The 57,671-nt window shown below is 41.5% G+C and carries 56 protein-coding genes (1 of these 56 only partly in view); 28 read left to right on the top strand and 28 right to left on the bottom strand.

The window, feature by feature from the left end; all coding sequences use genetic code 11:
- From rpsI to B5X60_RS11300, 6 genes are all read right to left on the bottom strand, one after another.
- A protein-coding gene (rpsI, locus tag B5X60_RS11325) for a 30S ribosomal protein S9 (RefSeq protein WP_079702799.1) crosses the window boundary here: on the bottom strand, window positions 1-211 show its 5' portion. 179 nt of this gene lie to the left of the window's left edge; only the first 211 of its 390 coding nucleotides appear in the window; it begins with the start codon at window positions 209-211; its stop codon lies beyond the left edge, outside the window.
- A gap of 9 nt (window positions 212-220) precedes the next feature.
- Complete coding sequence (gene rplM, locus B5X60_RS11320) at window positions 221-664, bottom strand: 50S ribosomal protein L13 (RefSeq protein ID WP_079702798.1); 444 nt, start codon at window positions 662-664, stop codon at window positions 221-223.
- Between the two features lie 643 nt (window positions 665-1,307).
- Window positions 1,308-2,258: a DUF6438 domain-containing protein gene (locus B5X60_RS11315; protein WP_139377458.1), complete on the bottom strand. Its 951-nt coding sequence runs from the start codon at window positions 2,256-2,258 to the stop codon at window positions 1,308-1,310.
- Between the two features lie 47 nt (window positions 2,259-2,305).
- The gene (locus B5X60_RS11310; RefSeq protein ID WP_079702796.1) at window positions 2,306-3,454 is read right to left on the bottom strand and encodes a serine hydrolase domain-containing protein; all 1,149 of its coding nucleotides are present in this window, start codon (window positions 3,452-3,454) and stop codon (window positions 2,306-2,308) included.
- 201 nt (window positions 3,455-3,655) lie between these two features.
- Entirely contained in the window at window positions 3,656-4,180 is a 525-nt protein-coding gene (locus B5X60_RS11305; RefSeq protein WP_079702795.1) for a peroxiredoxin family protein, read from the bottom strand.
- Between the two features lie 66 nt (window positions 4,181-4,246).
- The gene (locus B5X60_RS11300) at window positions 4,247-4,984 is read right to left on the bottom strand and encodes an SDR family NAD(P)-dependent oxidoreductase (protein WP_245803511.1); all 738 of its coding nucleotides are present in this window, start codon (window positions 4,982-4,984) and stop codon (window positions 4,247-4,249) included.
- Window positions 4,985-5,493: 509 nt separating this feature from the next.
- Between B5X60_RS11300 and B5X60_RS11295 the strand changes: the two genes are divergently transcribed.
- Window positions 5,494-5,964, top strand: coding sequence for a hypothetical protein (locus B5X60_RS11295; protein ID WP_079702794.1), 471 nt, complete (start codon window positions 5,494-5,496; stop codon window positions 5,962-5,964).
- A gap of 341 nt (window positions 5,965-6,305) precedes the next feature.
- On the opposite strand, the gene B5X60_RS11290 is transcribed toward B5X60_RS11295, so the two are convergent.
- The 5 genes from B5X60_RS11290 to B5X60_RS11270 all read right to left on the bottom strand — a co-directional run bounded on the left by B5X60_RS11290 (window position 6,306) and on the right by B5X60_RS11270 (window position 9,715).
- Window positions 6,306-7,271 carry an SRPBCC domain-containing protein gene (locus tag B5X60_RS11290; protein ID WP_079702793.1) on the bottom strand — a complete coding sequence of 322 codons (966 nt, stop codon included), beginning with the start codon at window positions 7,269-7,271 and terminating at the stop codon, window positions 6,306-6,308.
- Window positions 7,271-7,594, bottom strand: a complete 324-nt coding sequence (locus B5X60_RS11285) for an ArsR/SmtB family transcription factor (protein ID WP_079702792.1) — start codon at window positions 7,592-7,594, stop codon at window positions 7,271-7,273. The genes B5X60_RS11290 and B5X60_RS11285 overlap by 1 nt, the downstream gene beginning before the upstream one ends.
- Before the next feature lie 435 nt (window positions 7,595-8,029).
- Window positions 8,030-8,248, bottom strand: coding sequence for a hypothetical protein (locus B5X60_RS11280; RefSeq protein WP_079702791.1), 219 nt, complete (start codon window positions 8,246-8,248; stop codon window positions 8,030-8,032).
- 166 nt (window positions 8,249-8,414) lie between these two features.
- Window positions 8,415-8,912 carry a DinB family protein gene (locus tag B5X60_RS11275; RefSeq protein ID WP_079702790.1) on the bottom strand — a complete coding sequence of 166 codons (498 nt, stop codon included), beginning with the start codon at window positions 8,910-8,912 and terminating at the stop codon, window positions 8,415-8,417.
- A 170-nt stretch (window positions 8,913-9,082) separates the two neighbouring features.
- Window positions 9,083-9,715, bottom strand: a complete 633-nt coding sequence (locus tag B5X60_RS11270; protein ID WP_139377457.1) for a hypothetical protein — start codon at window positions 9,713-9,715, stop codon at window positions 9,083-9,085.
- A gap of 238 nt (window positions 9,716-9,953) precedes the next feature.
- On the opposite strand from B5X60_RS11270, the gene B5X60_RS11265 reads away from it, so the two are divergent.
- Window positions 9,954-12,500, top strand: a complete 2,547-nt coding sequence (locus B5X60_RS11265; RefSeq protein ID WP_170878438.1) for a phosphoenolpyruvate carboxylase — start codon at window positions 9,954-9,956, stop codon at window positions 12,498-12,500.
- Between the two features lie 59 nt (window positions 12,501-12,559).
- On the opposite strand, the gene B5X60_RS11260 is transcribed toward B5X60_RS11265, so the two are convergent.
- The 5 genes from B5X60_RS11260 to B5X60_RS18380 form a co-directional block, all read right to left on the bottom strand.
- Window positions 12,560-13,024, bottom strand: a complete 465-nt coding sequence (locus B5X60_RS11260) for a hypothetical protein (RefSeq protein WP_079702787.1) — start codon at window positions 13,022-13,024, stop codon at window positions 12,560-12,562.
- A gap of 29 nt (window positions 13,025-13,053) precedes the next feature.
- A complete protein-coding gene (locus B5X60_RS11255) occupies window positions 13,054-13,767 on the bottom strand; it encodes a DUF3667 domain-containing protein (protein WP_079702786.1) in 714 nt (237 codons plus the stop codon).
- 92 nt (window positions 13,768-13,859) lie between these two features.
- The gene (locus B5X60_RS11250; protein WP_079702785.1) at window positions 13,860-14,849 is read right to left on the bottom strand and encodes a glycoside hydrolase family 43 protein; all 990 of its coding nucleotides are present in this window, start codon (window positions 14,847-14,849) and stop codon (window positions 13,860-13,862) included.
- A gap of 42 nt (window positions 14,850-14,891) precedes the next feature.
- Window positions 14,892-15,383 (bottom strand): SRPBCC family protein, encoded by a 492-nt coding sequence (locus tag B5X60_RS11245; RefSeq protein WP_079702784.1) that lies wholly within the window; start codon window positions 15,381-15,383, stop codon window positions 14,892-14,894.
- Window positions 15,384-15,423: 40 nt separating this feature from the next.
- Window positions 15,424-15,624, bottom strand: a complete 201-nt coding sequence (locus B5X60_RS18380; RefSeq protein ID WP_139377456.1) for a hypothetical protein — start codon at window positions 15,622-15,624, stop codon at window positions 15,424-15,426.
- Window positions 15,625-16,124: 500 nt separating this feature from the next.
- On the opposite strand from B5X60_RS18380, the gene B5X60_RS11235 reads away from it, so the two are divergent.
- The 13 genes from B5X60_RS11235 (at window position 16,125) to B5X60_RS11175 (ending at window position 28,627) form a co-directional block, all read left to right on the top strand.
- Window positions 16,125-16,604 (top strand): hypothetical protein, encoded by a 480-nt coding sequence (locus B5X60_RS11235; RefSeq protein ID WP_079702782.1) that lies wholly within the window; start codon window positions 16,125-16,127, stop codon window positions 16,602-16,604.
- 464 nt (window positions 16,605-17,068) lie between these two features.
- Window positions 17,069-17,794: a GNAT family N-acetyltransferase gene (locus B5X60_RS11230; protein WP_079702781.1), complete on the top strand. Its 726-nt coding sequence runs from the start codon at window positions 17,069-17,071 to the stop codon at window positions 17,792-17,794.
- 3 nt (window positions 17,795-17,797) lie between these two features.
- A complete protein-coding gene (argG, locus tag B5X60_RS11225) occupies window positions 17,798-18,988 on the top strand; it encodes an argininosuccinate synthase (RefSeq protein ID WP_079702780.1) in 1,191 nt (396 codons plus the stop codon).
- Window positions 18,989-19,978 (top strand): N-acetyl-gamma-glutamyl-phosphate reductase, encoded by a 990-nt coding sequence (argC, locus tag B5X60_RS11220; protein WP_079702779.1) that lies wholly within the window; start codon window positions 18,989-18,991, stop codon window positions 19,976-19,978.
- A 123-nt stretch (window positions 19,979-20,101) separates the two neighbouring features.
- Complete coding sequence (locus B5X60_RS11215; RefSeq protein WP_079702778.1) at window positions 20,102-20,461, top strand: four helix bundle protein; 360 nt, start codon at window positions 20,102-20,104, stop codon at window positions 20,459-20,461.
- Between the two features lie 64 nt (window positions 20,462-20,525).
- Window positions 20,526-21,680 carry an aspartate aminotransferase family protein gene (locus B5X60_RS11210; RefSeq protein ID WP_079702777.1) on the top strand — a complete coding sequence of 385 codons (1,155 nt, stop codon included), beginning with the start codon at window positions 20,526-20,528 and terminating at the stop codon, window positions 21,678-21,680.
- 73 nt (window positions 21,681-21,753) lie between these two features.
- Window positions 21,754-22,719 (top strand): Rossmann-fold NAD(P)-binding domain-containing protein, encoded by a 966-nt coding sequence (locus tag B5X60_RS11205; protein WP_079702776.1) that lies wholly within the window; start codon window positions 21,754-21,756, stop codon window positions 22,717-22,719.
- Complete coding sequence (argB, locus tag B5X60_RS11200; protein WP_079702775.1) at window positions 22,716-23,528, top strand: acetylglutamate kinase; 813 nt, start codon at window positions 22,716-22,718, stop codon at window positions 23,526-23,528. The genes B5X60_RS11205 and argB overlap by 4 nt, the downstream gene beginning before the upstream one ends.
- Window positions 23,528-24,343: a pyrroline-5-carboxylate reductase gene (gene proC, locus B5X60_RS11195; protein WP_079702774.1), complete on the top strand. Its 816-nt coding sequence runs from the start codon at window positions 23,528-23,530 to the stop codon at window positions 24,341-24,343. The genes argB and proC overlap by 1 nt, the downstream gene beginning before the upstream one ends.
- Window positions 24,344-24,346: 3 nt before the next feature.
- Window positions 24,347-25,405, top strand: a complete 1,059-nt coding sequence (locus B5X60_RS11190; protein ID WP_079702773.1) for a M20 family metallo-hydrolase — start codon at window positions 24,347-24,349, stop codon at window positions 25,403-25,405.
- On the top strand, window positions 25,405-25,998 hold the full coding sequence (locus tag B5X60_RS11185) for a GNAT family N-acetyltransferase (protein ID WP_079702772.1): 594 nt from the start codon (window positions 25,405-25,407) through the stop codon (window positions 25,996-25,998). Before B5X60_RS11190 ends, B5X60_RS11185 begins: the two co-directional genes overlap by 1 nt.
- Complete coding sequence (gene argH, locus B5X60_RS11180; protein ID WP_079702771.1) at window positions 25,991-27,325, top strand: argininosuccinate lyase; 1,335 nt, start codon at window positions 25,991-25,993, stop codon at window positions 27,323-27,325. The genes B5X60_RS11185 and argH overlap by 8 nt, the downstream gene beginning before the upstream one ends.
- Before the next feature lie 45 nt (window positions 27,326-27,370).
- On the top strand, window positions 27,371-28,627 hold the full coding sequence (locus B5X60_RS11175) for a pyridoxal phosphate-dependent aminotransferase (RefSeq protein WP_079702770.1): 1,257 nt from the start codon (window positions 27,371-27,373) through the stop codon (window positions 28,625-28,627).
- Window positions 28,628-28,721: 94 nt separating this feature from the next.
- Here the strand turns inward: B5X60_RS11175 and B5X60_RS11170 are convergent, their stop codons facing one another.
- Window positions 28,722-29,972: a DUF6600 domain-containing protein gene (locus B5X60_RS11170; RefSeq protein ID WP_079702769.1), complete on the bottom strand. Its 1,251-nt coding sequence runs from the start codon at window positions 29,970-29,972 to the stop codon at window positions 28,722-28,724.
- A 185-nt stretch (window positions 29,973-30,157) separates the two neighbouring features.
- Here B5X60_RS11170 and B5X60_RS11165 point away from each other — a divergent pair, with 185 nt between their 5' ends.
- A complete protein-coding gene (locus B5X60_RS11165; RefSeq protein ID WP_079702768.1) occupies window positions 30,158-30,868 on the top strand; it encodes an SAM-dependent methyltransferase in 711 nt (236 codons plus the stop codon).
- Between the two features lie 52 nt (window positions 30,869-30,920).
- On the opposite strand, the gene miaE is transcribed toward B5X60_RS11165, so the two are convergent.
- The 4 genes from miaE to B5X60_RS11145 form a co-directional block, all read right to left on the bottom strand.
- Complete coding sequence (gene miaE / locus B5X60_RS11160; RefSeq protein WP_170878436.1) at window positions 30,921-31,523, bottom strand: tRNA-(ms[2]io[6]A)-hydroxylase; 603 nt, start codon at window positions 31,521-31,523, stop codon at window positions 30,921-30,923.
- Between the two features lie 88 nt (window positions 31,524-31,611).
- A complete protein-coding gene (nadD, locus tag B5X60_RS11155) occupies window positions 31,612-32,184 on the bottom strand; it encodes a nicotinate (nicotinamide) nucleotide adenylyltransferase (RefSeq protein WP_079702767.1) in 573 nt (190 codons plus the stop codon).
- Between the two features lie 12 nt (window positions 32,185-32,196).
- Complete coding sequence (gmk, locus tag B5X60_RS11150; protein WP_079702766.1) at window positions 32,197-32,763, bottom strand: guanylate kinase; 567 nt, start codon at window positions 32,761-32,763, stop codon at window positions 32,197-32,199.
- Window positions 32,764-32,844: 81 nt separating this feature from the next.
- Window positions 32,845-33,708 carry a YicC/YloC family endoribonuclease gene (locus B5X60_RS11145; RefSeq protein ID WP_079702765.1) on the bottom strand — a complete coding sequence of 288 codons (864 nt, stop codon included), beginning with the start codon at window positions 33,706-33,708 and terminating at the stop codon, window positions 32,845-32,847.
- A 119-nt stretch (window positions 33,709-33,827) separates the two neighbouring features.
- Here B5X60_RS11145 and B5X60_RS11140 point away from each other — a divergent pair, with 119 nt between their 5' ends.
- Complete coding sequence (locus B5X60_RS11140; RefSeq protein WP_079702764.1) at window positions 33,828-34,598, top strand: hypothetical protein; 771 nt, start codon at window positions 33,828-33,830, stop codon at window positions 34,596-34,598.
- Here the strand turns inward: B5X60_RS11140 and B5X60_RS11135 are convergent.
- From B5X60_RS11135 to B5X60_RS11120, 4 genes are all read right to left on the bottom strand, one after another.
- Window positions 34,595-35,341 (bottom strand): lysophospholipid acyltransferase family protein, encoded by a 747-nt coding sequence (locus B5X60_RS11135; protein WP_079702763.1) that lies wholly within the window; start codon window positions 35,339-35,341, stop codon window positions 34,595-34,597. The genes B5X60_RS11140 and B5X60_RS11135 overlap by 4 nt on opposite strands.
- 32 nt (window positions 35,342-35,373) lie before the next feature.
- Window positions 35,374-36,102 carry a ribonuclease III gene (gene rnc, locus B5X60_RS11130; protein WP_079702762.1) on the bottom strand — a complete coding sequence of 243 codons (729 nt, stop codon included), beginning with the start codon at window positions 36,100-36,102 and terminating at the stop codon, window positions 35,374-35,376.
- A gap of 71 nt (window positions 36,103-36,173) precedes the next feature.
- Window positions 36,174-37,427, bottom strand: coding sequence for a beta-ketoacyl-ACP synthase II (fabF, locus tag B5X60_RS11125; protein WP_079702761.1), 1,254 nt, complete (start codon window positions 37,425-37,427; stop codon window positions 36,174-36,176).
- Between the two features lie 21 nt (window positions 37,428-37,448).
- Window positions 37,449-37,685, bottom strand: coding sequence for an acyl carrier protein (locus B5X60_RS11120; protein WP_008508386.1), 237 nt, complete (start codon window positions 37,683-37,685; stop codon window positions 37,449-37,451).
- Between the two features lie 147 nt (window positions 37,686-37,832).
- Between B5X60_RS11120 and B5X60_RS11115 the strand changes: the two genes are divergently transcribed.
- From B5X60_RS11115 to B5X60_RS11095, 5 genes are all read left to right on the top strand, one after another.
- Window positions 37,833-38,252: an IPExxxVDY family protein gene (locus tag B5X60_RS11115; RefSeq protein WP_079702760.1), complete on the top strand. Its 420-nt coding sequence runs from the start codon at window positions 37,833-37,835 to the stop codon at window positions 38,250-38,252.
- Between the two features lie 61 nt (window positions 38,253-38,313).
- The gene (gene pyk, locus B5X60_RS11110; RefSeq protein WP_079702759.1) at window positions 38,314-39,744 is read left to right on the top strand and encodes a pyruvate kinase; all 1,431 of its coding nucleotides are present in this window, start codon (window positions 38,314-38,316) and stop codon (window positions 39,742-39,744) included.
- 761 nt (window positions 39,745-40,505) lie between these two features.
- Window positions 40,506-43,886 (top strand): vitamin B12-dependent ribonucleotide reductase, encoded by a 3,381-nt coding sequence (locus tag B5X60_RS11105; protein WP_245803510.1) that lies wholly within the window; start codon window positions 40,506-40,508, stop codon window positions 43,884-43,886.
- Window positions 43,887-44,126: 240 nt separating this feature from the next.
- The gene (locus tag B5X60_RS11100) at window positions 44,127-44,639 is read left to right on the top strand and encodes a glutathione peroxidase (protein WP_079702758.1); all 513 of its coding nucleotides are present in this window, start codon (window positions 44,127-44,129) and stop codon (window positions 44,637-44,639) included.
- Window positions 44,640-44,648: 9 nt separating this feature from the next.
- Window positions 44,649-45,083 (top strand): nuclear transport factor 2 family protein, encoded by a 435-nt coding sequence (locus B5X60_RS11095; protein WP_079702757.1) that lies wholly within the window; start codon window positions 44,649-44,651, stop codon window positions 45,081-45,083.
- Window positions 45,084-45,145: 62 nt separating this feature from the next.
- Here B5X60_RS11095 and B5X60_RS11090 read toward each other — a convergent pair whose 3' ends face one another.
- A complete protein-coding gene (locus tag B5X60_RS11090) occupies window positions 45,146-45,736 on the bottom strand; it encodes a porin family protein (protein WP_079702756.1) in 591 nt (196 codons plus the stop codon).
- 367 nt (window positions 45,737-46,103) lie between these two features.
- Here B5X60_RS11090 and B5X60_RS11085 point away from each other — a divergent pair, with 367 nt between their 5' ends.
- A complete protein-coding gene (locus B5X60_RS11085) occupies window positions 46,104-46,298 on the top strand; it encodes a hypothetical protein (RefSeq protein WP_079702755.1) in 195 nt (64 codons plus the stop codon).
- Window positions 46,299-46,365: 67 nt separating this feature from the next.
- Here B5X60_RS11085 and B5X60_RS11080 read toward each other — a convergent pair whose 3' ends face one another.
- Window positions 46,366-46,977: a porin family protein gene (locus B5X60_RS11080; RefSeq protein WP_079702754.1), complete on the bottom strand. Its 612-nt coding sequence runs from the start codon at window positions 46,975-46,977 to the stop codon at window positions 46,366-46,368.
- 352 nt (window positions 46,978-47,329) lie between these two features.
- Here B5X60_RS11080 and B5X60_RS11075 point away from each other — a divergent pair, with 352 nt between their 5' ends.
- The 5 genes from B5X60_RS11075 to B5X60_RS11055 all read left to right on the top strand — a co-directional run bounded on the left by B5X60_RS11075 (window position 47,330) and on the right by B5X60_RS11055 (window position 56,748).
- Window positions 47,330-49,045 (top strand): glycoside hydrolase family 3 protein, encoded by a 1,716-nt coding sequence (locus tag B5X60_RS11075; protein ID WP_079703248.1) that lies wholly within the window; start codon window positions 47,330-47,332, stop codon window positions 49,043-49,045.
- Window positions 49,046-49,104: 59 nt separating this feature from the next.
- Complete coding sequence (locus B5X60_RS11070) at window positions 49,105-52,413, top strand: UvrD-helicase domain-containing protein (RefSeq protein ID WP_079702753.1); 3,309 nt, start codon at window positions 49,105-49,107, stop codon at window positions 52,411-52,413.
- Window positions 52,410-55,289, top strand: coding sequence for a PD-(D/E)XK nuclease family protein (locus B5X60_RS11065; RefSeq protein WP_170878435.1), 2,880 nt, complete (start codon window positions 52,410-52,412; stop codon window positions 55,287-55,289). The genes B5X60_RS11070 and B5X60_RS11065 overlap by 4 nt, the downstream gene beginning before the upstream one ends.
- Window positions 55,290-55,427: 138 nt before the next feature.
- Entirely contained in the window at window positions 55,428-55,709 is a 282-nt protein-coding gene (locus tag B5X60_RS11060; protein WP_170878434.1) for a four helix bundle protein, read from the top strand.
- A 49-nt stretch (window positions 55,710-55,758) separates the two neighbouring features.
- Entirely contained in the window at window positions 55,759-56,748 is a 990-nt protein-coding gene (locus B5X60_RS11055; protein WP_079702751.1) for a pyruvate dehydrogenase complex E1 component subunit beta, read from the top strand.
- 118 nt (window positions 56,749-56,866) lie between these two features.
- Here the strand turns inward: B5X60_RS11055 and B5X60_RS11050 are convergent, their stop codons facing one another.
- Window positions 56,867-57,340: an Lrp/AsnC ligand binding domain-containing protein gene (locus B5X60_RS11050; protein ID WP_079702750.1), complete on the bottom strand. Its 474-nt coding sequence runs from the start codon at window positions 57,338-57,340 to the stop codon at window positions 56,867-56,869.
- Window positions 57,341-57,671: the final 331 nt, after the last annotated feature.

Here is a 57,671-nt window from a genome sequence, read left to right as displayed (position 1 = left end):
CGCCACCGCCTGCTACGTTAACAACCACGTTGAATTTTCCAATAGTTTCGGAAACTTCGTTTGCCTGAGTAACGATGTATTGTAATGGCAATGTTGGAAAATATTCCTTGTAATCTTTACCGTTTACGGTAATTGTGCCGCTTCCATCTTGCAGATAAATGCGCGCAACTGCTGTTTTTCTTCTTCCTGAAGTGTTAGTGATAGTTGACATTTCTCTTGATTACGGTTTAATGGTTTTTGGATTTTGCGCTGCATGCGGATGATCAGTACCAGCATAAACATGTAGGTTCTTGTACAATGCACGGCCCAGACTGTTTTTAGGTAACATACCACGTACAGCTTTCTCTACCACGCGGGTAGGATGCTTAGCCATTAATTCCTTTGGAGAAATGAACTTCTGACCACCAGGGTAACCGGTGTAAGAAACATACTGCTTTTCAGCGAATTTGTTTCCTGTCAGTTTGACTTTGTCTGCATTGATAACAATTACATTATCGCCGCAGTCTACGTGTGGGGTGTACGATGGCTTGTTTTTTCCTCTAATCATCATTGCGATCTTAGAAGACAAGCGCCCCAAAATCTCTCCTTGAGCGTCAACAACTACCCATTCTTTGCTGACGGTCGCTTTGTTGGCAGAGACAGTTTTGTAACTTAACGTATTCACTTGCTTGAATTTAAATTATTTAATATATTCTATTGCCCCTAAAATTAGGGACTGCAAAGATAGGACATTTTTTCTAAAGCACAAACGGCACAAAGGAAATTTTGATCCATTTGTAAGGAGTTGAAAGGTGAAAGTTGAAGGGTGAAACTTGAAAGTGGCTGCACGGCGGATGCTGGTTGGTGTGAATTGGCTAGTCGAGCCTGAAGGGGTCGTATGTTTTAGTAAATGAATATTTCACTGACGAATCGACCCGGAAGGTGGCAGTATGTGGAGCAATCTCTCATCGGATGCTCTCAGTGAGTAACATTTTCCGAATGTTTTTGTGTTCTGGGATTAATTCGCTGGCTTTTTAAATGTACCGGAACTTTAAGACTATCGTTAATATTTATTATTTGCAAAGCGGAGCCTGGTTTTCATAGGGATCGGCAGTCCTGCTGTTCGCTGCAAGTCCTCGCCAATACATACCCGATTAAACTCAGAAGTTTATTTTCGGCTGCGGGCTTTACGCTGCCATCAGGATTATAAGGGTTAGGCAGTGCTGCTATTTAAGGAGCTGTGGCGTCTAAGGCGGTGTGTACGTTTACAGCTCCCCAGCCAAGGGGAGCTGTCAGCCTCTTCGGCTGACTGAGGGGTTATTCGTCGCTCAATTTGAAACGCTTGGTAATGGAATAAGTGCTTTTGGTGCTTCAAGCTTCCATTCCTGGTTTGTTCTGATTGCTACCATTTTGTCATGAATCCTGTTGAGGGCGAAAGTTCCTATCAGGCCATGATCAACTATTATCTTCACTAGCCCATTGTTGTAGGTAATTTTTAATATTCCGCTTGAGAAGTGACTGCCACCTATATCATACTGGTTTTGCAGAGATGGGAAGTCTGAATAGTCCAGAATGCTAAGTAATTCTTCATACCTGGCAACGTCTATCCGTCCTATATATTTAGCGTTAAAATAATCGCTTCTGAGGGTGTTGTATTCTGTTGCTTTGAGGGATGCTTTGCGGTTAGTATTTATCTCGAGTGCGAAAGCATCATTAAACTTATATTCAATTTTTTCAACGTTGTATCTCCTGGTCTTAGGGTTGTATTCCACAAAGTCTCCAAACTTGAAAATCAGCTTGGCGGAATCGGGCATCTGGCTGTAGGGCCTGAAATATTTAAGCTCTATAAAAGTATCCTCATCCTCCGTAACAGCTTTAGCGATTGAGCATCGCCGCGAACGCCATCTACTTAGGATGTTTACGCTTATTTTATTTTCGCTTGAGCCCATAAGAGTAAGGATCGTAGGGATTTTGTCCACGATGCCAACCACTAATAAATCGGTATATCCATTCTTGTCGAAATCAGCCTTGCTAATTGCTTTGAATTGGTTGATATCGCCAAGGCTTTTGCAATGGTCCAGTTCGAAATTTAGGGATGTGGAAACCCGGAATTTAACATACCGCTTATCGACCTGAGACACGATAGCTTCAACTCCCTCCGCCGTACTAACGGAGTCAAGCTTGTTAAATCCGTTTGCGATATTTTTCCTCCCATCCTGAGCGATGACCAGGTCAGTAATTAGCAAACAAATGCAAGTCAAAACTGAAATTCTCTTCATACCCGAACTATCCTCCAGCCTAACAACTAACAACGAACCATCTACCACTACTCCACTGAAGCAATCACCTTCTTAATCATTTCCCCCAACTTCGACGGCTCCAGCCACCTCGCAACAATCACAACATCCCTGTCTTTATCCACAACAATGAAATTTCCGCCAAACCCGTCAGCGGTATAGATGTTTGCCGGAACGTCTTTGTAGCGCCCCTCTGCGTTTAGCCACCACATGTAACCATACGACTTATTAGCGGCCGAGGGCTGCTGAACTGCTCCAACCCAATCTTCGGAAATGAGCTGCTGGTCATTCCACCTACCGTTACGTAAAAATAATAAGCCAAACCGTGCGTGGTCCTGAGTATTGATGAACAAGCCGCCGCCAAAGTGGCCGCCGCCGCTTACTGATTCTATCATCTTACCATCGATATCTACTTTTGAATTCTCATAGCCGTACCATTTCCATGAATCAGAAGCGCCAATTGGGTCCATGATATGTTCCTTTAGAATTTGCGGTAAAGGTCTTTTCCAGACCTTTAATAATGAGTAGGCAAGCAAATTCACCCTAACATCATTGTACTCGAAGTTCGTTCCTGGTTCAATGAATTTTCGGGTTTTAAGCTCATCAACATGAGTATACTTAACAGGCCTGTCTGCCCAGTCGCAAACACCAAAAAGGCAACCCGACCAGTCTGAAGACTGCGTGAGCAAATGGCTCCAGGTTATTTTCGAATTATGATCTCCTTTAAAGGTGTCACCACCGATATACTTAATTACAGGTTCGTTCACATTTTTCAACAGGCCTTTATCTAATGCTAGTCCGGCCATAGTCGATAAATAGCTTTTTGTTGTGCTGAAAGTCATGTCCACCCGGTTAATATCTCCCCATTGAGCCACAATGTATCCGTTCCGGATGATCATTCCTGCCGGTTTACCCCGATCCTGAACCGGCCCGGTTATCTTATAATCCGGTTCATTCTTATAAGAGTCTTTGAGAGCAGCAGTTATGTTGTAATTCGTCTTGCTGTCATTCTTCAGGGCAAAACTTACGGCACTGTCGACCAGTGCAGCGTTCATTTTCACTTCCGAAGGGTTTTTGGATTGCCAAACCGGGCCGGGGTAATATTGGCTGTATACTGATTGAACAGTGAATGTGAGTAGAAGAAATAGGATGAATTTTAAAGAGGAAATGATTTTCATGGCTTTGCCTGATTAAGCAAACTAAAATAAGCAAAAGATTGTCGTATGTCGGAGATTTAACCCCAGAGGCTGCAAAGTTTTGCGCAGAGTACGCAGAGGAAAAGACGATGACACGTTTGAAAAAAACTTTTTCTCCAACCAGCCTCTGCGCTCTTTGCGTTGTACTCCGCGAACTCTGCGGTAAAAAAGCGCGCTAAACCTTTACTTCGAAAACTCCTTTACCTTCGCTGTTAACGCCTCAAAGCTCAACCTATCAGTATTATTCTTCCCCACATACCTGTAAACTTCTTTTCCCTTTGGATCGATTAAAATAGTTGCCGGGTAGTGAACTACCTGTCCATGGAATCGATAACCATTAGGGATTTTCAATAGCTCAGCCAGTTTTGCCTCCGGATCACGATAGATGGGGAATTGTGCCTGATCGCCTGGAGATAGTTTCTTAGCCCAAGATAGGATCTCGAGTTCAGAATCCGGTTTGATAAAAACCTGCTTTACATTTGGGAGGGTTTTCGCTTTCGTGAAATAATCCTGTGTATGTTTTATGCAAAATGGGCATTCTGTTTTAAGCAGGAAATGTAAAGCGACAAATTTTCCTTTTTCTTTTTTTAGATCAAAAGTGCTATTATCCGTTGCAGATTTTAGTTTAATCGCAGGTACCTGAGCGCTCAGGTTCATCGTATTAAATAAAAGGAAAAGGAAAATTGAGAAGATGGACTTGAACTTCATTAGTTTGATGTTTTAATTAGTAATATTACTGAACATTTTGATAGCAAACGCCCGGCAAGTGAAATCTTACAAGATAGATTTAATTAGGCCCCCATCCACTCGAATGGAAGCTCCATTCGTTGCTGCAGCCAGCGGACTCGAGAAGTAAACTACAGTATCGGCAATCTCTTCAACACTGGCAAAACGTTGTATTAAGGATGTAGGCCTCATTGTGGTGAAGAAATCTTTCTCCACGTCATCTACAGATTTGTTTTCAGTTCTAGCAAGATCATCAATAAAAGTACCTACACCTTTAGATCGCGTAGGACCAGGTAGAATGGAATTAACCGTTACGTTGGAATCTTTTGTTAACTGCGCCAAGCCACGTGCAATCGCTAGCTGTGCTGTTTTAGTCATGCCATAGTGGATCATTTCTTCCGGAATAAACACTGCCGACTCACTGGAAATGAAAATGATCCGGCCCCAGTTTTTTTCCAGCATTTTAGGGAAGACATGGCGCGATAAACGTACGCCACTCATTACATTTACTTCGAGGAAGCGGAACCAATCCTCATCAGGAATGTCGGTAAAGGCTTTTGGTTCGAAGATTCCCGCATTGTTGATCAGGATATCAATAGGGGGCAGTTGAGAGATCAGTTTATTAACTTCTTCGACTTTAGAAAAATCTGCCGCTATACCCGACACATTCGCCCCTGCTACCGCTTTCCTCAGTTCCGTTATAGCTTCATCAAGTGATTTTTGAGTGCGGCCATTTATAATCACTTCGGCACCTTCTTTCAGGAAGCGTTGTGATTGCGAAACCAATACCAGCAGTTGAGCCGCTTACGAAAACGATTTTGTTCTTAAGATGTAAATCCATGCTTGAAAGTTCTGTATCAAATACTAATTGCCGTTGTAAGACCTTAATGACGCCCTTCTGGCGAACATCAACTAAAGTAAGAAATGGCTCGAATTAGCATATCTGATAAGGGTCATATTTTGAAAAGGGATCCTTGGAAAGCACAACAGAAAGATCCAATTATTTATGCAATTACCAGTAAAAAATGAACATGATCCCCTTTAAAATCAGCTTGCAATTATCCTTTTTTCAACGGTGTTTTTCGGGATCCTTTTTGGCTTTCAAAAAACTTGTAAATCATTGAATATCAGTGAAATTAATTTCGTTATTTACTTGCATTTCTGCATCTTTTTTATTATTTTAAAGAAGCTTTTCCAGCCTAGCAGACGAGACCTGCGCGCCGGTATGGAGCAGCCAGCGCATACTATTTAATTAACGTTCTGAACTAATTTATGGACTTAAAAAAATTAAACTTATGAGCACAAACAGAGTATCTGCAATATTAAACGATGCAGACAAAACAGCAGTATTAGAAGCATTAGCGCAGGTAAAAGAAAAAATGCCGTTTTTGATCAATTTGACGGGGAAGGAACGTCACAGGAGCCGGAAAATGGGCGCAAAAAGCGTAGAGTACGTAAACCTGAATTTGCAGGGCTCCCAGAGTTTTGCATCTCTAATTCCGCCGAATGTGGACATTGATGAATTTTCAAAGGATGTTACCCTGGTCAATCAGTTGATGTCGGTACGAATCGAAGTTGAAGCCCTTCTTGAAGGCATCGATGACACCATGCTCGCGGCGGGATCGGAAGCCATGCAATGTGCAGACTTGGTTTATTCCTATCTTAAAACCGGTGCCAAGACCAATGCTGGCGTGAAAGGTATAACCGCCGACATCGCCAAGCGATTTGTTAGACGCGTCAAAACAACTGAAGCTCTGAAAGCTTAGGAACTCATTCATTAAGCCGCAACCTTGCGTCCAATAGGCGCAAGGTTGCGGCTTTTTCATGCACCATTGCATCTTTTTCATGCACCATTGCATCTTTTTCATGCATTGTTGCATCTTATTCATGCACTTTTGCGTCTTATTCATGCACTTTTGCGTCTTTTTCATGCACCGCTGCGTCTTTTTCACTCAACATTGTATCTATTTCATGCAGCAGTGCATCTATTTCATGCAATCAGGAACCTATTTTACTCAATGATGCTGCTACTAGCGACTCACGCGATGCAATTTTTTGCAACAGTAGTTTTTATCACAGCGGCCAAATGAAAAATGTTATTTCTTCATTACCTCGTTTGGAAATTGATCATCCAATTAATGTTGTATTTGTCGGAGAACTCACCAAAATAAGCTCCGAAAAACATATCTGCCATTGGCATGGTAACATTCCCTCCTTCGGAAAGCTCGTTAAACAGGCGGTCGGCTTCCTCTCTTGTTTCCGGTTCAATACACATATGCATGTTGTTGCCGCGGGTTAACGTAAATCCCATCTCTTTCGGCGCATCTGTTCCCATTAAAATGTGGTTTCCTGTTATTGGCAATTCTACATGCAGTACCATTTTTTTAATTTCTTCAGCCACAGGAGGATGCCCTGTATCAGCAGGAATATCACCAAATCGCTCAATTCCTTTTCCTAAGAATTCAGTTTTAAAAACGCTTCTGTAGAACAGAAACGCCTCTTCGGTTTTACCGTCAAAATTCAAATAGCTCGAGACTCGTGCTTTGTTACTGGTCTTGTTTTGCTGACGAAGTTTGAATTTTGCTTCCATGTATTGATCAAGGTTCTGCATGGCCATTGTGAAGCCCTCTTTAAAGCCCATGCCTACCACTTTTTCAAGCATTTCTAAACTTTTATATTGAATGGTGATGTTTACCGTTGTGGTGTCAGTATTTCCGCTAAAAACATTCGTCCATGTTGAATCAGGAAAATTCTCACCGACGTTACCCTGCTCATCACAGAAATTATCTGTGTATGAAAAACTTTTCTCAGGCTCTATTTTATGGTAATCTGCTTTACACCATTGGATCTCATTTTTCGGACTTACCATGGAATACAGCCACCTTCCACCATCTCTGAAGTCCATGGATTTCGTTACGGTTTTATACGGCTTAGGTGCCCACCAGTGGTCTAGAATTTCGGGATTTGTCCATGCTTCCCAAACCAATTCAAGCTCTGCCTTAAATTCGCGACGCACATTTACCGTGCTGTTTGCTTTATCTACAGTAAAGTCAAATGTTAAATTGCTGTTCATTATTTCTTGTTTTTAATTTTCGATAGAACATCGTCAAGTTGATTAAATCGTGCTTCCCAAATCTTTCTGAATTGTTCAAGCCATTTTTCAATTTCTTTCATTTTCTCAATTTCCAGTTGATAGTATATTTCCCTGCCTTGCTGCTTTTGGCTGATCAGTTCGCATTCCGTGAGGATCCGCAGATGCTTTGAAACAGATTGCCGGCTTGCGTCGAAATGTTCCGCAATGGCGTTTGGCGTCATCGCCTGCAGGGCAATAAGTGTGATGATAGCCCGCCTTGTCGGGTCGGCTATGGCCTGAAAAATATCTCGTCTCGTTTCCATTGTGCAATCATATGGTTGCAAATATATACGCAACTATTTGGTTTCGCAAATGTTTTTGAAAAAAAATTTTATGAACCACGAAAAGATGGGTAACAGCGAGCTTTTGGAATTATTTAATGAAAGAAATTGATGATCACCACAGCTTTGAAACCTATCCTTATATCTGTAAGTAGTTATTCAATATTGGAAGAGCCTCGAAGGTGGTCGAATATTTATAGAAAAGGATTCGAATAAAATAGCCGACCCGAAGTTGGTCGTATATGTTTTTTGTCACATGCGACCACCTTCGGGGTCGGAAAAATAGGATTAACCTAATTGCTATAAACATTTGACCCCTTCAGGGTCATGACAGTGTTGAAAAAATGCCGTAACATGTGTTTCACTCTTCCTTTAAAGTGATGAAGCGGTCAAGCTTGGTCAAGAATTCATCGTTGATTATTCTAATTCCGAACACATTACCCCAGCACATGCAAGTTTCTCAATAATTGAATCTGCTCCCACAAACTCCGATTCAACTCGCAAAACTCTGTCGCAGTCCTCCAGGTCGAAATTCCATCGCCCTGTTTTATTCACTAACTTATTCAGTATGGGCTTTAAAGCTTGCATTTCCTGGAAGCTGTTAACGGATGTCTTGAAGACCAGTACTTGTTTCATAAAGAGTTATTTAGACTATACGATTCGTCATTCTAGAATGTTACAACATGAATGGACAATTGACAGTGGACGATGGACAACTGTCAGACGCAGCCACTTTTAGTTAGGTTATTTTCTTAACAATCTTGTGCAATGTGTACGTCTCCAACTGTCCACTGTCCACTAATTAATATCTGTCCCAAAAAGCCGGCGGCTCCACTCCAAGTGAACGTAAGTAAACATAAGCCTGTGCTCTATGATGGATCTCATTATCCATGAAGTAGAAAATGTTCCCCCATATCGTGCCTTCGTATTGTCCAAAAGACAAGATCCTATCATGAAACTTGTCAACTGGGATTTTTGCAAGGTTCTCGAAAAGCTCTGCGGTATCTTTATCCCAATTTTCCAAAGCCTCGACAATAGTTGTCGCTTTCACGGCATGCCCGGCTATGGCACCAGCTTCGCCGCCTGCCATTTCACGAACTCCACCCGTACTCACGTCCATCATTTCCTGGATGAGTTGAGCGGCAGGTCTCATACCGCCTATTGAATATTCGAAAAACTCCTTTTCAGGAAATACCTCTATAAGTTTGCGGGTAAGGCCGCGATGGCCGTTCCAGTGTGCTGCAAGTTCTCCCGGTGTGATGATTGTGCTGATTTTTTCTGCTGTTTCTAAGGTGCTCATATATTTGATTTTTGGTTTATATATCAAAAGTATGAGGGGTTAGTGACAACAGTATGTCAGTAGGATTTGGACCAGAAATTATTTTTTTAAATGAAGACTGGGAACCTCTCCACACCGTTGATCAGTGGAAAGTTGAAAGGGGAAAGTTGAAAGTGAGGCAACCATTCCAATTACCTTAATTCTACAGCACTTACCATTTTAGAAAGCTGGTAACTGCTGAGTGACAAACCTTTCAGTATTCCGAATTCGCTGGCATGAGGATAACATTTACGGAGATAAAAATCAACGCCATAGAATTTTAAAGACTGAACTGTTCCCTTTTTATATTGCAGGAGGCGGGTGGTTGGGGCATCTGATATTCCACCCACACGGAATTGCACTCCCTCCTTGGTCGTGTAGGAACAGGTTTCTGGCAATTTGTTTAAATCTTCTTGAGTGACAGAAAATGCCCTATCCGGGTCTGTTGACTTTAACCAGCTCGTACCCTCATCATCGGTAAGTTGTTTTTGAACGACATAAACAATGTCTAATCCGGCAACATACTGGCGGTCGTTCGTGCCGAGCTTAGCCAGATACCATTTCCCTTTCTGTTGAATTATACAAGAAAAATCTTGGCGCGCAGTTATCCAGTTTGAGTTCAACCAAGTGACCAGAGCATAGTCGATATCACTGGCTTTCAATAGTTCGACAAGAGAAACTTCCCCGAATGACAATTTACGATTGCGGTCAATTTTCAACTGAGCCATAGAGAGCTCGCTCAGGATGATTAAAAATAAACATATGACGCCTATAGATTTTATCATTTTCATAGATGTGATGGTGGCGGCAAGTTATTTCCAACATTACTAATGTATATAAATATTGCATTAAACCGTAACCTTTCGTCCTTAACCAAATTTCTACCCAGCGTCTTTGTTCCTTGCTCTTTGTTCTTTACTCTTATTTCCTCCTACCATTTTCATTGCTCCTACCTCCATTCCCCATCTCTCACAGATTTTTCCCATTTTTACATAATCCTTTTTGTCAATAGAGTAAATAGATATGAGCAGTAACCTCGCAGAATTTAAGAACCTTGTCGGAACCAAGTTTGAGATGTATAATAGTTTGTTTACGTCTCTTCCTTTCCATAGGGTTGAAAAAACCGGTATTTTACTTTCTCTGTTCCTGTTGCATTGCGAAGATGGATTTAAGAATGAACAGAGTCCTGCAGATATAATCGAATCTTTCTTCAGACAGTATACCAGCTATCGTGAAGAAAAAGATCAGATCGACCTACTCTTCAGATTTATCCAGTATTCAGAAAGACAGGTGGTATTATTCGACGCTTTAGAAGATGCTGCCTTTGGTGCGACGCATGATATGAATGGGTCGGGTACCCTGAAGCAACTCCAGACCGAAGTGATCCAGAATAATGCCGAGCAGCAGCTGGCTGAGAAACTGAAGGACTTTTCTGTTCGGATGGTTTTAACCGCACATCCTAATCAGTTCTATCCGAGTGCTGTACTTGGTATTATTCACGATCTGGGGAAGGCGCTGCAAAAGGACGACACAGTCCTTGTCAATACGTATTTACAACAACTGGGAAAAACGCCATTCTTTAATAAGAAGAAGCCAACGCCGTATGATGAAGCGGTCAACCTGATATGGTTCCTGGAAAATGTGTTTTATCATTCTGCAGGAAATATTCTGTCTTTTCTACACAGCACCTTCCCGGATGCGGTGAAAGGGCAAAATCAGTTGATAAGAATGGGATTCTGGCCAGGGGGAGATCGTGATGGTAATCCTTACGTGAAGGCTGACACCACTTTAAAGGTTGCGGAGGCATTACGCGGAAGTATAATCAAATGTTATTATAGGGAAGTTCGTCTGCTTAAAGGTCGCCTTACTTTTCAGGGCGTGGATACATTGCTTGCTACCCTTGAAGAACGACTTTACAATAACCTGTTTATTCCTGGTTACAAAGCCGATCTGTCAAAGGACGAAATCGTTAATACACTTATTGAGATCAGGGATATACTGATTGCAAAACACAATAGTTTGTTCCTGAGCAAAGTAAATAATTTACTCAATAAGGTGAATTTGTTTGGTTTGTTCTTCGCATCACTGGATGTGCGACAGGATAGTTCAAGTCATACCGAATTGATCGATCTGATCGTAGAGAAAACTTCTGTGCTTCCAAAGAATTATAAAAGTCTTGCACCCGAGGCTAAGATCAAGGCCCTGCAGAATATTAACTCTCTTGTAGTTGATACCGATATCGCAAAAGACGCTTTTGAAACACTCGAGGCAATCAAAACTGTCCAGACGTTTAACGGTGTGGAAGGCTGCCATCGCTACATCATCAGCCACACAACTAGTGCCGTTGATGTTATGGAAGTATATGGTTTGTTCCTGATGTCTGGCTGGAAAAAGGAGCACTTGAGTATTGACTTTGTTCCTTTATTTGAAACAATTGGAGATCTCCGGAATGCAGCCAAGGCAATGACTCTGCTTTATCAAAATGAAGCCTACCAGCAACATCTGAAGCGCAGAAATAGAACCCAAACTATCATGCTTGGCTTTTCGGATGGCACCAAAGATGGCGGTTACCTGATGGCTAACTGGAGTATCTATAAGGCTAAAGAAGAATTGACCCGCATATCCCGAGAGTACGATGTTGAGGTTGTATTTTTTGATGGCAGGGGCGGACCACCTGCTCGTGGTGGCGGCAAGACTCACCAGTTCTACGCTTCCATGGGTCAGAATATTGCGAACAAAGAAATTCAACTGACCATTCAGGGTCAAACTATCAGTTCTAATTTCGGGACGAGGGAATCGGCACGGTATAATATGGAGCAGCTGATGCATTCGGGGATCAGCAATGGATTGTTCTCATCCAGGACTACCACAATGAGCAGTTCCGAAGAGGAGTTACTACAGAAATTATCTGACGAAAGTTACGAGGCCTTTATGGTCCTTAAAGATGATCCTGATTTCCTCGAGTACCTCAATTTTGCAAGCCCCTTACGTTACTACGCCGAAGCAAATATTGGCAGCCGTCCGTCAAAACGGAAAGCAGGGAAATTGAATTTGAATGATCTTCGTGCAGTGCCTTATGTGGGAGCATGGAGCCAGCTGAAGCAAAATATCCCCGGTTATTATGGAGTGGGAATTGCATTTGAGAAACTTGAGAAGGAAGGAAAATGGCAGCAAATCCAGGAACTATATCAGAATTCATTGTATTTCCGTACGCTGATCGGAAATTGTGAAATGGCCATGAGCAAGTGCTTCTTTCCGCTTACCGCTTACCTTTCGAACCATCCAAAATATGGAGTTCTCTGGAACATGTTCCACGATGAATTTGAACGGACCAAGAAATATACGTTGTTGTTAACTGGGAAGTCTGAGTTGATGGCAGAACGGGAAACTGACCAGCTTTCCATTCAAATGCGTCAGCGTATTGAGTTGCCGCTGATCACAATCCAGCAGTATGCTTTAACGATGATCCGGGAAAAAGGCAAAGCTGATTCTGCAGATATGAAAATATTTGAGAAACTGGTAATGAGGTGTTCGTTTGGGATTATTAATGCCGAAAGGAATTCTGCGTAAACAGTTTGTTGCGGCATTCTTTACCGTCGACTAGCTAGAACAAAGACTTCCTGACATTTCTAATTCGATACGGTTCCTTTTCTGGAAAGTCTGAGGAAGGTATAAGCATATGCAATACCTCCAAGAATTGCACCCAGCAAATACAAGGGCAGAAAATTGGGATGCAAACGATGGTCAGTTAACCCAATACCAAACCCGCGCGAATATTCGACAGGTAGAAATAAAAGAACGAGCAGGACTGAGATGACACCGATAACTGCACTTTTCGAATAAACCTGAAGAGCTGAGATATTTAAGGTATTTTTAAAGATACCAGTTAGTATTCCAAAGATTAAAATCAAGGCTATTTTAACTATCGGACCAATTGCATCGCCAAGTTCCCAAACAGATTGCAGGAAATTTATCAGCGGATTTGAGTTAAATAATTTTAGGTCAACGGGAGCGAAGATGAAGATCAAAGCACTCGTTCCGAATACAATAGTTACCCAGGCAGCAAGAAGAGATTTTAATGTTACGCCGACCATAAATTCGAAGTTAGTGTGAGCTTTAAGAATTAAATCACCTTGTCGATCAACGTTCCTGTAAGGATGATTAATCCAGCAAATGACAGCATTCCAAGTACATAAGCTGCAAAGGCTTTGAAATAACTTGCGGCTTTTGATTTATCAAAGAACTGGCCGATTGCCCAGGGAACATAGAACATAATAATTACACTTGCAATCTGCATCACAGGTAACTTAGTCACGCCTTCAATTGTAGCAAAGAGTGCTAACACCAGCATGCCCATACCCATTACAAAACATAACAGGATCAGGATTTCAAAAAAGTTGTAGTCGTATTTTTTAAAGAAGAACTTCAGCCACAAAGCAATAAAAACTCCCATCATTATGTTCCCATAGCCGTAGTGTTTTTGAATCCATTCAAAAATCGCGGTTGTGGTTCCTCTCTTGTCTTCACCAATATTCATATAACCATCTTCTACATGGAAGAAGTGATTGGCAAGGCTGTAAAGCAATGATGTAACGATGATAAAAATAATGGGCTTTACCAGCCTGCTTCGGCTGCCTGAAATAAATTCCCGGACGTTCTTGCCGGGTCGGATCATCAGCTCTCTGAAAGTAAACAATATGCCTTTCTCGAGGTGGAGAACGTGTTCAATCTCGTGGATAATGTAATGGCCATCGATGCGTTTTATTTGGGCGGATTGTCCGCAGTTGGGGCAGTACTTTTCGGCTATTGGGTTACCGCAATTTGTACAAATTTTCATTATCTGAAACTAGCTTGTTTTTTATTATGATGTGGCGAATATATGGATGTCATTTGATTCAGGTGCTGAGGATAGCTTTAAGCTGATCTGAATTAATTGGTCATCTTCACTTCCCGGATCTTCCCATCTTCCTCGAACTCCATTTTATCGATACAGGTCACCCGGTGATCTCTTCCTAAATTGGGGATTGGTCTTCTGTGATAGACCATAAACCAGTTATCAGTTCCTGGAGTGTTAATCACAGAATTATGGCCTGCACCAGTTGCAACACTTTTATCCGACTGCAAAATGGTGCCGATCCGGTTAAAAGGCCCGGTGGCTTTATTAGCCATTGCATAAGCTACTTTGTACGAATCGTTACCCCATCCACCTTCAGACCACATGAGGTAATATTTTCCTTTGCGAAGAAACATGAATGGACCTTCAACATAGCCTTTCGGTGTGATCTCTTTATAAATACTGCCGTCTTCCCACGGTACGAATCCTGTAAAAGTTGAATTTAGCTTTACCATATTGCAGTGGCTCCAGCCACCGTAAAACATGTACCAGGTGCCATCGGTGTCTTTGAAAACACCCTGATCAATAGGCTGTGCATTGTTATGAAAGCCATCAATAAGAGGTTTTCCTAAATAGTCTTTGTAGGGACCACCCGGTTTATCTGCAACCGCGATCCCGATACCGCCAGAACGGTTAAGGCCATTGCCAGTATTCCACATCGGTCCCCCCGGTCGCTGCACATCATTGGCAGAAAAAAAGAGATAGTATTTTTTATCTTTTTCAACAACTGCGGGAGCCCACATCGCCTGCTTTGCCCATTTGATTATAGATGTGTCTAATACGTGTTCATGCTTTTTCCACATTTTCAGATCTTTTGATGAAAAAGCATCCAGGAAAACCTGCTGTTCATACTTTGCTGAAAAGGTTGGAAAAATCCAATATTCTTTTCCAAAGACGGTCCCTTCCGGGTCTGCGTACCAGCCTTCGAAAATTGGATTTTTACCCAAAGTAATTGGGGTATGTTTATTGGTAGAGCATGCAGCAAGAACCACAAGTGCCAGCATTAAAAAGCTTTTGTTTTTCATGATATGTAGAAGAAAGTTGAAGATAATAAAAATTGAGTCGAGTTAATGCTGCCCAGGCCACGGCGTACCTTTGCCAGTTTCGCAAAACAGCTTTAGGCTTCTCAGGAACAGGGCCCAGGTATAATTACACTCAGCTAACATCGGGGATTCTTCGTTCCAATTATCATGAACGAAGCGAAGGATTGTCCCGCTCTTATGTTGGTGTCTTTGCTGGATCTGTCCCTCAGTCTCCGGATGGTGCTTTAACAATTCTTTAACGGTGCCCTCATGTAGGTTAAAGGTTATCGTTGTACCCATCCATTCATTCGCGCCCCATACACAAAGCCATTCAACGGTTCTATTTGGGTCTAAACCCGCAATTTGCATTTCCTTGAAATATCTTGGGCCGAATGAAAACCTGCATACAAATCCTTGTTCAGCTTTTGCACGGGTTTCAGGCGTCCACCAGGCTGAAAGGCCGTCCTCCTTTGTGAGTGCCTCAAAAATTGTTTGAGCAGAGCTGGCAATAAAGATATTGTGACGAATGGCTGGCATATTGCGTGAGATAATATTGAAAGAGTAATTGAGCAGTATTCTAAGATTTCTTCTTTATCAGTCCCTGAAACAGATTAATGAAATAAATCACCTGACCCAGTGCTATTATCAACATCGGACTTGTTGCCCCAATAACAAAACCACTGGATTCCATAACGTTCCCATCGGGAGTAACAATCCCGGTAAAGCCACTACAAATAACCGCAAGAAAAATCACAGAAGCCGCTATTGTTAGTAGCACATGAGCCCATATTAAATCTTTAGAATGTAAAAGGCGCGCTGTCAACAGGTAGATGACCCAAATGAATAGGAGTACAAGTGCCGCAAACTGCATGAAAGGGCCCATCTGCGTTATAAAATAGGTATCGTACAAATGAAGTTCCCCTGGTGACTCGCCCACAAGAAATGAAATGACTAGGAGTAGTATTGCGCTGTACAGCAAAAGGTGGTAAGGTTTGTTTTTTATTCCCGTATTAATCACTTGCAAGCGTACTTGAGATCCATCCTCTTCACCATTTACGCATTTTGCGTTTTGAGCAGTATTCGGATGTATCTTTTATTTTCAAAGTCAGATAAATTAAACATACAAAAAAACAAGGAGTTCAATAAGTTTTTACAGCGCACATCTACCTTTCACGCTCGTACAGTGCCACTGTAAACTCTCCACTGACAACTGTCAACTCGTTTGGCACCGTTTCTGCTTTACTATACCAAACAACCAATAATTCAAATTTTAAAACTATGAAAGCAATAATCAAAAGCACCTTTATTTTAGGTTTCGTAGCGGTCTTTGCGGCATGCTCACCAAGAACTACAACAACAACACCTAGTGTTTCCCGTGGCGATGTTTCCGGCAAATGGATGGTAACAAGTGTAAATATGGACGGTTTCCCGGCTGGGACATCCGCAGGAAAAGTATTTGATATGGCAAACGCTCAGGATTTCCAGGGTAGTACCTGGGATCTTAACGGCGGAGGCTCAGGATCTATCAGCTTAACAAACGGAGCTGTTCAGCCAATTTACTGGTCGGTTAACAGAACTACCGCAATGCCAACTTTCCAGTTCAAAAAGTTAATGGATGGTCAGAAACCCAAAGATGTAGAAACAGGATACTCGCTTGAATTTGGGGATGTATCAGGTCAGACGGCCATATTTAAAACCCCTGTAATGTTAGGGAACGGTCAGACGGCCTATATCAACTTTACTTTTGCGAAACAGTAATTGAGTTATAAGTGTCGGTTATAAGTCCTTGCCCGGAAAAGAAATCTCTTATGAGTGTGCAGAGACTTATAACCTACAACTTAATACTTACAACTTATTCCTTGTTACCAAATTGTAATATTAACCCGCGTTTCTTGCATTATTCAGGATTTTCTCTGTTATTTGTATTAATAATTAGAAACACCCATACTATTAAAAATGAATAGTTTAAACTACCAAACACACACAGGATCTGTGAGTCACCCGGCTTACCAGGCAGGTTGTGTACGTAGTAATTTCAGCACTGAAAAGTTAGTATTGCGGTTCCGACGACCCTTTATGCCGCGGACTTGATCTTGGCATCAACCTCATATTAACCGGTAAATTCTTCCGGTTTTCAAAATCATTGATTTTATTCACAAAACGAAAGACTAAAAACGTAGTCTTTTTTCCGCCTCAAAGCCGGATTTTTTTCTTCAAAATACATGAAAGAAAACGAATTTGTTGTCATCCCGGCAACAGAACAACATACTAATTACGCAGAGCAAATATGCGATGAGATGGCAGAATCTGCCAAGGCGCGGGGTACGGGTATTGCAAGAAGAACTCCGGAATATATAATCCAGAAAATGCTCGAGGGGAAGGCTGTTATTGCTTTGCATGAAGACGGCACCTGGGCTGGGTTTTGTTATATTGAAACCTGGAGCCACGGTACCTTTGTGGCGAATTCCGGGCTGATTGTGAATCCACAGTTCAGAAATAAGGGCCTCGCCAAAATGATTAAAAAGGCTGTCTTTGACCTTTCACGGCAAAAATATCCAGATGCGAAAATCTTCGGGCTTACTACCGGCCTGCCTGTAATGAAGATCAATTCCGACCTTGGCTATGAACCTGTAACCTACTCAATGCTTACGCAGGATGAGGACTTTTGGAAAGGATGCCAAAGTTGTGTTAACTACGATATCCTGATGATGAAGGAGCGTAAGAATTGCATGTGCACAGCTATGCTTTGGGATCCTGAAGAAAAAGCAAAAGAGATTGAGCAAAAAATGAAGGAGGCAGAAGAGCTTAAAAAGAAGCTTGACGAGGAGCGCCTGAGCAAGGTCTCGCGCAAGCAAACACTTCTGGAGAGAATAGAAGAGACATTACGCAATTCCTTGAAAATGATTGCAGCGATGAGTATCACAATTGTTAAACTTTTACATAATTAAATAATGAAGAAGAAGGTAGTTTTAGCTTTCAGCGGAGGTTTGGATACTTCCTTTTGTTGTATTTATCTGACAAAGGACCGTGACCTGGAAGTACATTCCGTGATCGTGAATACAGGAGGTTTCTCTGATCAGGAATTGAAGGAAATAGAAAAACGCGCCTACGCACTTGGCGTTACTTCTCATTCGGTAGTCGATGAAACAGAGAATTACTACGAAAGCTGCATCAAGTACCTGATCTTCGGTAACGTCCTCAAAAATTCAACTTACCCTTTGTCGGTAAGTGCTGAACGGGTAAGCCAGGCTACAGCTATTGCAAATTATGTAAAGAAAATTGGTGCTGATTACGTTGCACACGGAAGTACAGGTGCTGGAAATGATCAGGTTCGCTTTGACATGATCTTCAATATCATGATTCCGGGGGTTGAGATCATCACTCCGATCAGAGATTTGAAATTAAGCCGTGAAGCGGAGATTGAATACCTGAATAAGCACGGTGTTGAGTATACCGCTGAAAAAGCAAGGTATTCCATCAACAAAGGCATATGGGGAACATCCGTAGGCGGCAAGGAAACGTTAACTTCTAATCAAACACTTCCTGAAGAAGCCTGGCCCACCCAGGTTTCTGAAACTAAGGAACGAGATATCGAGCTCACTTTTGAAAAAGGTGAACTGGTTGGTATTGACGGTGAGAAACTAAGTCCGGTGAAAGCCATTCAGAAATTACAGGAAATTGCACAGCCTTATGGAATTGGAAGAGATATTCATGTTGGTGATACGATCATAGGTATTAAAGGCCGTGTGGGATTTGAGGCCGCCGCTCCAATCATCATCATCAAAGCGCATCATACACTGGAAAAGCATACGCTTACAAAATGGCAATTGAGCTGGAAGGACCAGTTGTCAACCTTCTACGGCAACTGGCTGCATGAAGGGCAATTCCATGATCCGGTTATGCGGAACATGGAAGCTTTCCTTGCAGACACTCAGGAAACTGTTTCCGGGAAAGTATTTGTTAAGCTTCTTCCTTACCGTTTTCAGGTTGTTGGAATTGAATCAGAACACGATCTAATGTCGAATAAGTTTGGCAGCTATGGTGAGATGAATAACTCATGGTCGGGAGAGGATGTAAAAGGGTTTTCGAAGATCTTCGGTAACCAGACGATGATCTATCACAGAGTTAATGAGAAAAAGTAAATGGCGAGCGCTAAGATAAAAGTTGGAATAGCGGGCGGTGCTGGATACACAGGCGGAGAACTGCTCAGGATTTTGGTAAATCATCCTGAGGTGGAGATTCTGTCGGTGCATAGCAACAGCAATGCTGGGAATCCTATCTTCGATATCCATACTGACCTTTTTGGCGATACCGACCTGGAATTTACCGATACCCTTTCGCCGGAAATTGATGTGCTTTTCCTTTGTGTAGGTCATGGCGATGCGAAGAAATTTCTTGATGCCAACCCTATAAATCCGGGAATAAAGATCATCGATCTTTCGCAGGATTTCAGGTTAAATAAAAATGCACAATACGCCAGCAGAAAGTTTATTTACGGGCTGCCTGAATTAAACAGGGAAAAGATTAAAACTGCCAGTAATATCGCAAACCCTGGTTGTTTTGCAACAACCATTGAAATTGGCTTGCTACCGCTGGCAGCGAAAGGTTTACTAAATTCTGAGGTGCATATCAACGCGACTACAGGCTCGACCGGTGCCGGCCAAAGCCTCGCGGTGACGTCACACTTTACCTGGAGAAACAATAACCTTTCAATATACAAGGCTTTTGAACATCAGCATTTGAATGAAATTGGAGAGACCTTAACGGCGCTTCAACATAGCTTTAATCAAACGATAAATTTCATTCCGCAAAGAGGTGATTTTACCAGGGGAATTCTAGCAGCAATCTATTTAGAAAGTGACCTTACTTTGGAGGAAGTGACTAAGATTTACGAAGATTTTTATGCTGGTCATCCCTTCACGCATGTAAGTAAGAAAAACATCGACCTTAAGCAGGTTGTAAACACCAATAAGGCTCTAGTTCATCTTGAAAAACATGGTTCGAAATTGTTTATCATTTCAATGATCGACAACTTGCTCAAGGGAGCTAGCGGCCACGCTGTACAGAATATGAACCTCATGTTTGGGATTGACGAAACGGTGGGCCTAAAACTGAAGGCTGCTGCATTTTAGTTGTACGTTTTACGTTATACGTCGTACGTTTGGGCGGAAACACAGGCGTACCTACCGTAGGATAAAGTTCGACTTAATATAATCTATATAGAATCTAGGTTTAGGGAGACTAAGCTTAGAGTTATGCAAAATTACAAAGAATTGAAAGTTTGGGATAAAGCACACCAGCTTACCCTGAAAGTTTACAAGATGACTACGAGATTTCCAAAAGATGAACTTTACAGTTTGACGAATCAACTGCGACGATGTGTTTCGGCGATCCCGGCTAATATAGCCGAAGGATGTGGAAAGAATTCGCAAAAAGATTTGGGTAATTTTTTGAACATCGCGTTAGGATCGGCAAATGAAACAGAGTATTTTTTGTTGCTATCAAGAGATCTCGGTTATCTGCCGAATAAAGAACATTTGACGCTAAATGATAATATAAACGAGATCAAAGCAATGCTTATCTCATTAATTCACAAAGTTCGTTCTACAACTTAACTAACTGGGCAAAAAACTTAAACATCCAGACTTAAAACGTAGAACGTATAACGTAAAACTCAAAATGAAATTATTTGACGTTTATCCCCTTAACGATATAGAAATTACTAAAGCGCTTGGATCCAATGTTTGGGATGAAAAGGGGAACCAATATTTAGACCTGTATGGAGGCCATGCGGTAATTTCCATTGGGCACACCCATCCACATTACGTAAAAAGACTTACAGATCAACTGAGCAAAGTTGGATTCTATTCGAACTCAGTTAAAATCCCATTGCAAGTACAGCTTGCCGAAAAACTAGGTAAGCTTTCAGGAAAAGTCGATTACCAATTATTCTTATGCAGTTCAGGTGCGGAAGCTAATGAGAATGCATTGAAGCTTGCGTCTTTCTACAACAACAGGAAGAAGATCATTGCTTTCAAAGGAGCGTTTCACGGAAGGACTTCTCTAGCAGTTGCTGCAACAGATAATCCCAAAATCGTTGCACCAGTTAACGAAACCGATAATGTTATTTTCCTTCCGCACAATGATGAAGCAACTTTAGAACAGGCCTTCAAGGATCATGGAAATGAGATCTCATCAGTGATCATTGAAGGGATTCAAGGCGTTGGCGGAATCAAAGTTGCAACAGAAAGTTTCCTTCAAAAGATCAGATCACTCTGTGATCAGTATGATGCGGTGTTTATTGCAGACAGCGTTCAATGTGGGTATGGCCGGAGTGGTAAATTTTACTCTCATGATTATGCCGGTGTGGATGCGGATATTTATACCATGGCGAAGGGCATGGGTAATGGTTTCCCGATAGGAGGAATCTCAATTGCTCCCAAGTTCAAGCCATGGCATGGAATGCTTGGAACTACGTTTGGAGGAAACCATCTCGCCTGTGCAGCGGCACTTGCCGTTCTGGAGGTGATGGAAAAAGATAACCTGATGCAGAATGTTGAAGAAGTTGGCAATTACCTGATTACCGAGTTGAAGAAATTCCAACAGATAAAAGAAGTCAGGGGCAGGGGCTTAATGATCGGCATAGAGCTGCCGGAAGAACTAGCCCACGTGAAGAAAAATTTACTTTTCAAACATCGTATCTTTACCGGAGAGGCAAAGCCTAATGTTATCCGGTTGCTGCCCGCATTGAATTTGACGAAGACTCATGCCGATCAGTTTTTAGAGGCATTCAGTTTGGAGCTTCAGGGTAAGTTTGAAAAAAGCCTTTCTTAAGGCTATACTATAAAGGTTTCCTGATCTTTCAGGGAAAAGGAGACCAATTTTGTTTTCTTTTTAGCTGCGCATTATGAAACTATTTTCTTCAGTTAACGATGTTACTGATCTGAAAAAATTTATTGAAGAGGCATTAATTCTTAAAGCCGATCCTTTTGCTCATAAATCTTTGGGCAAGGATAAAACTATTGGTTTGGTTTTCCTTAACCCAAGCTTACGCACACGATTGAGCACTCAAAAAGCAGCATTGAACCTGGGCATGAATGTCATGGTGATGAACCTCGACAAAGAAGGCTGGGCTTTGGAAACAGAAGATGGCGTTGTGATGAACGGGACCACGGTTGAACACATTCGGGAAGCCGCGGCAGTTATGGGAGAGTATTGTGATATCCTGGGCTTCCGTTCTTTCCCCAAACTCCAGGATCGAGAAGAAGATTACAGCGAGAGCCTTTTCAACAAGTTCGTAAAATTTAGCGGCGTTCCCGTGGTAAGTTTGGAAAGTGCCACCCTGCATCCTTTGCAGAGTTTTGCCGACCTAATCACCATTGAAGAACATAAGCAAATTGCAAAACCCAAGGTAGTTTTAACGTGGGCTCCGCATGTAAAAGCATTGCCTCAGGCAGTGCCGAATTCTTTTGCAGAATGGATGTGTAAAGCCCAGGCTGAAGGCATGATTGACTTCGTAATTACCCATCCTGAAGGCTTCGAACTTGCAGAGAAATTTACGCCGGGGGCTAAAATAGTAACAGACCAGACTGAGGCTTTGAAAGAAGCTGACTTCGTGTATGTAAAGAACTGGTCATCTTACAAGGACTATGGCAAAACATTGCCCGGCGCTGAGTCGTGGATGATGACAAACAAAAAGCTTGAAGGAACGAATAATGCGAAGGTGATGCATTGCCTGCCAGTAAGAAGAGACTATGAGCTTTCAGCAGAAATTCTGGATGGACCCAACTCTCTGGTGATCAAAGAAGCAAGTAACCGGACCTGGGCAGCTCAGGCAGTCCTGAAAGAAATGTTAGAGGATCTTAAGAAATGAATTCCCTTTATGTTATAAAAATTGGTGGAAACATTATTGATGATCCGGCGGAGCTTGAAAGCTTTTTAAAAGATTTCTCCCAGCTCGAAGGATATAAGATTTTGGTTCACGGAGGAGGCAAGATAGCTACCAAGCTTGCGAAAGACCTGGGCATAGAATCGGAGCTCATTGAGGGCAGAAGGGTAACGGATGCGGAAAGCCTGAAGGTGGTTGCAATGGTCTATGCAGGCCTGATCAATAAAAACATCGTTGCCAGTCTTCAAAGTAATAACTGCAACGCAATTGGCCTAGCCGGAGCCGATGGCAATATTATACAGGCAGTGAAAAGGCCATTAAAAACAATAGCAGACGGCCGACAGATTGACTATGGTTTCGTAGGCGATCTGGATGACAGCTCAGTTGATTCTGAGGCAATTCATAAATTGCTTAATGCAGGTTTTGTCCCTGTGTTTTCTGCAATCACTCACGATGGGCAGGGCCAGCTTTTAAACACGAATGCTGATACGATTGCTTCGGTAATTGCAGTTTCAATGTCCGGTTATTACCAAACCTCACTTGTTTACTGTTTTGAGAAGAATGGTGTTTTAAGAGATGTAGATGATGAAACGTCGATTATCAAATCGATCGATCCGGTTAAATATAAAGAACTAAAAGAAGACGGCGTGATCCATTCGGGCATGATCCCGAAACTGGATAATGCCTTTGAAGCGATAAGCAAAGGCCTCAACGAGGTCTGCATCGGAAGAGCTGATGCATTGCCTGAACTAAAACAAAAAACATTTGGAACGCGATTAAAATCAAAGGAATAATGGCTAAAGCACAAAAAATAGCAATACTGGGTAGTGGAAATATTGGAATGTCATTAGCCAGGGGCTTAGTTAAAGCAGAATATTGCAAGCCTAAGGATATTACACTTACCCGCCGGACCGTTGACAATTTATCCGCGGAGGCCAGTCAGGGTTTTAACATCAGCAATCAGAATTCGGAAGTAGTTGCTAATTCAGAGCTAATCATCCTTGCAGTATTACCACAGCAACTTGACACTTTATTGGGGCAGATCAATGGGGCCATCGATTCAAAACGGCATGTAGTTATTTCTGTAATCTCTGGAGTTAGTTGTGCAAATATTAAAGCGAAACTGGGCGAGGATGTTCAGGTCATCCGGGTAATGCCCAATACGGCAATTGCGATCGGACAATCTATGACCTGCATTGCTTCTGATAATGCGAGTGCCGAGAATATTTCGGAAGTAACGAAGATGTTCGAAACTGTCGGTGCAGTAATAAAGATCAACGAGGATCTTATGACTTCGGCAACAGCCCTTTGTGCATGCGGTGTTGCCTTCTTCTTAAGAGCTATCCGAGCAGCATCACAGGGTGGGATAGAAATAGGATTTCATGCAGACGAAGCGCTTAAGATGGCAGTTCAAACTGCGAAGGGAGCAGCAGATCTTTTACTTCTTCAGAATAGCCATCCCGAACATGAGATCGACAAGGTAACATCGCCGAAAGGCTGTACCATTGCAGGGTTGAATGAGATGGAACATCAGGGATTCAGCTCATCACTTATCAAAGGAATTAAATTATCAGCCCAAAAGGCAGGCGATTTATATACAAAAGGTTGAAAAATGGCGGAAGTTCTTGTTAATGAAAGTATAGAACTGCTGAAGGAGCTGATCCGGATTCCTTCATTTAGCAGGGAAGAGGATAAAACTGCGTCTGCAATCAACGCGTTCCTTGTGAGTAAGGAGGTGAAAACTAATCGCAAGCTGAATAATATTTGGGCTTATAATAAGTTTTTCGACGCGAATAAGCCTACTATACTTCTTAACTCTCATCATGACACGGTAAAACCAAACTCAGGTTATACCCGGGAGCCATTTGCTGCAGACATCGAGGATGGTATTCTATACGGCCTGGGAAGCAACGACGCGGGCGGATGCCTGGTTTCTTTAACTGCAGCATTTCTGCATTATTATGACAGTGCGAATCTGAAATATAACCTTTGTCTGGCTTTGACCGCCGAAGAAGAAATTTCAGGACAGAGCGGCCTCGAATCGATTTTACCGGAACTTGGTGAGCTGGAATTTGCAATTGTTGGAGAGCCAACTCTAATGAATATGGCAATTGCAGAAAAAGGACTCATGGTTATTGATTGCACTGTGCATGGTAAAGCAGGCCACGCGGCCAGGGACGAAGGAGATAACGCGATTTATAAAGCATTAAAGGATATTGAGTGGTTCAGATCTTACGAGTTCGCCAAGAAATCAGAACTTTTTGGTCCCGTTAAGATGAGCGTGACGATAATCGAAGCCGGATCTCAGCATAACGTAGTGCCGGCAACTTGCAAGTTTACGGTTGATGTACGGATCACGGATGCCTACCGGAACGAAGAGGTATTAAAGATCATTCGCCAGAATGTAAGCTGCGACGTGAATCCAAGATCGACCAGGTTAAAGCCTTCATCCATCAGTAAGGACCATCCAATAGTTAAAGCAGGTATTGCTTTGGGACGTGAAACATACGGATCGCCAACAACCAGTGATCAGGCTTTACTCGACATCCCTTCGCTAAAAATGGGCCCGGGTGACTCGGCCAGATCACATATGGCAAATGAATTTATTTATACAGAGGAAATAGAGGAAGGTATTAGCCTTTATATCGAATTACTATCAAAAATTATATAATGATACCAGATCTGAACATAAGCTTAGAAAGTGAACGGACCCTGTTGCGGCCGTTGACCAAGGATGATGAAAAAGAGCTTCAGGAGATCGCTGATGAAGAATCTCTGTGGATTTATGGAACATCTGATCTTTCAAAACCCGGAGAACTAAAGAAATATATTGCAACAGCTATTGCCGATAGGAACAGCGGTATCTGTGCAATCTGGGTTGTTATCGATAAAAAATCGGGGAAAATTGCCGGATGTACAAGACTTTCTGAGATTTCATGGAAGGATGAGCGCGGGCAAATCGGTTGGACCTGGATAGGTAGCGAGTTTCAGGGAAGCGGCCTTAACCGCGATATGAAATTCCTTATACTGAGCTACGGATTTGAGACACTTGGTTTGAATCGCATCGAACTGAAAGCAGATGAACGAAATCACCGGTCGCGGCAAGCCATATTAGGTATTGGTGCCACTCGTGAAGGCGTTTTAAGAGAACACATCAAATTGCACGACGGTTATATCCGGAACACAGTTTATTACAGTATTTTGCGGTCAGAATGGGAAACCATCAAAGAACAGTATTTTACAAATTTTAGCATGTATGAGTAAGCTCTGGCAAAAGAACACAAGCACAGAAAGGTCAGTTGAGAAATTTACGGTTGGCAATGATCGTGAAATGGATATTATGCTCGCTCCATTTGATGTGTTAGGATCTCTGGCGCATACTAAGATGCTGGAAAGTATCGGCCTGATGGAGAAGGAGGATCTAGTACAGGTTCAGGCAGAGCTTAAAAAGATTTACCGGGAAATCCAGGACGGCAAGTTCTCAATTGAGCCAACAGTAGAGGATGTGCATTCACAAGTGGAATTTCTGTTGACGCAGCGGATTGGCGAGGCCGGGAAAAAGATACACAGCGGCCGTTCACGTAATGATCAAGTATTAGTTGATCTTAAGCTGTTTTTCCGTTCGGAGATTACGAAGCTGGTAAAAAATACTGAAATTCTGTTTGAACAATTGATCGTTCAAAGCGAAGAGCACAAAGATAAATTGCTTCCCGGGTATACTCACCTGCAGATTGCTATGCCTTCATCATTTGGCTTATGGTTTGGCGCTTACGCGGAAAGCCTGGCCGACGACATGGAACTCATGCTTGCAGCGTGGAAAGTTTGTAACAAAAACCCCCTTGGATCGGCAGCAGGATATGGATCGTCTTTTCCATTGAACAGAATGATGACCACCGAATTACTTGGGTTCGACTCGCTGAATTATAATGTGGTTTACGCACAGATGGGCAGAGGAAAAACCGAAAGGATCCTGGCGCAAGCCATGTCTTCAATTGCTGCAACCTTAGCGAAACTTGCGATGGATGCATGTTTATTCATCAACCAGAACTTTGCATTTATCAGCTTTCCCGATGAACTTACAACGGGGTCGAGCATTATGCCCCACAAGAAAAACCCGGATGTATTTGAGCTGATCCGTGCGAGATGTAATAAGATTCAGGCCCTATCTAACGAGATTGCTTTGATGACGGCCAATCTTCCGTCCGGCTACCACAGAGATCTTCAATTGCTAAAAGAGAATTTGTTTCCTGCATTTTTGTCGTTAAATGAGTGCATTGAAATGACTGGGTTTATGCTGCAATCCATTCGCATAAAGGAAGACATTCTAAAAGATGAAAAATATGCCTACCTCTTCAGCGTGGAAGCGGTTAATGCCGAAGTTTTGAATGGTGTTCCTTTCCGGGAAGCCTATAAAAACGTGGGTGCCGCTATAGAGAAAGGTGAGTTTAAGGCTCCTTCTATGGTTAATCATACTCACGAAGGAAGCATTGGTAATTTATGTAACGAGCAAATCTACAAATCCTTTAAAGCCAATCTTAAAAACTTTAGCTTTGAACGGGTTGAAAAAGCCATTGACGCTCTCCTCGCATAATATTATAAATGATAACGGAGCAGCCCACCGCAAAGATCACATACCATGAATATATCCAAAATAGCAAACACCTTAGAAGGTTCTGAAATTATAAAGATCGCAGGTGAAATTAACGAGCTGAAAAGACAGGGCCATAAGATCGCCAATCTAACCATCGGGGATTTCGATTCTAACATTTTTCCAATACCGGAGAAGCTTACCGAGAATATCATGGAAGCTTACCGTTCGAATCAAACAAATTATCCTCCCGCAGAAGGTGTTGCTTCATTACGTGAAAGCATTTCTGCATTTATAAAAGATAATTTCGGTTTGGATTACAGAATTAATCAGATCCAGGTTTCGGGTGGTTCGCGACCCCTTATCTACGGACTGTTTATGAGTTTGGTCGATCCTGGAGACCGTGTTGTTTACCCAACTCCTTCATGGAATAACAACCATTACTGCCGTTTTACAGGCGCGACTGACGTGCCGGTTCAGACCTCCGCCGAGAATAACTTTATGCCGACTGCGGCAGATATCAAACCTCATTTAAAAGGAGCGACGCTTTTGGCATTATGTTCCCCTTTAAATCCGACAGGCACAATGTTCGCTAAGAAGGATCTTGAGGACATCTGTGACCTGGTGATCGAAGAAAACAATAGCAGGGCGGCTGATGAGAAGCCACTTTATATTATGTTTGATCAGATCTATTCTCAGCTAACCTTTGGCGGACAAGTACATTATGATCCTGTTTCGTTGAGACCTGAGCTTAAAGATCGGGTTGTTTATATAGACGGTATTTCAAAATGCCTTGCTGCCACGGGTGTTCGTGTAGGATGGGCGTTCGGACCGGAGCATGTGATGAGCAAAATGAAAACTATTATCGGGCATGTTGGCGCCTGGTCGCCGAAGCCAGAGCAAGTTGCTACCGGTCAGTTCCTTGACCAGAAGGCAGACTGGAACGACTTTCTTATTAGTTTCAAAGCGAAAGTTCAGACGAGTCTTGACGCTCTTTACAATGGGTTTATGGAGTTGAAGTCAGATGGATTTGCTGTGCAGGCAATACAGCCAATGGGTGCTATTTATCTTACTATCCAGATTGATTACCTTGGGAAAACTACACCGTCTGGTCAGGTGCTGAAAACTAGCACTGATCTGGTATTTTACTTAATAAATGAAGCAGGTGCAGGCTTGGTACCATTTTCAGCGTTCAGCGCAGATTCGGGAATGAATTGGTTTAGGGCTTCAGTTGGTGGATGTTCTTTAGAAGATATTCAGGCGATGATTCCGAGAGTGAGAGACGCGCTATCCAGACTTAAATAATTAAGAATTACAGTTATTTCAGAAGTTCTTAGAACAAAAAACCCGATCGTTAGACCGGGTTTTTCGTTTTGTCACTTTCACATTTCCACATCTATCATTGTCCTCTCGACGGCCTTGCTCCGCCACTGCTTCTCTCGGATGAGCTTCTTTCCGGAGAACTACTTCTATCAGATCGCTGACTGCTGTTGTCACGTGTAGATTCGCGTGGTTGTTGCTGTGGCCGTTGTTCTGCCCTTTGCGGTGGTTCAGGCCTGCTTTGCTGCTGTTGACGTTCTGCAATTGGTTGACGTTCGCGTTGCGGCGATTGGCTTCCACGGATATCCTGGTTATCGTAGGTACGTGAGGTACGCTGACTTGATCCGGAAAGTTTTTGATCCCCCGGGCGACTAGCCACCTGTTCCGTGGGTCTGCTGGTTGTCACCCTATCTGGTCTGTTGGTCGGAGCTCCTCTGTCCGGATTACTATTTCCGGATCTATCTGTTAAGGTATTATCTGGTCTTCCATTAACAGCGCCTCTACTTGAATTGTCAGACCGGTCGACAATGGAGTTGTCTGTCCTGCCATTGACCGCTCCCCTGCCTGCATCCGTTGGGCGCGTAGGACGCGGGTTTGAAACACTACCCCTGTTTACTTCTGGCCTATTACTGCGGCCGTTGGCGTACCGCTCATTCCGTACATCGTGTACCGTCACCGGCTGGCGGGTAATTCTCCTGATCTCGTCTGCACGCGGTCCGGTATAATATCTATTCCGGTTGCTATTGTTTACATAAATATTGTTGATGATAACTGTATTGTGGTAAATGTTGCTATTTCTCCTCCAGTCGTAACGCGGGTAAGACCGGTAATAGATATTACGCTGCGGGATAAATACCCACCAGTAGTCCGGGATTCTGCCAATATTCATATTGATGTTTATACCGGGCCCAAGAGGTGCCCATCCATAATGGCCGCCACCACTTCTCCAGCTCACCCATGCAGGCGCCCATTCTCTTCCGGGAATCCATAGCCAGCCCCTGCGGCTATGATGGTGCCAGCGTCCATAATGAAATGGTGCCCAGCCCCAATCGTAGTCAGAAACCCAGGTGTTCCCATACTTAGTCATTTCCCAATGCCCTCTGCTGTAATATGGACGGAATTCATCCTGATCTACATCCGGCCGCCAGACACGGCCATATTGCGGATCATTGATCCAGACACCATAAGGTGCCAGCTCCTCATAAAATGTTTCAAGGGATACATTGTCATCATAATCACCATACTGCGCCTTTGCAGTTGATGCATTCATTGTTACTGATAGAAATAATAATCCAAAAATAATGGCCGATAACTCATTCTTTACTTTCATGGCTCTAAAATTAAATTTTAACATTCTTATAGCTAAGAGGAGAATGTTTAGGGGAAGGTTGTATGGTATCAAAATAATTACGTTGTGATTTGGATAGGAACGGAATTGAGGTTTACTAATTATATACGAAGATGTAACGATTTTAAGTCCTTTTTAATTCCCTATTTTTACAAAAAACCTCCAGCATGCCAACCGGTACCCTTTTCCTTATTCCAGTGCCACTTGCAGAAAATGTTTCTGCGAAATCGTTTACACCATACCTGGTGGAAACGATCAATTACATTAAAGAATACATCGTAGAAAATAGCAAGACAGCTCGAAAATTCCTTAAGGAAGCAGGTCTAAAGACACCGCAGAGCGAGTTGATCGTTCATGACTATGGGAAGCATAACAGAGATAGCGATATCAAGGAGTTCTTTGCGGGTTTATTAGCTGGGCAGGATGTTGGATTGATGAGTGAAGCTGGCTGTCCGGGCGTCGCAGATCCGGGGTCAGAAATAGTGGCCTATGCTCACAAACGTGGAATTAAAGTGGTGCCGCTCGTGGGTCCGAGTTCGATCCTACTTGCACTAATGGCCTCGGGTTTTAATGGACAGAGTTTTACATTTCACGGCTACCTCCCCATTGATAAACTTCAACGGGCAAGTAAAATTAAGGAACTGGAAGCACATGCTGAACGCCACAGTCAGACTCAAATATTTATAGAAACCCCATTCCGCAACAACCCGATGCTTGAAGAGATATTGAAGAGCTGCAAGCCGGATACAAGACTTTGTATCGCCTGCGACCTCACTTCGCAAGAAGAATTTCTGCAAACTAAGACAATTAAGGACTGGAAAGCTAAAGTCCCCGAACTACATAAACGTCCGGCGATATTCCTGATTTTTAAACGTTAATGCTATTTAGGCTCTATGGGTCTAGATACTTGGCTCTTGATACCTGATACTTCTAGCCATGGATACTCTCCGATTTTCCATAATTCTGAATAACCTTCGCTTCGTATTCTAAGAACTCTTTCCAACGTTTTTCAACATCGATCTCTCCCGCATATTTACGTGCTAATCCAATGAACATGGTATAGTGCCCTGCTTCACTCACCATAAGCTCGTAATAGAACTTAGATAACTCCTCGTCGCCGATATGTTCAGACATAACTTTGAATCGTTCGCAGCTCCGTGCTTCGATCATTGCCGAAACCAGTAGCCGGTCTATTAGCTGATCCTGCCTGCTGCCACCCTTGATCATAAATTGCATCAGTTCGTTTACGTAGTTGTCTTTTCTTTCTCGGCCCAAAACATAACCCCTGGCAATAATAATATCGTGAACACGCTTGAAATGATCCATTTCTTCCTGTACCAATAGTGCCATTTCCTGTACCAGATCCGAAAGATTAGGATTTTGGACTATCAGGGTAATTGCATTACTGGCCGCCTTTTGCTCGCAAAATGCATGATCTGTTAATATTTCCTCGATATTACTTTCCACTACGTTTTTGACCCATTGAGGGTCGGTAGGGAGCTGAAGTTTGAGGATGGTTTTTTCGCTACTCATTTATTATAAGTTATACGTTTAAGTCGGGCCAGTTCGTTAGGCTGGTAACTGTTAATTGGTATCTAGTAACAGGCAACTGGTAATCCAATCAACGGTATAAGTTTTTGCTCTCAATAAATCTTAGCACCTTATCTTCTACAAAGAATTGAACATTCTTTTTTTCTTTTACAGCCTTCCTGATGAATGTCGCTGACAGTTCCATTAAAGGTGTATCGGTTACATGTACAGATGGATGATTAAGTAGTTCAGCATTTTCAAATCCAGGCCGGGGATAGACATGAATCTGGTAATCGCGGAGGATAAGCTCGTAATTTTTCCACTTTTTTAAGGACACCAAATTATCCGATCCCATAATCAGACTAAACTTGTGTTCCGGGTATTTTTCGTGAAGGTGCGTCAGCGTATCAATAGTATAAGAGGGTTGCGGTAGTTTCAATTCCACGTCGCTTACGCGAATATTGCTGGCATCCTCTGTGGCGAGTTTACTCATCTCCAGTCGATCGTACATATTTATCAGGTCGCCTTTTTCTTTTAATGGATTATGAGGTGATACCACAAGCCATACCTGGTCAAGATCAGTATGGTTAGCCATATAATTGGCGATGATCAGGTGTCCAATATGAATTGGGTTAAAGGAGCCGAAGAATAAGCCGATCTTCATATTCTGTAATTGCTATTGCTTTAGGAACTCAGTAACTAGTTTTTCGGCTTCTGTACAAGCAGTAGCGAGGTCATGATTTTTCAAAACGACATCAAATCGGCTGGCATATTGAAGCTCTTTATCTGCTTTCTTGATACGTTCCGCCAGTTTCTCGGGAGCATCGGTGCCCCGGGCAGTTAAGCGCGTGATCAGCACCTCAAGTGAAGGCGGATCAACAAAAATCGCTAGTGCATTCTCGCCATACTTCTTCTTTAAATGAAGCCCGCCTTCCACGTCAATGTCGAATATAACGTGTTTTCCGCCTGCCCAAATACGTTCAATTTCGGACCGCAAGGTGCCGTAAAATGTGCCTGAATAAACTTCTTCGAATTCAACGAATTCCTTCTGAGCTATCTTGTGAAGGAAGTCTGATTGTGAAATGAAATAATAATCTTTCCCGTGTTCTTCGTCACCCCGCTGTTCCCGCGTAGTGGCAGAAATAGAGAAAGAAAGAGCAGGATTAGTCTTTAACAGATGATGAACTATAGTGGTTTTACCTGCTCCGGAAGGTGCCGAGAATATAATTAGTTTTCCTTTCACTTGAGTTGTAAGTTGTAGGCTGCAAGTTTTAAGTTGAGGCTACGAGTGGAACTTATAACCTATAACTTATTACTTGCAACTTTATAGTACGTTCAATAATTGCTCTTTTATCTTCTCCAGCTCTTCCTTCATTCCAACCACAATCTGCTGCATTTTGGCATCATTTGCTTTTGAGCCCATCGTGTTAATCTCACGACCAATTTCCTGCGAAATAAAACCGAGTTTTTTTCCGTTTGCGTCTTTATCTTTCAATGCTTCAAGGAAATAATCCAAATGACTTTTGAGGCGAATCTTTTCCTCAGTAATATCCAGTTTGTCTATATAGTAGATAAGTTCCTGTTCGAAGCGATTCTTGTCAACATTTTCTTTTCCAACAGCTTCTTCCAGGAAATGATTCAGCCGTTCGCGGATCGCAGGAATTCGATTGGGCTCCTGTTCTGAAACTAAACGCATCCCTTCATCAATATTGTTTATCCGCAGGATCAGGTCTTGTTTTAATACATTACCCTCATCCTGACGGAAGTTTTGAAAATTTTTCAGCGCCTCGCCAAAGGTTTCGTAAACAGTTTTCCATTCATCCTCTATGCCTTCTTCAGATGTAAATTGAATTACTTCCGGAAAATTGAGGGCCATTTGCAGCAGATTGCTCCCTGTATCGCCAAGTGAGTTGGCCGCAGTTTTCAGCTGTTGGTAGTAGTGGTTCAGCAGTGGCTGATTTATAGTGGAAGTCTTTAATGTAGTTTCAGCGTTCTCTACATTAATACTGATATTAACTTTCCCGCGTTCAATCTGTTTACTGCAGTCATTTCTTAAAACGAACTCTTTATCTGAAAAAGATTTTGGAATTTTTAAAGAAAGCTCAAGAAACTTACTGTTCAATGATTTAATCTCTACAGTATATTTTGCATTTGCAAAATCCTTAGTAGCCAAACCGTATCCTGTCATGGATTTTATCATCGGGCAAAGATAAGATTTAATAGCTAAAGGTACTGAAGGTGATTAATGCAGATTTAACATTATTTAAGGATTAAACGTCTCTCTAATTACTAATTTTGAATAATCGGATGAAGCGTAACCTATTTAGGATTTTTTTGATAACCACGTTTCTATTGTGGGCTGCTCACGTACGCGCACAGCAGAACACCGTTCAGGGCTTGGTCCTTGAAAAATCGGGGGTAGCCCGGATTGCGAATGTTTCTATAACTAATAAGACCTCAGGTGCCAGGGTGTTAAGCAATGAATTAGGAATGTTTAAGATTCTTGCTTCGGCCGGCGATACCTTAGTGCTTTCTAAATCCGGATATAGCGATATCATCAAACCATTACTATCTATGGCCGACCTTATCCTGCAAATGCAGCGCGTGATTGAGCTGGATGAGGTAAAAGTAACGGGACAGAGCAAGAAGGAAGAACTGGACGAATTTAAAGACCAGTATCGGAAAAAGGGTTCTTTTTATGGCGGTAAGCCACCGTTGTTGGCCTATGTGTTTCAACCGGTTACCGCTTTGTATGAGCTGCTTGGTAAAACTCCCAATCAGGCCCGGCGATTCAATTTGTTTTATCTTAAAGAACTGGAACAAACGGAGATTGACAGGCGATTTAACTCTTTTGCTGTCAGTAAAATAACAGGTCTGACGGATAATGACCTTAAGAATTTCATGGTCACCTACCGCCCGGATTATGAAAGTTTGTCGAAAATGGATGAATACGCGTTCATTAATTATGTGAACAGATCTCTGGAAATATTCAATAAATCAGGCCGGCCGAAAGGATTGCTCAGTTTACCTCCATTACCAAAAGCACCGGATCTCACTGAAAAGAATTTGAAGTATTAAACCGCTTTTTCGATAAGCGCGTTCATTTTACCATATACACTCGCTTTCAGTATTTCCAGATCTTCCGGGACGAACCCGCTAACATCCACCGGTTGGTCAAATACACAGGTTATGACCCCTGGTCGGGCTGCGAAAGGATCTGACCTCGGGAACAAATTTCTTGCGTTCAGAATTACCATTGGGGCAATGGGTGTTTGTGTTTCGATGGCTAATCGGAATGCACCATCATAAAAGTCAGCTAAAGGCTCAGCACTTCGGTTCATCGTTCCTTCGGGAAATATCAGAATCGATTGTCCTTTCGAAAGATCCTGTTTTAGTTCATCGACACTTCGTTGCCTGCTTTCTTTGCTGGCCCGGTCGATCATTACCACAACTTTACGGTATATAAGGCCGAAGACGGGAATTTTCACCATCTCGATTTTCCCCAGAGGTCTGAATGAGCCAGGAATCGCCAGGACAATGGCTACAGCATCCAGATAGGAATTATGGTTACAGACATAGATATACGCGGTGTCGGGATTAATGGCTGCTTTGTTCCGTGTTTGGATACGATAGAACGACAATAGACAAAATATCCATCCCCAAATATTCAGGAAGAAAAAGATAATATCTGAGCTTCTTTTGCCTTCAAAAAGTGCTGAGGAGATAAAAATAAAGGGGAGTACGAGGAGCATTGCCGCAATGAAGGTCACAAAGCCCCATATCATGAATATCAGCGAACAAAATCGTTTTATTCCATTCATAAAGCCTGGTTCTTACTGACACCATGCAGATTTCAGATACTCAAAAGCTCGCAGGATTTTTCCGCCGCAAGCTTTTCAGCATTTTTTTTGTTGTAATCACGCCCGATACCGCAGTAATCACCATCTACAGTTACCTGAATTGTAAATAACTTCGAGTTTTCTCCTTCTGCGTTAGGAACTAAATCAAAGGAAATATCTTTTCCATGACGCTGACACCACTCTATAAGCTTGCTTTTGAAGTTAGTTTCAGTAAGCTCAAGGGTGTGGATGTCAATATGTGGTTTAATGATCCGGGTGATCAAAAAGTCGCGGGTGAAATTATAATCTTTATCCAGGTAAATGGCGCCGATCATAGCCTCAAAAGTATCGCCGAGCAATGAGCCCTGTTTGTTGGAGTATGATAGGATTCTGGTATCAAATTCAATAAGTTCATCCAACCCAAGACGTTTTGCCAGTTGATTGAGATTTGATCGGCTTACGATCTTCGAACGCATTTCAGTAAGAAAACCCTCATCTTTGTAAGGGTACATCTTAAAAAGCAGTTCGGCTATTACAGACCCGAGAATAGCGTCACCCAGGAATTCTAACCGCTCATTACTATTCTTGGTGCCGTTCTTTAATTCTACCGCTACCGAACGATGGCGAAATGCCATTCTGTAAAGTCTTAAATTTCCAGGTACAAATCCAAGCAGATTTTTTAACGACCTGACGTACTTCCGATCCGGAGATAAATAAAGTTTGTAAATTCTGGAAACGGGCATCAATGAATATAAATCGGATAAAAGACTAACTAATATACAGTTTTATGATCCGGAATAATTGAAGGAAGGAATTATGCTTTATATTTTTTGAAAATAACGGAGGCATTATGACCGCCAAAGCCAAATGTGTTCGACAATGCAGCATTTACCGTACGTTTTTGAGCCTTATTGAAAGTAAAGTTCAATTTTGGATCAAAGCCCGGGTCATCGGTAAAATGATTGATCGTAGGAGGTACAATATCATTTTTAACAGCCAGTATAGCTGCAATAGCTTCTACAGCACCAGCAGCACCGAGTAAGTGGCCAGTCATAGATTTTGTTGAGCTGATATTAAGTTTAAACGCATGTTCCTTAAACAGATCTACAATTGCTCTTACTTCACTAATATCTCCAAGAGGAGTAGAAGTTCCGTGAACATTTATGTAATCTATATCTGACGGATTTAACTCAGCATCGCGTAAGGCATTAGTCATTACAAGCCTTGCGCCCAGCCCCTCTGGATGCGGCGCTGTAATGTGATTTGCATCGGCGCTCATTCCGCCACCAACTAATTCAGCATAAATCTTTGCGCCACGTGCTTTAGCATGTTCAAGCTCTTCAAGTATTATACTTCCTGCTCCTTCTCCTGCTACAAATCCATCACGATCTTTATCAAACGGCCTTGAAGCTGTTTTTGGATCGTCATTTCTGGTAGAAAGAGCATGCATAGCATTAAATCCACCCAAGCCCGCTTCGTAAATTATTGCTTCTGATCCGCCGGATACAATTATATCAGCCATATTGAGGCGGATATAGTTGAATGAATCGATCAGGGCATTAGTTGAAGAAGCACAAGCGGAAACTGTGGAAAAATTAGGGCCGCGCAAGCCGTGCCGAATCGAAATATGGCCCGGAGCAATATCCAAAATCATTTTTGGAATGAAGAATGGATTAAATCGTGGAGATCCGTCGCCGGTAGCAAAGTTAGTTACTTCATCAGTGAAGGTTTTAAGTCCACCGATACCAGAACCCCAAATTACACCGATACGGTTGGTATCTAACGAAGGGAAATCTAAGCCAGCATCTTTAATAGCTTCATCTGAAGCGGCAATAGCATAGTGTACAAATGGATCGAGCTTACGTGCTTCCTTTTTATCCAGAAAGTCCTCAGGGTTGAAGTTCTTTACTTCACAGGCAAACTTTGTTCTGAATTTCTCAGGGTCGTAATGAGTTATAGGACCGGCTCCGCTTACCCCATTGATTAAACTATCCCAAAACTCGGGTATAGTATTGCCAATTGGAGTAAGCGCACCTAATCCTGTAACAACAACTCTTTTAAGCTCCATTTATATGAGGGTGTCGTAAAATTACTTTACGTTCTTTTCTAAATAAGCGATAGCTTGACCAACGGTGCCGATTGTTTCAGCCTGGTCATCAGGGATAGCTACGTTGAATTCTTTCTCAAACTCCATGATTAACTCCACGGTGTCTAATGAATCAGCACCAAGATCATTGGTGAAAGATGCCTCTGGTGTAACTTCACTTTCGTCAACACCTAATTTTTCAACGATAATTGCTTTAACTCTTGAAGCGATATCAGACATGGTTTTTTAGTTTAATTGTTAAATAATTCTGTGCAAAGAAAAATAAATTCTGTCAATTTTCAAACCTTTTTGTTTTGGGCTGACATATATCATACAATTTAAACCCTAAAGCGTTTTAGTTTTGTAATTTTAACTTTTCTTATCGGATTGAATAAAACTACTTTAAAATTTGAATTGGACCTTGACTTTGTGTTGGTAGCGATCACTGCACAATTAAAGGATTATATGTTTTGTTATAAAATTAATAAGCAACTGGGTATTGATTTTTCTAAAATTAATGATTTAGAGATGTTATTCAGTGCGGATCAGGAATTATTTTATTTCAGCCGTTACTTCTATTTGTCCGCTGAATCTGAGACCGAATATTATATCCTGGCGAATAAGGGATCCGAAGGATTTTTGGTGCCCGAAATGAGGACCGTAGATTTCTTTTTGCTCATACGCAATTACATTGACCAGGAGGATCTCAAGCGCATAATATCGGGTATAAATAAGATTCCTGAGGTGTTGGTAGCCGCCGAAGTTGATCCTAAAAAATTGAAATCCAAAGAAAATCTCATATTTTAGCCCGTTGGATGGTGTACTCGGTACACTAATGATTAGAAATTACTTATTAAAAACATAAAGGATGAAAGCGGTTCATAACAGAACTAAAATTGTGGCCACACTCGGCCCTGCCTCTTCGAAGAAAGAGGTTTTGTTGAGTATGATAAAGGCTGGTGTAGATGTTTGCCGGTTAAATTTTTCTCATGGGGGCCAGGCCGACCATCAAAAGGTTATTGATATTATTCGCGATATAAATAAAAAGTATAAGACTAATGTGGGTATCCTGGCCGATCTTCAGGGTCCAAAGATCCGTATTGGTTTGGTTAAAGATGGCGGTATAAACCTCGTTGGCGGTCAGAAGATAGAAATCACAACAAAAGAATTAATTGGTGATGATAAGCAGATTTATATAACCTATCAAAGCTTTCCAAGTGATGTCCGCGCAGGTGAGATCATTTTACTTGATGATGGAAAGATTCAAATGAGAGTTCTTTCAACAAACAATAAGGATTCTGTACTCTGCGAGGTTGTCTATGGTGGTAACCTGACTTCGCGTAAAGGTGTAAACCTCCCAAATACAAAGGTTTCCATTCCAAGTTTGACGGAGGAAGATTTGAATAACCTGGAGTTTGCATTGAAAAACGATGTGGAATGGATCGGATTATCGTTTGTACGTTCAGTTGATGATATCATAGAATTAAAACGCATTATTGCAAGAAGTGGCAATGCAGCGCGAGTAATTGCAAAAATTGAAAAACCGGAAGCAATCGATAATATTGATGAGATTATTGAGGCGACCGATGGAGTGATGGTAGCTCGGGGGGACCTGGGTGTTGAAATGCCGATGGAACAAGTTCCGATGCTGCAGAAGATGATTGCTAAAAAATGCCGCGCAGCCTCAAAACCGGTTATTGTTGCAACTCAAATGCTGGAGAGTATGATCACTTCACCACGCCCGACACGTGCCGAAGTAAATGACGTTGCAAACTCTGTACTTGATGGCGCTGACGCTGTAATGCTGAGCGGTGAAACTTCTGTTGGCGACTACCCGCTGATTGTTATTGAAACGATGCAGAAAATTGTCAGAAATGTTGAGGAAACAGATTATCCGTTCAATAATCCTAAGGTTTTGAATATGGAATCAGCAACCTATATGGGTGATGCTGTTTGCGGTTCAGCAGTTTTCCTTGCTGAGAAAACTAATGCTGTCGGCATTATTTCCATGACCTCATCTGGTTACACAGCGTTTGAAATTTCGAGCTACCGGCCTAAAGCAGCTACTTTTATCTTTACAAGTAATGTCAAGCTTTTGAATACGCTCAGCTTATTATGGGGAGTTCGGGGCTTTTATTATGATAAGTTTGAAAGTACTGACAAAACTATCCGTGAAGTAAATCAGATACTCAAATTAGAGAAGCTGGTTGAATCTGGCAGTGTGGTAATAAATACTGCGGCAATTCCTATCGAGAAAAAAGGCAAAACCAACATGATCAAAGTCACAGTGATCGACTAGTCCAAACTAAAAATATCAATACAAAACTTTGTAAAAACGCTGGCTTTAGCCGGCTTTTTTTGTCCCATTCTTGGTGTTACTAAAAGCACATAAATCAGCACATTTTTTGAGTTTTCCACACACTTAACTTTCTTTAAACCATACTGTTACTAATTGATTAAGTCCTGAGGTGTCGATACACTAACAAGCTGTGGAAAACTCTCGTTCGATAACAGCTTAAGGGTAAGGTAATTTTACAAATAGAGATAAGCGCCAAGAATTCTCAGCGCTAGGAAGAAAACACTTTTAGTATGAGTGTAAAAATCTCTCGAGCAATTTACAAATCAACGTCCGTTTGTGTGGATGTATAGAGGAAGACAGTTCCCGCTGGTCTTCCTCTTTTTGTATAATCAAATATAGGAGATAGATGGGAAAGGGGAAAGCCAATATTTATAAACAATCGATCCAAAAGTGTTGATAACGCAATATTATTTTTGATGATTGTTAAAGAATCTGATGGTGATATAAACCCTTCTATCTGATATGTTTTTCGATGGAGTTAGTACTCATCTCTACCTCTTTTTGATTTAAGTTCGGTGTAGTAAAAATATTGGTTAAATGGCGTTTTTTTGAGTTTTCCACATAGATAACGGTCTTAAAACCATGATGTTAATATTAGATTGAGTGTTGAGATATAGATACACTAACAATCTGTGGAAAACTCTAATGATAGATCAAACGCGTCAACTGATAGATTTGATTAAAAACCTCTAAACTTTTTTTTGGAAGGTAAGTCACTCAGTAACAACATCAACGAGCTCACTAACAACATCAATTATAACATTATGGGTAAAGCATCTTCAAACACAGCGGCAAAAGGAACCGGAAAGGGTCTGGGTTTCCAACGCTATTTCACAAAAACAGGGGTAGACGTCTACGATCTGTTCAATTATGAAAAACGAACTTCAGTGATCCGCAACCCGGCGGGTGATGCTGTGTTCGAAATGAAGAATGTGGAAGTGCCCGCAAGCTGGAGTCAGGTGGCGACAGACATCCTTGCTCAAAAATATTTCCGTAAAGCAGGAGTTCCCCAGCCAGACGGATCTACTTCATCTGAAACCAGCATCAAACAGGTAGCACATCGTATGGCTAACTGCTGGAAAACATGGGGCGAGCGCTACAATTACTTTGCAAGCAAAGAAGATGCTAATATATTTTATGATGAGCTTGTTTACACCATTGTTGGCCAGCTTGCTGCGCCGAATTCGCCTCAGTGGTTCAATACCGGTCTTCACAGTTCGTATGGTATTACAGGAAAACCGCAGGGCCATTACTTTGTAAACCCGGAGACAGACAAACTGGAAAAATCAACTTCAGCTTACGAGCGTCCGCAGCCACATGCTTGCTTCATTCTATCGGTTAGTGATGACCTGGTAAACGACGGCGGTATCATGGATCTTTGGGTTCGTGAAGCGCGGATTTTCAAGTATGGTTCTGGCGTAGGAACTAACTTCTCTGCTATTCGTGGGGAAAGTGAAAAATTATCAGGTGGTGGCTATTCATCCGGCCTGATGTCTTTCCTTAAGATTGGCGACCGTGCTGCTGGTGCAATAAAATCTGGTGGTACAACCCGCCGTGCTGCAAAAATGGTTTGTCTTGACCTGGATCACCCGGAGATTGAAGGCTTTGTTAACTGGAAAGTTGAAGAGGAAAAGAAAGTTGCTGCTTTAATTGCCGCTGGTTATTCTTCAGATTATGAAGGTGAAGCCTACAGAACCGTTTCCGGACAAAATTCAAACAACTCAGTGCGTGTGCCAAACAGCTTTTTTAAGGCATTGAATGAGGGCGGCAACTGGGATCTAATAGGACGTATCAGCGAAAAACCTGTCAAATCAATTTCTGCAGAGAAGCTTTGGAATGATATCTCTTTCGCTGCATGGGCATGTGCTGATCCCGGTATCCAATACGATACGACAATTAACGAATGGCATACATGCCCTGAGGGTGGCCGGATCAACGCGTCAAATCCATGTTCAGAATATATGTTCCTGGATAACACCGCTTGTAACCTGGCTTCAATCAACCTGGCGCATTTCTTCGATCCTCAAACGCTAATCTTTGATGTTAAAGGGTTTGAACATGCTTGCCGTGTTTGGACTGTAGTTCTTGAGATATCAGTACTAATGGCGCAGTTCCCTTCTAAGGAAGTTGCCCAATTATCTTACGATTACCGTACTCTTGGTTTAGGATATGCTAACCTGGGCTCTATGCTGATGGTAGCTGGTATTCCTTACGATAGTGATAAAGCACGCGCTATTGGTGGAGCAATTACAGCGGTTATGACCGGCACAGCTTATGCAACTTCAGCTGAAATGGCTAAGGAGCTCGGCACATTCAAAAAATATAATGAGAATAAAAAGCATATGCTGCGTGTAATGCGCAATCACCGCTATGCTGCTTATAACAACGACGCCTATGAAGGCCTTGAAATAGCACCTCCGGGAATCGACCCTAAATTCTGCCCTGATTACCTGCTGTCTGCAGCTTGCAACTCATGGGATAAAGCGGTTGAATTGGGTGAAAAATACGGTTACCGTAATGCCCAAACTACAGTAATTGCACCCACAGGTACTATCGGATTGGTTATGGATTGCGATACTACTGGTATCGAACCTGATTTTGCATTAGTTAAATTCAAAAAATTATCTGGAGGCGGTTACTTCAAGATCATCAACCAGGGAGTTCCTGCTGCGCTTCGCAATCAGGGTTACCAGGAGCATGAAATTGAAGCAATTGTAAATTATGCTAAAGGTACGGCAACTTTACAGGGTGCTCCGCATATCAATTTTGACAGCCTTGCTGCAAAAGGATTTACTCAGGATGAGCTTGAGAAGATCGACAAATCTTTACTAGCTGCATTTGAGATTGGCTTTGTATTCAATCAGTGGAGCCTTGGTGAAGAGTGTTTAAACCGTCTAGGATTTAAGGCTGACCAATATTCATCTCCTGATTTCAACCTTTTACGCGCTATTGGGTTCAACCGCCAGCAGATCGCGGAGGCAAATGAATTCATCTGCGGTACAATGACTGTGGAAGGCGCACCTTACCTGAAGGAAGAGCATTATCCAATTTTCGATTGTGCAAACAAATGCGGTCAAAAAGGGGAGCGCTTTATTCATGCTCATGGTCACATCAAAATGATGGCAGCTGCACAACCTTTCTTGTCAGGAGCGATTTCAAAAACTATTAATCTTCCGAACGAAGCAACCGTTGATGAGATTAAAGACTGCTATGAATTATCATGGAGATTGGCTTTGAAAGCGAATGCACTCTACCGTGATGGTTGTAAACTTTCTCAGCCATTGTCAACTAAATCTTCAGACAGCAAAGAAGACAAACTGGATACAGTGGAAGAAGTGCTTGGTGAAGCTGGAAATGTGAAATTGAGCGACCTTACTGCAGACCAGGTCCTTGAAGCGGCAAGAGCAATCTTGGAGCGTTCAACGGATACCAAATTCAAACGTCAATTATCATCTGTTGTAGAACGGAAGAACCTGCCAGGCAAGCGCGGTGGATTTACACAAAAGGCTGCAGTTGGCGGGCAGACAGTTTTCGTTCGCACTGGAGAGTACGAAGATGGAACTCTAGGTGAGATTTTCGTGGATATGCACAAGGAAGGTGCAACATTCCGTTCCTTGATGAACTGTTTTGCAATCGCTGTGTCTGTTGGCTTACAGTATGGTGTACCTTTGGAGGAGTTTGTAGATAAATTTACCTTCACCCGTTTTGAGCCATCAGGTATGGTGAGCGGACATGATAATATAAAGAGTTCGACTTCAATAATCGACTATATCTTCAGGATGCTTGGTTATGAATATCTGAGCCGGACAGACCTTGTCCACGTGATCACTGAGCAAAAAGCTGTTTTGGGAAATCCTCAGATGGCTGATGAAGATGTGAATACTGATACATCAAATACCCTGGCAGAGGCGTCGGTATCAAATCCGGCAACAGCATCCAATTTTAAGCTGAAGCCAGTACTTGACATTTCAGGAGGTGGTCAGTCGGATGCACCGGCTTGCGGAAATTGCGGGCACATCATGGTAAGATCGGGCACTTGTTACAAGTGTTTGAACTGCGGTACCCAGGGCGGATGCTCATAAAGATGTTCATAATACCCGGGTTTTAGTTTCCGGTTTTAGTTTTGAACTGTATGTTAAATTGAGGAAGCCTCGTGAAAGCGGGGCTTTTTTTTACCTGAGGTTTTTTAGGATAAATAAGTCGTGAAATCATATCTATGTAATAATCATACAACTAGACGCTTTAATATTTGAATTTTCCCAAACTTATATAGTAATTTTATAATCCCTCTAAACGTGGGATAAAAAACTAATTATAAACACATGAAAACACTTGTATTAATTCTGGCAATGATCTTGTCGGCAGCACCTTCGACCGTCTATACTTTCAAGGTTCATAACATTGACGGAAAGACATTAGATCTGAAAAAATATAAAGGTAAGAAGATCCTTATTGTAAACACTGCATCCAAATGTGGCTATACAAAACAATATGCTGATCTCCAAAAGCTTTCTGACGCGTATAAGGGTAAACTGGTAGTAATTGGTTTTCCGGCTAATAATTTCGGTGGACAGGAACCTGGTGAAAACCTGAATATAAAAGAATTCTGTCAGAAAAATTTTGGTGTCACCTTTCCACTTGCTGAGAAAAGCAGTGTAAAAGGAGCTGACATTAATCCATTATTCAAGTATTTGACTACAGCAGAAAACCCTGATTTCACCGGTGAAATCAAGTGGAATTTTGAAAAATTTCTGATCGATGAGAATGGAAAGCTTGTGCACAGATTCCGTTCTGCGGTTACTCCAATGTCTCCTGAAATCACAAAGTACTTATAATCTGTAGTCATGAAAAAGACTCTTAGTGCAATTTTTCTTGCCTTAGCAATAGTTTCTAATGCATTTTCCCTTTCAATTGCTGATGATCAGAAGGATCTTTCAGCAATTGCTGACGGCTTTGCAGTTGCCATGTCGAAGAAAGATAAAGCCTGGATGGAAGCTAATTTCAACAACGATTGTATTACCTATTCCCCTTCTGGTGAGCAGTTAAATAAACAGGCGACCATTTATGCATTTTCAGGAGGTGTCTATAATATCAGCAAATCCTCCGCTAATAACAAAACATTCAAGGTAACTGATAATGATGCTGGCGGATCTGCAGATTACACTGTTGAGGGGGATATGTCGGGGAACGATATCTCCGGAACTTATAAGCTATCTTTCAAGTTTAAAAGGACAGACACAGGATGGAAAGTTTCGGAAATACTGATACATGGTCAATAGCTAAAGCACATTCAAAAAAAAGCCCGCCAAATTTGGCGGGCTTTTTTTTTGAATGAAAGATCTTACTTAAATCCAAAAGCAAGACCAACATTAATAACCTGGTTTTTCAGATCGCTGTTACCAGAATCGTCGGAATAAAGGTTTTGTAAATCAGTTGCATAACTCGCGTTCAGCATAACTGAACCAAAATTATAACTCAAACCAACCTTACCACCTGCTAAAGATTTACGATATGAATCGTTATTCCCTTCGAAAGTTGTGGTAGAATTTCCATTAACCAGCTTTGTTTCCTGATCAAGAAAGAATGATACCTGTGGACCAGCCAGTATTCCAAAATTAGGTGTCAAGTTGTACTTGAACATAATTGGAAGATCTAAATAAGTAATCTTAGATTTTACTTCACTGTTCAGTGCAGTTGTAAATTCCGCTCCTTTTTGAGAGTACTCCAGTGATGGTTCAAAAGAAAATCCTGATGACAATGGAACGTTTGTGAAAACTCCCGCTGCCAAGCCTGTGTTAAATTCACTGTTAGGATCAGGGTCACCTGCAAACTTTGCAATGTTAACTCCGGCTTTAATTCCAAATTTTGGACTCTGAGCGTGTGCGAAACCTGCGACTAACAGGGCAACACTTAAAATAGCTATCTTTTTCATAATATTTAATTCATGATTTAATTAATCGCATGACATTATGAAACAATCATGCCAAGAACAATCTCCATCATCGATAATTCAATCGTTAAATATTATATAAACTGATTTACAAGTACTTAATTCCCCATCTTGGATGTTTAAACATCAAGTTATTTTTTGTGATACCCTTCACGAAAGTGTTCAAGAAAAAAGAATATCAGAGGGGTATTTTCCAAAAGTGTACAAAAAGAGGACAATTTAATTTAGTTCAAAATACTGAAAATCAGAATATTAAATCTGCAAATATGCAATTTGATCATTTTTTAAACCAAACAACACCCAAATTAGTTTTATAGGAGACAAAAATTTTTGAACAAAACACACAACTATGAAAAAGGTATTAATACCAATGTTATTTGCAGGGTCTGTTATCTTCGCATTATCGTCGTGCAGCGCCACACAGGAGGGGAGCAGCACCACTGATTCCATGAGTGTCGATAGCACTGCTGTAGATACGATGATGTCGGATACGACGATGAGAGATACGGTCGTAACGGATACCGTTAGAAAGGACAGTATGTAATTTTCTAAGCCAGTCAAAAAAAAATCCCATACTGTGACGTACGGGATTTTTTGTTTTCAGATTGATCTTATAATTTGATAGCAAGACTAGCTTGGAACACTTGATTCTTGTACAATGGTGTTTCGGATGTACCATTTTCATTATTCTTTTGGAAATCGATAGCGTACCGTCCGTGTAAGCTCAAGCTTTCTGTAAGGCCGATATTCAAACCGCCAACTCCGCCGAAAAGGCTTTTCCTTAAATTATCATTTTCCTCTCTTATGGTATTCTTGTAGGTATCAGATCCCTGGGTGAATTTCTCCGTTGTTGCCGTTAAAAAAGATACCTGTGGTCCAAGAACAATACTGAACCTATTTGTTGCATTAATCTTGGCGAGGATTGGTAACTCAATAAAGTTTGTGGTCACAGTATATTCATTTGGGCCAAATAATAAGCTTGTTCCTGAAGTCTTATACCCTTTCTGTGAAAACATCAGTTCGGGTGCAACGCTAAAGCCTGAAACAATAGGAATGTCGACAAAAATCCCTGCATTAAATCCCGGCTTAAGCTCCGTGTTAAAATCTTCATCACCTGTTTTAATGATATTTGCGAAGTTTGCACCTCCTTTGATTCCAAATGTTTGAGCATTTGCGGCTCCTGCCAGCAAAATGCCTATAGATAACATAACTAGTTTTTTCATGATTGTATTTTTTAATTGTTACCGGTTAAGAAAAAATTATGCCAAAAAACAATTAGCACCTTCTGAATGTTAATATCAGTCCTTCCCGACGTATCAACATTTTAAATTCTTATTTTTAACCCGCTAATTATTCTCGGGATGTATCTTGTTATATTATGCATCGTTTACATCTTACTCAATTGTGCCGGCATTTATTTGCTGAGAAAATTTTTGAGACCCAGACTTAAAGACAACCTTTCAGTATGGATGTTTAGCATTTCTTTAAGTCTGAGCCTTACATTTTTAGTAATATTGCTGGCATTAAGTTTATTCTCACATGATATTTTCACTTCTCTCTACTGACAAACCCCTTATGACTACAAAGTTTAAAACCCTACTTGTTATAATATTATTCTTTTTACCGGCATTGAGCATCGCGCAAACGCAGACTTCTTTTATTGAGTCGTTGAATGCCCCGAATGCCTGGGTAGATTCTGTATTTAAAAAACTCAACAAACGGGAACGTATCGCCCAGTTATTTATGGTGCGAGCACATACTGATAAAGGAAAAGCTTATGAGGATTCCATCGCAGGTGTAATTAAAAAAGAAAACATCGGAGGCGTTGTGTTTTTCCAGGGCGGGCCAGGCAGGCAGGCAATATTGACAAATCACTATCAATCGATTAGTAAAGTGCCCCTGTTAATTGCAATGGACGCCGAATGGGGACTGGGAATGCGTTTGGACAGTACAATTTCCTATCCATACCAGATGACATTAGGTGCTATTCAAAATAATAATCTGATCTATGAAATGGGAAGGCAGGTTGCCATGGATTTTAAGCGATTAGGAATGCATGTAAATTTTGCTCCTGATGCTGATATCAACAATAATCCTAAGAATCCGGTAATCGGATACAGGTCGTTTGGTGACAACAAATACAATGTTACCGCAAAGGTTGGTGCTTATATGAAAGGGTTACAGGACAACAATGTCATGGTGAGTCTAAAGCACTTTCCCGGACACGGAGATACCGATGTAGATTCTCATTACGATCTTCCTCAACTGCCATTTTCACGTGCACGACTCGACTCTCTTGAAATGTATCCGTTCAGAGAATTGATCAAGCAAGGTGCATCCGGAGTCATGGTTGCTCATATGAATATTCCAGCATTAGATAACACTAAAAACCTTCCATCAACATTATCCAAACCAATTGTAACAACCATTCTTAAAGAAGAAATGGGCTTTAAAGGCCTTGTTTTTTCTGATGCGATGGGGATGAAAGGGGTGGTGAAGTTCTTCCCTAATGGCGAAGCTGATGTACGTGGAATAATCGCCGGTAACGATGTAATTGAACTATCTGAGAACTCGGTTAGAGCTGTAAAACTTGTCCGTAAAGCGATCAGGACAAATCGTTTGAGCTGGGAACGTATTGATGAAAGTGTGAAAAAGATCCTTACTGCAAAGTATTGGGTGGGTCTTAATAACCTGCAACCGCTTAAAACGACCAATGTAGTGTCCGAACTTAACCGTCCGGAATCGATAGCATTAAATCAACGCCTCGCTGATGCCGCTGTCACAATTCTTAAAAGTGATAGTCAGATAAAGGGACTGGACAAAAATAAGAAAACCGCTATTATTACCATGGGTGCCGGACCTTCTAACACATTTCACAATATGCTAAAATCTGATCTTGATAACTCAGTTCATTTTATATTGCCGAAAGATGCTTCTGCAAATGATATAGCAAATGTAAACAAGGAACTTCGTAACTATGATCAAATTATAGTAGGTATTCAGGATATGCGTAAACGTCCTCCTGCAACTTTAGATTATAATAATAGCATGAAGTTATTTATTGCTGAGCTGGCAAAAATGAATAGTATCATGGTAGTATTTGCTAATCCTTACACTATTGCGGGCCTTCCTGGTATTGAAGCTGCCAAAACTATTGTTCTAAATTATCAGAATTCAGAAGAAGCGCAAAAGGCTAGTGCCCGCGTTGTTTCAGGTAAATTGAAAGCAGGGGGTAAGCTTCCGGTGAGCATTAATGCATCATTTACAAATGGAGACGGAGTAGTTCAGTAATGCAATGCAAGTATGAAATAGGATAGTTTAGTCACCTAAGTCCAAAGAAGAATCCGCACATGGCTCGCCATAAACCATTAAAGTTAATACGTGCATCGGCGGGTTCAGGTAAAACTTTCACGTTAACGGCCCATTACCTAATACTCCTTTTTAGCGGACCGGGGAAATATCGGGAAATACTTGCTGTAACCTTTACGAACAAAGCTACTGCAGAGATGAAGGAAAGAATCCTAAGTTCTCTGCAGGAGCTTGCAAGGTCGGGATATGAAAAATCCAAATTTAGTACCATCCTGCAGGAGTACTACCCTTCATTAAGTGATCAGGAGATAAGAGCAAAGGCCTCTGAAATTTATAGTAGTATCCTTCATGACTACAGCCGCTTTTCAGTAAGTACAATCGATGGATTTGTACAACAATTAATCAGGAGCTTCGCTTTCGAATTGAATCTTGACAGTGGATATAAGCTCGAGATGAATCAGGAAAAGGTCAAGGAGGAGCTTATCAAGGCGTTGAATTTACACCTGGAAAACGACCCGGACTTACTCGAATGGGTTACCAATCTGGCAATAGACAGGATTAGCGATGGCAAAGACTGGGATTACCAGCGTGCTTTGAAAGATCTCGCTAATGAGATATTTAAAGAACGGTATTATCCCTTTCAGGAGGCTATGCTTGCTATGGGCGACGAACAGGGAAAAGAGTTCAATAGTCTTAGGGAAATAGTTGGAGCGGGTATTAAAGAATTTAAGCATGCTATATTGGAGAAGGCGGTTGGCATCAAGGAAATCTTTGACTCCTCTGGGGTCGTTCAGGATGAACTAAATCAGAAATCAAGACATCCACTGCTCAAGCTAGAAAAAATCCTCAACGAGGAATTGTCACATATTTCCGCCCTTGAGAAGCTAATAGACGATTTCAGTGAATGGCCGCATGGATCATTAAGTGATACAAGCTCAGTGCAGGCATTATATGAGACTCTTAACCCCGAAATAAAATCACTGGTTCGAATTTATAATGAAGGCAGCGAGCAATATGAAACCTATCTCGCAATAAGCAAAAACAGCCCCTATCTGCGTTTAATGCAGGGAATGGCTGATCTGCTGAAAAATTATCGGTCCGAAAACCGAACCCTGCTGATCAGTGATGCCCAGCAACTGTTAAAAGGAATAACTGGTTCAGATGTAGATAATCCTTCTTTCATCTGGGAGAAGACAGGTAATAAATACAAACATTTTCTATTCGACGAATTTCAGGATACCAGTACCTTTCAGTGGATGAATTTTCTGCCGCTGATTAAAAATGCTATTGCCGAAAGCACGCGGGAGCAATCTGAGCATTTAGTAGTTGGCGATGTTAAGCAATCCATTTATCGCTGGCGGAATGGTGATTGGCGTATTCTGCACAGCAATGTGAGTAATGACCTTCTGGCAGATAATGTCAATCAGGAAAACCTGGGATTTAATCGGAGGAGCTCTGAAAGCATTATCCGATTTAATAATTTCCTTTATTCAAAGCTCCCAGGCCTTTTACAGCAACAGATCAATCAGGTCTTTACAGAAACAGCACGTGAACACCTGCATGATATTTGGGGCAGGGAGAATAACCTGCTTATCGAAAAAGCATATGAGGGAAGTATCCAAAATACCACTGAGCATACATCTAAAGGGGGACGGGTAGTAGTTAAATTTTTTTCTAAGGATGAGGATTTCGAGGATGAAGATGACCAGACAGTAGCCGCATCCTATACGATATCCAAACTGATTGAATTGCTTGAAGCCGGCGTTTCTATGAAAGATATCGGGATACTGGTTAAGACCAATCGCGAAGCTGAGGAAATATTAGATTGTATTTTTAATAGAAGTAATCAGGAGAAGCTGAGCAGGGCCGCCAACAAGAGTTTCCAGATTATTTCTGGTGAAGCCTTGAAGATCACAAACAATCCAGTAGTTCAGCTCCTGATCAGTACATTTAAGCTGCTCTTCGTTCAAGATCATGAAAATGGTATTTTCAAATCAGAGTGTGCCCGATTGTGGCACCAGGTTAAGCATCCTGAAAACGAAGTTGTCGATCTGGGAAGTAATGAGTGGATAGAACTTGCGACGAAAAATATCGCTGATCTTGATCATGTGCTGCCGACAAGATTATGCAGTGAATTTAATACCTTCAGACAACTTCCCGTTTCTGAGCTTTCGGAAAAGTTGATTAATATTTATGACCTCGGTTCAAATCGAACTGCCGTTAACATACCCTTCTTACTAGCCTTCAGAGATCAGGTAGCGGTCTTTTCCTCAGGAGGTGACCAGGGGATTGGTGAATTTTTAACCTGGTGGGATACTGAAGGTTCATTAAAGGCATTACCGTCATCCGACAACCAGGATGCCGTGCAGGTTTTGACTATCCACAAATCCAAAGGGCTTGAGTTCAGGGCAGTGATTATTCCTTTCATAACCTGGAAGCTAAATACTGCAAGTGGATATATAAAGAAGCTACTGTGGGTGGATGCAGGGGCAGCTGGATTCGGCAAGTTTAAGTCATTGCCAGTCGACTATAATAAGGGACTTGCATCCACCGCATTTGCAGAGAATTATTTTGAAGAGATGTTGCTCAACTACATGGATATTATAAATACTCTGTATGTAGCAACCACCAGAGCCAAAGATTATCTATATATGATTTGCCCCAAATTGCCAAAAAAACCAAAATCGGGGGCCATCAATGATATTCAACTCGTTCTGTCAGATCTCCTGAGTTCGACTGGAGCCAACGATCCGCAATTTATTCATGAAGATGACACTTTCTTATTTGGTGAAACTTCATTGAAACCTTCTGCTGTCATTGAAGACGAAAATGATTCATTGATGGTTAGTGTTTATCAGGTGAACGAAGAACTAACCGAACGATTTAAGAGAAATAATCAAAAACAGAATACCTGGTTTAATGCCCGTCAGCGTAAAGGCGTTGTATTACATAAATTACTTGAAACCATCAGTAGTCTTGAAAATGTAGATAAGCTCATAAATGAGAAAGTACAGGAAGGCCTGATCAGAAGGTCGGAAAAATCCGAAATAAGAGCGGCCGTTCAGGATGTTTTAATGCATGATCAAATTCATTCATGGTTTAGTACCGCAAAAGCAATTATAAGTGAAAAGGATATTATCTTGAGCGAAGGGGTGATTAAAAGACCGGATAAATTATTCGTTTTTGATGACTATGCCGTCCTGCTTGATTTCAAATTTGGTGCTGAACATGGGAAGTACGCTGATGATATCAGATTATATCGCGAAAGCCTGGTGAATATGGGTGAGTTTAAAGAAGTTCATGCTTATTTATGGTATGCTCAGGAAGGCAAACTACAGAAGGTCGAATGATGAACCGCAACAAGTTTTTATTTCGGGTAGCGGAAGATCTCCTGATTCGTTTTGGAGATGATCTCCAGAATGTGGCTATAGTGTTCAATAACAAGAGGCCCCAGCTTTTTCTTAAAAAATATCTTTCTGAAATTAGCGGAAAGCCCATTTGGAGCCCGCATTTTTATACAATTCAACAATTCTTCTCCCGTTCAACGACAAGGGCAACCGCTTCGCAGCTAAAGCAATTTTTCGTCTTGTTTACAGAATATAATCTGTTACTGAAGTCAGAAGGTCGGGAACCAGTTACCGCTGATGTTTTTTATCCGCTAGCTGAAATTATAGTGTCAGATTTCTCTCAAATTGATTATTACCTGGCAGATCCTGCAAAGGTTTTTAATCTCATAGGAAGTATTGCCGAGCTGCAGTATCAGTTTCCCAATTTTGAAGAAGAGCAGCTTGAGTTTATGAAATCTTTCTGGTCTTCATTCTCGGGGGAAAAGCAAAGTAAAATTCAGGAGAAGTTTATTGAGATGTGGCATCGCATGCCGGTTTTGTATCAAAATTTTCATAATAAACTGCAAGCTCATGACCTGGTGAGCAGCGCCAAAATGTATAGGAATCTTGCTGAAGGTAGTTCAGCGGTGCCTGGATTTTTAGATCAGTTTTCACATGTTGTATTTGTTGGATTTAATGCGTTGTCTAAAGCAGAGGAGCTGTTATTTAAAAAATGGCAAGACGACGGCATATGCTCCTTCTACTTCGATGCGGACGAACATTATTTCGGTGATCTAAGACAGGAAGCAGGACATTTTATACGCCGAAACATCAATACGGTTGGTTTATTAAATAGGTTCGAAATTTCTGAGAATACAATTAACAATCCTGCAAAAGATTTTACTATTGTTCAGGCTTTGGGAAACATTGCGCAAGGGAAATTACTCAGTAATCTGCTTTCAAATGTTGATGATGAGAAACCAGACAGCAGAGCTATAATTCTTGCCGACGAGTCCTTATTGCTGCCGGTATTGCAAACAGTCTCTGATGATAGCTTGAACATCACAATGGGTTATCCGTTTGAGCAATCTGCAGTGTTTGGTTTGTGCGATTTGTGGCTGGGAATTCAAGAAGAAATTGCCGCAGGTGATCAGTTTTCAGTTTCGTATAACCGGGTCTTGTCGTTTATATTAAATCCTCTTGTAAATATTGACGACATTCAACGTGCTCGTGTTCATCAGGAAATTGTTGAAGGAAAAAAGGCGCGTTTTGATCTTGCCGAACTTCAAAAAATCAGCAAGGTCAGCGCTCTAATATTTTCACCTTACAAAAACCCATCGGATAGCATCCGAAATTTTGGCAGTCTTTTGCTACTGGTATCCGAAGAACTCGAAAATTTGCGTAAGCTCGACAGCCTTCTAATTACTGAGGCCGTCAAAACATTAAATTTGTTGTTAGACAGTTTTGAAGAGATTGAGCAAAATGGCGACTTTTCTGCAATGGGATCTAAGTTTGTTTTCCGGACGATCAGAAGAGCCCTCGCCGGATTATCCGTACCGTTTGACGGCGAGCCTTTATCTGGATTACAGGTAATGGGTTTACTGGAAAGCCGATGCCTTGATTTTGATGAACTGATTGTTCTTGGTATGAATGAAGGGGTTTTGCCAAAGGTTAGTATTACTCCGTCATTTATACCTGATAATGTCCGGAGAGCATTCGGCCTTCCAGTACTCGAAAATCAAAATTCAATCTTTTCTTACTTTTTTTACCGGCTTCTGCATTGTGCAAATAAAGTAACGCTGGTCTATAATGGCATAACTGATGAAAAAAGTACGGGTGAGGAAAGCCGCTTTATCAAACAGCTAGAATTTGAAACAAATTGCAAGTTCAGGCATTTGATTCAGCAAAACCAGCCTGTTGAGAATTATGGAGAGCAACGGATAATAGTCGAAAAAATAGGGTTCGTTCGTGAAAGATTAGAAAAATACCTTCACCGAAATCCGGAAGTTAAATACGAAAAGAAAATATCTGCTACAGCATTTACAGATTATGTAAGTTGTCCTCTAAAGTTTTTCTTTAGCCGGGTCGCAGGATTAAAAGAGCCTAAAGACTTGCCGGATCAAATTGGTGCAAACCTGGTGGGCACTATGTTACACACAGTAATGGAAAGCTTTTATAGAACCTCTGTAGGCATTGAAATATCCGCAGATTTTATAATGCAGCGCCAACACGAACTCCCAGCTTTGTGTGCTGATGCACTTGCACTTGCGTTGAATACCGATCCTAAGAATCCCATAAAAAAGCAGGATGCTTTGCAACAGATTGTATTAAAGGTTATTGAGCAATATGCTCTGAAAATTCTGAAACATGATCGGAGCCTGGCGCCGTTTCACATTATCGAACTGGAAAACCGGGAAAGCTACACCCCACTGGTAAAGCTCCAGGTTTCTGGAGGAGAGGAGAGTGTGAGGCTATTAGGTATTATTGATCGCGTCGATTCTCATCATGGAAAAATCAGGATCGTAGATTATAAGACCGGAAAAGATCAATTGAAGTATAAAGATTTCGATAGCCTCTTTTCGGACGAAGGAAAAGATCAGAATAAGGCATTAATCCAAACGCTTTTCTACACCTATGTATACGAAAAATCAAAAGGGGTAAAGAATGTTGAGCCACATCTTTATACAGTTAATGACTTTAAAGGCGGCACTTTGTTCAGCGAGAAACGAAAAGGTGGCCTGCAGCTATCGGACCAGAATCTCGATTTTTTCAAAGAGCAGTTTGAGCTCAAACTCATAGAAAAGCTAAATGAGGTTTTCGATGTGAACATTCCCTTTGTTCAAACTAAAAATTTGGATACCTGTAAGTATTGTCAGTTTAAAAAGATTTGTCAGAGATAAAGGGGGAGATTATGAATACGAATTATACCTTGTAAAACCAGCCTTTAGATGCCGTTAGTTCGATAGAACTCTCCAAAACGGATGTAGTTATATATTAATCAAATCACAAGCCTATTTCGCTTCCTATTTTGCAGGCATATGAGGGATAATAAGTTCCTGACCAGTGAAAAGGGTGAATTAGTACTTTCTAAACAGGTCTTAAGATGTGGCGCTTCCATTAGTGCAAATGTCGAAGAAGCTGTCGGAGCACTGTTAAAGGCAGATTTCATTTCAAAGTTATTAATAGCTTACGCATTATCTTACCCCTGCAATCAGCGAAAGTCTAATAAAGTAAGTCGAAGAATCACGCAGCATAATTGGACGCATTCAGCAATCAGCAAAGCAATCTTGATTTTTACAATAGCCTATCGTAATTCCTAATTGATAATTCGTAATTGATGGGTATATTTGCGTTCCAAAATTCAATTAGATGAGAGAAATACAGTTCAGAGAAGCACTTCGTGAGGCATTAAATGAAGAGATGCGTAAAAACGACAAAATCTTTTTAATGGGTGAAGAAGTTGCTGAGTACAATGGAGCGTATAAAGTAAGTCAGGGAATGCTTGATGAATTTGGCGCTAAACGTATAATCGATACACCTATTGCTGAGCTTGGCTTTGCTGGTATCGGTATCGGCGCTGCAATGAACGGTTTAAATCCGATCATTGAGTTCATGACTTTCAATTTTTCTCTAGTTGCTATTGATCAGGTAATCAACGCTGCTTCTAAAGTTTTGTCAATGAGCGGCGGACAATTTTCCTGTCCTATAGTTTTCCGTGGACCAACCGGTAATGCTGGTCAGCTGGGAGCGCAGCACTCTCAGAATTTTGAAAACTGGTATGCTAACTGTCCCGGACTTAAAGTTGTTGTCCCTTCAACTCCATATGAGGCTAAGGGTTTACTTAAGCAAGCAATCATCGATCCGGATCCGGTAATTTTTATGGAGTCTGAGGTTATGTATGGCGATAAGGGTGAAGTTCCTGAAGAAGAATACTACATCGAAATTGGTAAAGCTAATGTCGTTAAAGAAGGTACAGATGTAACAATAGTTACATTCGGAAAAATGCTTTCACGCGTGGTGTTGCCTGCCGTTGAAGAACTAACTAAAGAAGGGATAAATGCAGAAGTAATCGATCTGCGCACGGTGCGTCCGATTGACTATGACACCGTCATCGCTTCAGTAAAGAAAACAAACAGGATGGTTTTTGTTGAAGAAGCATGGCCGCTCGGATCGATTGCAACCGAGGTGGCATTTAAGGTTCAAAAAGACGCCTTCGATTTCCTTGATGCACCAGTTCTCCGTGTAGCTTGTGCCGATGTGCCGTTGCCGTACGCTCCAACCTTGATAAAAGAAGCTCTTCCAAATGCTGAGAAAGTTATCTCGGCGGTTAAGAGTGTAATGTATCTGGAAGCTAAATAGGATTGAGCTCTATAAGAAAAAGGCATCTGTCACCGACGGATGCCTTTTTTATTTAATTCGAATTTAACGAAGGTTCAGGCTGGTTTAGTAAACAAGACCTTTAGATGTCCTTTTTGCATTACTGCAAGGTAATTTGACGTTTGATACTTTCTTCCAATGAGATAAATGTTTCTGTACGTTGGATTCCTTTAACTCCCTGGATATCCTCATTGAGCACATGCCTCAAATGATTTGTATCCCGGCAGATTATCTTCGCAAACATGCTATATAACCCAGTGCAATAATGAAGTTCTACAATTTCCTTTATATTTCTAAGATTCTCGACGGCGTCTTTATATTGAGATCCCTTTTCCAGGAATATACCAAGGAAGGCACAAATATCATAACCAATTTTTTGTGGATCTATCATTAGATGGGATCCTTTAATAACACCAATGTCTTGCATCTTCTTCATACGTACGTGTATTGTTCCACCAGAAACAATCAATTTTTTGGCTATTTCGGTGTATGGGATAGTTGCATCTTCCATAAGTACCCCCAGAATTTGTAAATCCAGATTATCAGGTTCGAAATTTTGGCTTCTGTTTTCCATTCTCAATTATTATATTCTTAATGATTTGCTAAAATAATTATTATAAATGTAAAAATTAAATTAAAATGTTAAAATATTTGCAAGGAATTGCGAGTTGCTTTACATTTGTATCAAGCAATCAGGAATAATTGAAAGCTTACACACTGTAGGGTGGTGAAATTTGGCAGACACACCTCCTCGTCTCGGTGGCGAAGATTTGGGAAATACCGTAAAAGGGAAATAACTGCTTCGTGAAGGTTCGACTCCTTCCCCTACAGCAAACCTTATTCAACAGGTTTATAATTGGTTAGTTTAAATAAGCTCCTGCCCATCAGGAGCTTATTTTATTTTT

Source organism: Daejeonella lutea (genome assembly GCF_900168015.1).
Taxonomy (GTDB): Bacteria; Bacteroidota; Bacteroidia; order Sphingobacteriales; family Sphingobacteriaceae; genus Daejeonella; species Daejeonella lutea.
This window is presented reverse-complemented; position numbering and strand designations above follow the sequence as displayed.

Coding starts and splice junctions, on each gene's coding strand:
- B5X60_RS11315 (WP_139377458.1), bottom strand. CDS start 2,258: ATGAAGAGAATTTCAGTTTTGACTTGCATTTGTTTGCTAATTACTGAC.
- B5X60_RS11310 (WP_079702796.1), bottom strand. CDS start 3,454: ATGAAAATCATTTCCTCTTTAAAATTCATCCTATTTCTTCTACTCACA.
- B5X60_RS11305 (WP_079702795.1), bottom strand. CDS start 4,180: ATGAAGTTCAAGTCCATCTTCTCAATTTTCCTTTTCCTTTTATTTAAT.
- B5X60_RS11295 (WP_079702794.1), top strand. CDS start 5,494: ATGAGCACAAACAGAGTATCTGCAATATTAAACGATGCAGACAAAACA.
- B5X60_RS11290 (WP_079702793.1), bottom strand. CDS start 7,271: ATGAACAGCAATTTAACATTTGACTTTACTGTAGATAAAGCAAACAGC.
- B5X60_RS11285 (WP_079702792.1), bottom strand. CDS start 7,594: ATGGAAACGAGACGAGATATTTTTCAGGCCATAGCCGACCCGACAAGG.
- B5X60_RS11280 (WP_079702791.1), bottom strand. CDS start 8,248: ATGAAACAAGTACTGGTCTTCAAGACATCCGTTAACAGCTTCCAGGAA.
- B5X60_RS11275 (WP_079702790.1), bottom strand. CDS start 8,912: ATGAGCACCTTAGAAACAGCAGAAAAAATCAGCACAATCATCACACCG.
- B5X60_RS11270 (WP_139377457.1), bottom strand. CDS start 9,715: ATGATAAAATCTATAGGCGTCATATGTTTATTTTTAATCATCCTGAGC.
- B5X60_RS11265 (WP_170878438.1), top strand. CDS start 9,954: ATGAGCAGTAACCTCGCAGAATTTAAGAACCTTGTCGGAACCAAGTTT.
- B5X60_RS11260 (WP_079702787.1), bottom strand. CDS start 13,024: ATGGTCGGCGTAACATTAAAATCTCTTCTTGCTGCCTGGGTAACTATT.
- B5X60_RS11255 (WP_079702786.1), bottom strand. CDS start 13,767: ATGAAAATTTGTACAAATTGCGGTAACCCAATAGCCGAAAAGTACTGC.
- B5X60_RS11250 (WP_079702785.1), bottom strand. CDS start 14,849: ATGAAAAACAAAAGCTTTTTAATGCTGGCACTTGTGGTTCTTGCTGCA.
- B5X60_RS11245 (WP_079702784.1), bottom strand. CDS start 15,383: ATGCCAGCCATTCGTCACAATATCTTTATTGCCAGCTCTGCTCAAACA.
- B5X60_RS11235 (WP_079702782.1), top strand. CDS start 16,125: ATGAAAGCAATAATCAAAAGCACCTTTATTTTAGGTTTCGTAGCGGTC.
- B5X60_RS11230 (WP_079702781.1), top strand. CDS start 17,069: ATGAAAGAAAACGAATTTGTTGTCATCCCGGCAACAGAACAACATACT.
- argG (WP_079702780.1), top strand. CDS start 17,798: ATGAAGAAGAAGGTAGTTTTAGCTTTCAGCGGAGGTTTGGATACTTCC.
- argC (WP_079702779.1), top strand. CDS start 18,989: ATGGCGAGCGCTAAGATAAAAGTTGGAATAGCGGGCGGTGCTGGATAC.
- B5X60_RS11215 (WP_079702778.1), top strand. CDS start 20,102: ATGCAAAATTACAAAGAATTGAAAGTTTGGGATAAAGCACACCAGCTT.
- B5X60_RS11210 (WP_079702777.1), top strand. CDS start 20,526: ATGAAATTATTTGACGTTTATCCCCTTAACGATATAGAAATTACTAAA.
- B5X60_RS11205 (WP_079702776.1), top strand. CDS start 21,754: ATGAAACTATTTTCTTCAGTTAACGATGTTACTGATCTGAAAAAATTT.
- argB (WP_079702775.1), top strand. CDS start 22,716: ATGAATTCCCTTTATGTTATAAAAATTGGTGGAAACATTATTGATGAT.
- proC (WP_079702774.1), top strand. CDS start 23,528: ATGGCTAAAGCACAAAAAATAGCAATACTGGGTAGTGGAAATATTGGA.
- B5X60_RS11190 (WP_079702773.1), top strand. CDS start 24,347: ATGGCGGAAGTTCTTGTTAATGAAAGTATAGAACTGCTGAAGGAGCTG.
- B5X60_RS11185 (WP_079702772.1), top strand. CDS start 25,405: ATGATACCAGATCTGAACATAAGCTTAGAAAGTGAACGGACCCTGTTG.
- argH (WP_079702771.1), top strand. CDS start 25,991: ATGAGTAAGCTCTGGCAAAAGAACACAAGCACAGAAAGGTCAGTTGAG.
- B5X60_RS11175 (WP_079702770.1), top strand. CDS start 27,371: ATGAATATATCCAAAATAGCAAACACCTTAGAAGGTTCTGAAATTATA.
- B5X60_RS11170 (WP_079702769.1), bottom strand. CDS start 29,972: ATGAAAGTAAAGAATGAGTTATCGGCCATTATTTTTGGATTATTATTT.
- B5X60_RS11165 (WP_079702768.1), top strand. CDS start 30,158: ATGCCAACCGGTACCCTTTTCCTTATTCCAGTGCCACTTGCAGAAAAT.
- miaE (WP_170878436.1), bottom strand. CDS start 31,523: ATGAGTAGCGAAAAAACCATCCTCAAACTTCAGCTCCCTACCGACCCT.
- nadD (WP_079702767.1), bottom strand. CDS start 32,184: ATGAAGATCGGCTTATTCTTCGGCTCCTTTAACCCAATTCATATTGGA.
- B5X60_RS11145 (WP_079702765.1), bottom strand. CDS start 33,708: ATGACAGGATACGGTTTGGCTACTAAGGATTTTGCAAATGCAAAATAT.
- B5X60_RS11140 (WP_079702764.1), top strand. CDS start 33,828: ATGAAGCGTAACCTATTTAGGATTTTTTTGATAACCACGTTTCTATTG.
- B5X60_RS11135 (WP_079702763.1), bottom strand. CDS start 35,341: ATGAATGGAATAAAACGATTTTGTTCGCTGATATTCATGATATGGGGC.
- rnc (WP_079702762.1), bottom strand. CDS start 36,102: ATGCCCGTTTCCAGAATTTACAAACTTTATTTATCTCCGGATCGGAAG.
- fabF (WP_079702761.1), bottom strand. CDS start 37,427: ATGGAGCTTAAAAGAGTTGTTGTTACAGGATTAGGTGCGCTTACTCCA.
- B5X60_RS11120 (WP_008508386.1), bottom strand. CDS start 37,685: ATGTCTGATATCGCTTCAAGAGTTAAAGCAATTATCGTTGAAAAATTA.
- pyk (WP_079702759.1), top strand. CDS start 38,314: ATGAAAGCGGTTCATAACAGAACTAAAATTGTGGCCACACTCGGCCCT.
- B5X60_RS11100 (WP_079702758.1), top strand. CDS start 44,127: ATGAAAACACTTGTATTAATTCTGGCAATGATCTTGTCGGCAGCACCT.
- B5X60_RS11095 (WP_079702757.1), top strand. CDS start 44,649: ATGAAAAAGACTCTTAGTGCAATTTTTCTTGCCTTAGCAATAGTTTCT.
- B5X60_RS11090 (WP_079702756.1), bottom strand. CDS start 45,736: ATGAAAAAGATAGCTATTTTAAGTGTTGCCCTGTTAGTCGCAGGTTTC.
- B5X60_RS11085 (WP_079702755.1), top strand. CDS start 46,104: ATGAAAAAGGTATTAATACCAATGTTATTTGCAGGGTCTGTTATCTTC.
- B5X60_RS11080 (WP_079702754.1), bottom strand. CDS start 46,977: ATGAAAAAACTAGTTATGTTATCTATAGGCATTTTGCTGGCAGGAGCC.
- B5X60_RS11075 (WP_079703248.1), top strand. CDS start 47,330: ATGACTACAAAGTTTAAAACCCTACTTGTTATAATATTATTCTTTTTA.
- B5X60_RS11070 (WP_079702753.1), top strand. CDS start 49,105: ATGGCTCGCCATAAACCATTAAAGTTAATACGTGCATCGGCGGGTTCA.
- B5X60_RS11065 (WP_170878435.1), top strand. CDS start 52,410: ATGATGAACCGCAACAAGTTTTTATTTCGGGTAGCGGAAGATCTCCTG.
- B5X60_RS11060 (WP_170878434.1), top strand. CDS start 55,428: ATGAGGGATAATAAGTTCCTGACCAGTGAAAAGGGTGAATTAGTACTT.
- B5X60_RS11055 (WP_079702751.1), top strand. CDS start 55,759: ATGAGAGAAATACAGTTCAGAGAAGCACTTCGTGAGGCATTAAATGAA.
- B5X60_RS11050 (WP_079702750.1), bottom strand. CDS start 57,340: ATGGAAAACAGAAGCCAAAATTTCGAACCTGATAATCTGGATTTACAA.